Origin of the sequence: Paenibacillus sp. FSL H7-0940 (genome assembly GCF_037979415.1) — a bacterium.
GTDB lineage: Bacteria > Bacillota > Bacilli > Paenibacillales > Paenibacillaceae > Paenibacillus > Paenibacillus amylolyticus.
In genome coordinates this window covers 2,710,557-2,768,227 of record NZ_CP150280.1, presented here as the reverse complement: position 1 = coordinate 2,768,227, position 57,671 = coordinate 2,710,557, and the positions used below count along the sequence as shown (strand labels likewise).

General features: G+C 45.5%; 45 protein-coding genes (1 of these 45 only partly in view). 37 read left to right on the top strand and 8 right to left on the bottom strand.

Features of this window, described 5'->3' with window-relative positions:
* The 10 genes from MHB71_RS11970 to MHB71_RS11925 form a co-directional block, all read left to right on the top strand.
* Positions 1-580, top strand: the end of a protein-coding gene (locus tag MHB71_RS11970) for an ROK family protein (RefSeq protein WP_340029697.1). The gene continues 623 nt to the left of window position 1, outside the view; 580 of the gene's 1,203 nt are visible here — the last part of the coding sequence; its start codon lies beyond the left edge, outside the window; it ends in the stop codon at positions 578-580.
* A gap of 36 nt (positions 581-616) precedes the next feature.
* Complete coding sequence (locus tag MHB71_RS11965; protein WP_340029696.1) at positions 617-1,669, top strand: ROK family protein; 1,053 nt, start codon at positions 617-619, stop codon at positions 1,667-1,669.
* A 49-nt stretch (positions 1,670-1,718) separates the two neighbouring features.
* The gene (locus MHB71_RS11960; protein WP_340029695.1) at positions 1,719-2,942 is read left to right on the top strand and encodes an MFS transporter; all 1,224 of its coding nucleotides are present in this window, start codon (positions 1,719-1,721) and stop codon (positions 2,940-2,942) included.
* Positions 2,943-2,963: 21 nt separating this feature from the next.
* The gene (locus MHB71_RS11955; protein WP_340029694.1) at positions 2,964-5,207 is read left to right on the top strand and encodes a helix-turn-helix domain-containing protein; all 2,244 of its coding nucleotides are present in this window, start codon (positions 2,964-2,966) and stop codon (positions 5,205-5,207) included.
* A 184-nt stretch (positions 5,208-5,391) separates the two neighbouring features.
* Positions 5,392-5,820, top strand: a complete 429-nt coding sequence (locus tag MHB71_RS11950; RefSeq protein ID WP_340029693.1) for a hypothetical protein — start codon at positions 5,392-5,394, stop codon at positions 5,818-5,820.
* 394 nt (positions 5,821-6,214) lie between these two features.
* Complete coding sequence (locus MHB71_RS11945) at positions 6,215-7,816, top strand: extracellular solute-binding protein (RefSeq protein WP_340029692.1); 1,602 nt, start codon at positions 6,215-6,217, stop codon at positions 7,814-7,816.
* Positions 7,817-7,927: 111 nt separating this feature from the next.
* Positions 7,928-8,830, top strand: a complete 903-nt coding sequence (locus MHB71_RS11940) for an ABC transporter permease subunit (protein WP_017688833.1) — start codon at positions 7,928-7,930, stop codon at positions 8,828-8,830.
* Positions 8,831-8,868: 38 nt separating this feature from the next.
* The gene (locus tag MHB71_RS11935; protein ID WP_047842693.1) at positions 8,869-9,741 is read left to right on the top strand and encodes a carbohydrate ABC transporter permease; all 873 of its coding nucleotides are present in this window, start codon (positions 8,869-8,871) and stop codon (positions 9,739-9,741) included.
* Positions 9,742-9,946: 205 nt separating this feature from the next.
* Positions 9,947-11,653, top strand: coding sequence for a hypothetical protein (locus MHB71_RS11930; RefSeq protein WP_340029691.1), 1,707 nt, complete (start codon positions 9,947-9,949; stop codon positions 11,651-11,653).
* A 302-nt stretch (positions 11,654-11,955) separates the two neighbouring features.
* Complete coding sequence (locus MHB71_RS11925; protein ID WP_340030167.1) at positions 11,956-12,921, top strand: TIM barrel protein; 966 nt, start codon at positions 11,956-11,958, stop codon at positions 12,919-12,921.
* Between the two features lie 134 nt (positions 12,922-13,055).
* Here the strand turns inward: MHB71_RS11925 and MHB71_RS11920 are convergent, their stop codons facing one another.
* The 5 genes from MHB71_RS11920 to MHB71_RS11900 form a co-directional block, all read right to left on the bottom strand.
* Positions 13,056-13,691, bottom strand: a complete 636-nt coding sequence (locus MHB71_RS11920) for a response regulator transcription factor (RefSeq protein ID WP_340029690.1) — start codon at positions 13,689-13,691, stop codon at positions 13,056-13,058.
* Entirely contained in the window at positions 13,688-15,991 is a 2,304-nt protein-coding gene (locus tag MHB71_RS11915; RefSeq protein WP_340029689.1) for an ATP-binding protein, read from the bottom strand. The genes MHB71_RS11920 and MHB71_RS11915 overlap by 4 nt, the downstream gene beginning before the upstream one ends.
* A 164-nt stretch (positions 15,992-16,155) precedes the next feature.
* Positions 16,156-18,195 (bottom strand): serine hydrolase, encoded by a 2,040-nt coding sequence (locus MHB71_RS11910; RefSeq protein WP_340029688.1) that lies wholly within the window; start codon positions 18,193-18,195, stop codon positions 16,156-16,158.
* Between the two features lie 314 nt (positions 18,196-18,509).
* Complete coding sequence (locus tag MHB71_RS11905) at positions 18,510-19,094, bottom strand: AAA family ATPase (protein ID WP_340029687.1); 585 nt, start codon at positions 19,092-19,094, stop codon at positions 18,510-18,512.
* Positions 19,095-19,181: 87 nt separating this feature from the next.
* Positions 19,182-20,981: an ABC transporter substrate-binding protein gene (locus MHB71_RS11900; protein WP_340029686.1), complete on the bottom strand. Its 1,800-nt coding sequence runs from the start codon at positions 20,979-20,981 to the stop codon at positions 19,182-19,184.
* A gap of 134 nt (positions 20,982-21,115) precedes the next feature.
* On the opposite strand from MHB71_RS11900, the gene MHB71_RS11895 reads away from it, so the two are divergent.
* The 6 genes from MHB71_RS11895 to MHB71_RS11870 all read left to right on the top strand — a co-directional run bounded on the left by MHB71_RS11895 (position 21,116) and on the right by MHB71_RS11870 (position 28,413).
* Positions 21,116-22,735, top strand: a complete 1,620-nt coding sequence (locus MHB71_RS11895) for a DUF4173 domain-containing protein (RefSeq protein ID WP_340029685.1) — start codon at positions 21,116-21,118, stop codon at positions 22,733-22,735.
* 92 nt (positions 22,736-22,827) lie between these two features.
* Positions 22,828-23,178 (top strand): hypothetical protein, encoded by a 351-nt coding sequence (locus MHB71_RS11890; RefSeq protein WP_241230758.1) that lies wholly within the window; start codon positions 22,828-22,830, stop codon positions 23,176-23,178.
* Positions 23,115-24,002: a membrane protein insertase YidC gene (gene yidC, locus MHB71_RS11885; RefSeq protein WP_340029684.1), complete on the top strand. Its 888-nt coding sequence runs from the start codon at positions 23,115-23,117 to the stop codon at positions 24,000-24,002. The genes MHB71_RS11890 and yidC overlap by 64 nt, the downstream gene beginning before the upstream one ends.
* A gap of 287 nt (positions 24,003-24,289) precedes the next feature.
* The gene (locus tag MHB71_RS11880) at positions 24,290-26,257 is read left to right on the top strand and encodes an AraC family transcriptional regulator (protein ID WP_340029683.1); all 1,968 of its coding nucleotides are present in this window, start codon (positions 24,290-24,292) and stop codon (positions 26,255-26,257) included.
* Between the two features lie 117 nt (positions 26,258-26,374).
* The gene (locus tag MHB71_RS11875; protein ID WP_051447083.1) at positions 26,375-27,400 is read left to right on the top strand and encodes an iron ABC transporter permease; all 1,026 of its coding nucleotides are present in this window, start codon (positions 26,375-26,377) and stop codon (positions 27,398-27,400) included.
* Positions 27,397-28,413: an iron ABC transporter permease gene (locus MHB71_RS11870; RefSeq protein ID WP_340029682.1), complete on the top strand. Its 1,017-nt coding sequence runs from the start codon at positions 27,397-27,399 to the stop codon at positions 28,411-28,413. The genes MHB71_RS11875 and MHB71_RS11870 overlap by 4 nt, the downstream gene beginning before the upstream one ends.
* A gap of 237 nt (positions 28,414-28,650) precedes the next feature.
* On the opposite strand, the gene MHB71_RS11865 is transcribed toward MHB71_RS11870, so the two are convergent.
* Positions 28,651-29,757, bottom strand: a complete 1,107-nt coding sequence (locus MHB71_RS11865; protein ID WP_338708653.1) for a LuxR C-terminal-related transcriptional regulator — start codon at positions 29,755-29,757, stop codon at positions 28,651-28,653.
* A gap of 129 nt (positions 29,758-29,886) precedes the next feature.
* On the opposite strand from MHB71_RS11865, the gene MHB71_RS11860 reads away from it, so the two are divergent.
* The 13 genes from MHB71_RS11860 (at position 29,887) to MHB71_RS11800 (ending at position 45,329) form a co-directional block, all read left to right on the top strand.
* Positions 29,887-30,594, top strand: coding sequence for a class I SAM-dependent methyltransferase (locus tag MHB71_RS11860; RefSeq protein WP_036608640.1), 708 nt, complete (start codon positions 29,887-29,889; stop codon positions 30,592-30,594).
* Positions 30,578-31,681 (top strand): saccharopine dehydrogenase NADP-binding domain-containing protein, encoded by a 1,104-nt coding sequence (locus MHB71_RS11855; protein WP_339187850.1) that lies wholly within the window; start codon positions 30,578-30,580, stop codon positions 31,679-31,681. Before MHB71_RS11860 ends, MHB71_RS11855 begins: the two co-directional genes overlap by 17 nt.
* Positions 31,682-31,755: 74 nt before the next feature.
* On the top strand, positions 31,756-32,049 hold the full coding sequence (locus MHB71_RS11850; protein WP_076214685.1) for a hypothetical protein: 294 nt from the start codon (positions 31,756-31,758) through the stop codon (positions 32,047-32,049).
* A gap of 78 nt (positions 32,050-32,127) precedes the next feature.
* Positions 32,128-33,420 carry an amidohydrolase gene (locus tag MHB71_RS11845; protein WP_340029681.1) on the top strand — a complete coding sequence of 431 codons (1,293 nt, stop codon included), beginning with the start codon at positions 32,128-32,130 and terminating at the stop codon, positions 33,418-33,420.
* 192 nt (positions 33,421-33,612) lie between these two features.
* Complete coding sequence (locus MHB71_RS11840; protein ID WP_340029680.1) at positions 33,613-34,671, top strand: dockerin type I domain-containing protein; 1,059 nt, start codon at positions 33,613-33,615, stop codon at positions 34,669-34,671.
* Positions 34,672-34,761: 90 nt separating this feature from the next.
* Positions 34,762-36,717, top strand: coding sequence for an S-layer homology domain-containing protein (locus tag MHB71_RS11835; protein WP_340029679.1), 1,956 nt, complete (start codon positions 34,762-34,764; stop codon positions 36,715-36,717).
* A gap of 385 nt (positions 36,718-37,102) precedes the next feature.
* Positions 37,103-39,067 (top strand): ABC transporter ATP-binding protein/permease, encoded by a 1,965-nt coding sequence (locus tag MHB71_RS11830; RefSeq protein WP_100528884.1) that lies wholly within the window; start codon positions 37,103-37,105, stop codon positions 39,065-39,067.
* Positions 39,068-39,096: 29 nt separating this feature from the next.
* Positions 39,097-39,765 (top strand): response regulator transcription factor, encoded by a 669-nt coding sequence (locus MHB71_RS11825; protein WP_100528885.1) that lies wholly within the window; start codon positions 39,097-39,099, stop codon positions 39,763-39,765.
* A 2-nt stretch (positions 39,766-39,767) separates the two neighbouring features.
* Positions 39,768-41,099 (top strand): HAMP domain-containing sensor histidine kinase, encoded by a 1,332-nt coding sequence (locus tag MHB71_RS11820; RefSeq protein WP_340029677.1) that lies wholly within the window; start codon positions 39,768-39,770, stop codon positions 41,097-41,099.
* A 214-nt stretch (positions 41,100-41,313) separates the two neighbouring features.
* Positions 41,314-43,149, top strand: coding sequence for a UbiD family decarboxylase (locus MHB71_RS11815; RefSeq protein ID WP_340029676.1), 1,836 nt, complete (start codon positions 41,314-41,316; stop codon positions 43,147-43,149).
* A 283-nt stretch (positions 43,150-43,432) separates the two neighbouring features.
* The gene (locus tag MHB71_RS11810; RefSeq protein WP_047842713.1) at positions 43,433-44,518 is read left to right on the top strand and encodes an HD domain-containing phosphohydrolase; all 1,086 of its coding nucleotides are present in this window, start codon (positions 43,433-43,435) and stop codon (positions 44,516-44,518) included.
* Between the two features lie 161 nt (positions 44,519-44,679).
* Positions 44,680-45,135 (top strand): SRPBCC family protein, encoded by a 456-nt coding sequence (locus MHB71_RS11805; RefSeq protein WP_340029675.1) that lies wholly within the window; start codon positions 44,680-44,682, stop codon positions 45,133-45,135.
* 32 nt (positions 45,136-45,167) lie between these two features.
* A complete protein-coding gene (locus tag MHB71_RS11800; RefSeq protein ID WP_155985038.1) occupies positions 45,168-45,329 on the top strand; it encodes a hypothetical protein in 162 nt (53 codons plus the stop codon).
* 1 nt (position 45,330) lies between these two features.
* Here MHB71_RS11800 and MHB71_RS11795 read toward each other — a convergent pair whose 3' ends face one another.
* Entirely contained in the window at positions 45,331-46,551 is a 1,221-nt protein-coding gene (locus MHB71_RS11795) for an MFS transporter (protein WP_340029674.1), read from the bottom strand.
* 241 nt (positions 46,552-46,792) lie between these two features.
* Here MHB71_RS11795 and MHB71_RS11790 point away from each other — a divergent pair, with 241 nt between their 5' ends.
* Both MHB71_RS11790 and MHB71_RS11785 read left to right on the top strand, forming a co-directional pair.
* The gene (locus tag MHB71_RS11790; RefSeq protein WP_100528891.1) at positions 46,793-47,374 is read left to right on the top strand and encodes a TetR/AcrR family transcriptional regulator; all 582 of its coding nucleotides are present in this window, start codon (positions 46,793-46,795) and stop codon (positions 47,372-47,374) included.
* Positions 47,375-47,454: 80 nt separating this feature from the next.
* Positions 47,455-48,423 carry a D-2-hydroxyacid dehydrogenase family protein gene (locus MHB71_RS11785; protein WP_340029673.1) on the top strand — a complete coding sequence of 323 codons (969 nt, stop codon included), beginning with the start codon at positions 47,455-47,457 and terminating at the stop codon, positions 48,421-48,423.
* 177 nt (positions 48,424-48,600) lie between these two features.
* Here the strand turns inward: MHB71_RS11785 and MHB71_RS11780 are convergent, their stop codons facing one another.
* On the bottom strand, positions 48,601-49,638 hold the full coding sequence (locus MHB71_RS11780) for a LacI family DNA-binding transcriptional regulator (RefSeq protein ID WP_076249529.1): 1,038 nt from the start codon (positions 49,636-49,638) through the stop codon (positions 48,601-48,603).
* Positions 49,639-50,024: 386 nt separating this feature from the next.
* On the opposite strand from MHB71_RS11780, the gene MHB71_RS11775 reads away from it, so the two are divergent.
* The 6 genes from MHB71_RS11775 (at position 50,025) to MHB71_RS11750 (ending at position 57,473) form a co-directional block, all read left to right on the top strand.
* Positions 50,025-51,074 carry a 2,3-butanediol dehydrogenase gene (locus MHB71_RS11775; RefSeq protein WP_340029672.1) on the top strand — a complete coding sequence of 350 codons (1,050 nt, stop codon included), beginning with the start codon at positions 50,025-50,027 and terminating at the stop codon, positions 51,072-51,074.
* A gap of 181 nt (positions 51,075-51,255) precedes the next feature.
* Positions 51,256-52,569 (top strand): hypothetical protein, encoded by a 1,314-nt coding sequence (locus tag MHB71_RS11770; RefSeq protein ID WP_340029671.1) that lies wholly within the window; start codon positions 51,256-51,258, stop codon positions 52,567-52,569.
* Between the two features lie 334 nt (positions 52,570-52,903).
* Positions 52,904-54,007: an NADH:flavin oxidoreductase gene (locus tag MHB71_RS11765; protein WP_340029670.1), complete on the top strand. Its 1,104-nt coding sequence runs from the start codon at positions 52,904-52,906 to the stop codon at positions 54,005-54,007.
* Between the two features lie 399 nt (positions 54,008-54,406).
* Positions 54,407-55,747 carry a beta-N-acetylhexosaminidase gene (nagZ, locus tag MHB71_RS11760; protein ID WP_340029669.1) on the top strand — a complete coding sequence of 447 codons (1,341 nt, stop codon included), beginning with the start codon at positions 54,407-54,409 and terminating at the stop codon, positions 55,745-55,747.
* A gap of 41 nt (positions 55,748-55,788) precedes the next feature.
* Positions 55,789-56,493 carry a response regulator transcription factor gene (locus MHB71_RS11755; RefSeq protein ID WP_047842720.1) on the top strand — a complete coding sequence of 235 codons (705 nt, stop codon included), beginning with the start codon at positions 55,789-55,791 and terminating at the stop codon, positions 56,491-56,493.
* On the top strand, positions 56,490-57,473 hold the full coding sequence (locus MHB71_RS11750) for a sensor histidine kinase (protein ID WP_340029668.1): 984 nt from the start codon (positions 56,490-56,492) through the stop codon (positions 57,471-57,473). The genes MHB71_RS11755 and MHB71_RS11750 overlap by 4 nt, the downstream gene beginning before the upstream one ends.
* Positions 57,474-57,671 lie beyond the last annotated feature (198 nt).

The window sequence follows — 57,671 nt, the reverse complement described above, 5'->3', positions numbered from 1 at the left end:
AGCAGCAGGATATCCCTTGTTTGTTTTTTTCTCCATCGGCACAGGGACGGGCGCTGGAATCATGGTACATGGCCAACTGCTTCGAGGTTTAGGTGGCTTAACTGGAGAGATCGCGGAGATGCTGGTGGACGATGGCCGACGTCTGGAGGAAGTGCTGTCCGCTGATGGTCTGATGCAACTGGCGAAAGATTATCTAGATCAGCATGATGAACTATTATTGGAGGCTGCTGATTCGGGTGCAGATGCTCTTCACAGACACCTGACTCCCGAGAAGTTATTTGAAGCTGCGCGCAGTGGAGAAGTAGAGGCGTTAGACATTCTACAACAGTACAGCCAGAAGATTGCTTCCGCTCTGCGTCAGATTAGCGTTGTGCTTGCTCCGGATCTCATTGTGCTTGGCGGAGGTGTAGGAGGGAACGGTGATGTGTTATTGCCTTTACTGAGGCAGATCATCTCTGAGCAATTCCCGGTGCAACCACAGTTAATCTGTTCCAAGCTTGGTGAGCAAGCTGTTGTCACTGGTGCAGTGCAGGTAGCCGTACAACAAACGATGCTGAACCTTCAGCAGGCCATGGAATAAGAGATTGGATATACAACATGTGAGGAGGGAAAAGGGATGACAGAATCCGTGAAAAACGTAAGCATTAATTATCAGACCAATCAGAATGGTACGGTTGGAGGTGATCCATCCGGCTGGATTGCAGGTATTGACATTGGAGGCACCAAAACATTAATGCTCTTGTCATCACAACAGGCTGGAAATGAAGTTCATGAACGTATCTTGCCTACGCTTGCCAGTGATCAGCCGGATGAGTTCTTCCGATGGTTATTCGTTGAATTGGAAACATTCTGCCGCGAAGTTGGATGCAGTCTGGATCAACTTAAAGGTGCAGGCTTGGGATTCCCTGGTGTGATTCTGCAAGAGGAGGGGATACTGCGAAATGCTCCCGCTTTTCAGTGGCCTGAGCTAGATATTCGCCCTGCTATTGCGAAGTATTACAGCGGGAATATCATGTTGGATAATGATGTGAATATGGCGGCAATGGGAGAATATGATCAAGGGGCAGCACAGGGACATCAACACTGTGTAATGGTCACGGTTGGAACAGGCATTGGATCTGCTCTTATCCTGAATGGACAGCTCTATAGCGGCCAGAATGGAGCAGCAGGTGAGATTGGGCATTTCATTGCAGGAGACGAAGGGCTTTATACCGGTTACGTTGCGGATGCGGATTCCTTTGGCGTATTTGAGCAAGTGACTTCAGGTACGGGAATTACCGAACAGGCGAGGCGTTATTTTGCTGCTGGAAAGGGAAGTTCCTTATCCCTGATCATGAGTCTGGCAGGAGGGGAAGCGGAACAGATTGAAGCCAGGCATGTATTCAAAGCAGCGGAGTCGGGTGATCTTGCTGCCCTGGAGATTCTGGAACTACCCATGCGTTATATGGCGAGAGGTCTGGCGAATATTACGGCTTTACTCAATCCTTCCATTATAGTGATCGGTGGTGGCGTGGCTGCATCCAACCCATCCTATTATCTAAATGAAGTGCGCACACGCCTCCAACGTTACACTGTTCTGCCTACACTTCTAGCTGTAGCTGAACTGGGGAACAAAGCAGGAGCAATCGGGGCATTGGCTGCAATCAAGTCCAGTCTGACACGCACTTAAAAATAGAGAATAGGCGAAGCAACTACAGAAATAAAGGATGGAGATCCGGATGAGAAGTAGACATATGAAGGCTTACACAGAGAAAATAAAAGCCGATTCCAATGATGCAAAACGTGTTTTACTCCAATTACAGGGCCTATATCTGTTTATGGGGCTTGCCGGGGGGATGTTTAACCCGTACATTAATCCCATATTGGTTGCACAAGGTTTTTCCAGTAAAGAAACCGGATTTATTATGGCGTTTGGCACACTTGTATCCATTATTCTTCAACCTATATGGGGAATTCTGGTAGATAAGTTTAAAAAGACACGGTTCGTACTGGTGATAAGCCTGCTTGTTCCTGCATCGTTAGCGTATTTCTACAATATTCAAGTGTACTTTATATTAATATTGATTTATACTTTATGCACTATATTCCAAGTGACTCAAATACCCGTTGCTGACTCCTATGCGGTTACAGCTGCGAGAGCCGCGAACACCTCATATGGCATGATCCGACTCTTCGGCAGCATAGGAACGGGAGTTGGGGGATTTGCCGCAGGGATGTATCTCTCCCAGTTTTCCATTCACATGTTATGGCTACCATTTCTCCTGTTTAACATTCTGAGCGCTATACTGGCAAGTACACTTCCCTGGCAGACGAGCATATCCTCGTCCTCGGTAACCTTCTCCGTAGGTTTGGCAAGATTGCTCCGAAACCGGACATTCCTTCTATTTCTAACAGGTTGTTTCCTGGTTAACCAAACGCTCACTGCGTTTAACTCCTTTTTTGTTATTTCATTTCAGATGGCTGGCGGTTCTGTGACCATGACGGGTACAGCACTGTTGCTGGCGTCAATTACTAATGTTCCATCCATGTTGGCAGCGGCATTCATACTCCGAAAATGGGGGCATGAACGCACGATGCTGCTTGCAGCGGGGGCCTATATGTTACGTTGGGGGATACAATGGCTATGGCCAACACCTGAGGTCATGATTGGCGTTCAGGTGCTGCATGGGTTATCCTTCGGATTCTTTTATATCGCAGCAGTGGAATATGTGGCTTCCGTTACGGGACGGGAGATGCAGGCCACAGGACAAAGTTTATTTAACATGGTGTTTGCTGGCCTGGGCGGAATTGTTGGTAATATGCTTAACGGATATTTACTCGATTCCGGTGGTCCATCACTGATGTATCTGGCTTGCACGATCAGTGCGGCACTAGGATCAGTGATTCTGTATATCGTCAGCAGGCAGGCCAAAGAACAGAGAAGAGCATACTCATTAGAATAGAGATGGAAGGAGTTGGAGCCTATGAAAGTAAATCTAAAGCGGAATTGGCACACCAAGTTGATGTATTCGTATTTTCCTATTTTTCTGCTTACGATTTCCATTCTGATCTTTCTCTCCTTCCTGATTGTCAACGAACTCTCACGTAACGAAACACAAAAAGCCGACATGATCTCCACCCGCTATATCGTGGATACACTGGAGCGCTCGTTAAGTGACATTGAACTTCGGTTGCTTGAAGACATTGGTGCAAATAAAACATATAGTCGCTTTCTGGAAGCTGGCCAGGGACAATTATCGAGTCAGTTCATCTATGATGCGGCAAGTGGGCTGGGACGTATGCTGGATCAGCAGGATATGATTCAATCCATTTATCTCTATCGTATGTCCGATTCCCAGATTCTTACGCCCAGAGGCATGATGCGTTTGGAAGATTTCGAAGATCGTGCCTATATTGAGCAAGCCTTGAAAGATCGGGAGAACCTCGGTTGGAATCTGCCACGTGATTATAAGGAACGTTCTTTCGACGTACCTTCACAGGTGATTAGCATGAATAAGTGGCTTCCTTTACCGTGGGGCGGGGAAGGACTGCTCGTCATTACCATCCGCATGTATGCAGTGGAACGGCAGATTGATAACATGACCAATGAAAAGTTATCTGTTCTTCAGGTTCGGGATAAGAGCGACAATCTGATCTATACCGCGCATCAAATGGACCCTTCAGCAGGTGAAATCCTTAATCGTGTGACTGCGGACAAGCTTGGTCTGATCTTTGAGAGTGGTATTCAATCCGGACAGCTGTATTCATGGGTATCCCTTGTTTCTTATGTGTGGATCGGTATTGGTTTATTAACGATTGTTGGTGCGGTGGCGGGACTAATCTACATTACTCGCAGAAATACACGCCCCATCCAGCTGATCATGAATCGAATTCAGGCGTTACAGCCACGTGCCGAGGAGGTGGAAGCAGCTCCATCCGTCAAAGATGAACTGGCCCTCATCGATCGTGCGCTGGAACATCTGATTGCTCAAACGGTTGACTATGAGAAACAACATCATGAAAACTTGCTGATTCATCGCAGACAGTTGCTTGTTGATCTGATGGAAGGAGAGCGAATGGATTCGTTCCGTCAGCGACTTCGCCATCTGCAACCGCTAGAGGAACGATTCATGGAACCGAAGAGTGTTGCTGTCCTCATTGCGGAGATGAATGGTGACGATCTCTCGACCAATCAGAATATTCTGAAGATTGCGCTTATGAACGTAGTGGAAGAACTTGTGCAGAATGAGACCCAGTTCGGCGGTTGGGCTGAATGGTTTGGGAACCGCAGGCTTATTGTAGTGATTGCATCGGATGAGCAGGAAGGACTGGATCGTGAATTACTTATGGATCTGGCTAAGCAGATGCATATGTGGATTGCGGAAAACTTCCGCTTACGGTTTGCGTTCGGGATTGGACGAACCGTATCGGGCTGGGAGGAGATTACTCGATCCTATGTGAGTGCAGATGCGGGTTTGCAGCATAGACTTACCCTAGGTAAAGATGCGATCGTTCTCAGTGAGCAACTGCCGGATCGTATTGAGCTGCAATCGTACAAGTATTTGCAGATGCTCGCAGACTTTGTCCGTGAATTCAGGCTTACGGGTGATGGTTGGCGAACGCAGCTGGACCAGATGTTTGTTGCGTTTAATGAAGATCAGATTACAGATAACGATATTCGCATGTTGCTGCAGGCGTTAATCCAGATGTTGTCCCGTGAATTCGGGGAGCTGTCTGAGCGGCTGCAAAGCCAATTTGCCGAGGAAATCCTGACTCGTCTTCGCAGTGATATTCAGCAGGTGGAGACACTCGAGGGGATTCAAGAGATTTTGCAGGAGTGGCTTAAAGAGGTTTATCGCAATTATGTATCTGTAAATGAAACAAAAAGTCATCGCGCGATGATCAACGAGCTGCGGATCTATATTGAAGAGCATTTTGATGATCCGGATCTGTCGCTGAAACATCTGAGTGATCGGTTCCAGATCTCGGGCAAATATGCAAGTTATCTGTTCAAGGAAGAGTTTGAGATGAAGTTTGTTGATTTTCTGGTGAAACTGAGGGTCGAAAAGGCCTGTCGCCTGTTGTCTGCATCCGATATGGCTGTTCAGGATATTGCTCTGCAAGTGGGTTATGCCAATGCCATCTCTTTCGGCAGAGTATTTAAACGGATTATGGGCGTGACACCAGGAGACTACCGCAAGCAGGGTGGAAAACAAGGGGATCAATAATGGAATTGCACGTGTTAGAACATTCGCATATCGGGTAAAATCCAATAATCCTAGAGATATCTATGAAATCTCCTGTATGAGGCAATAAGGTTTCGTCCCTTATCGTCCTTTGCAGGAGATTTTTTGGATGTTCAACCACGATCTTAGGCCAGTGTAGCTGGTATGTTGTTAAGGAATTTTACGAATGTCCTATACTAGCATTATGACAATTCATAGATTAATAGGGCAGGAGTTGAAGATGGTGTACAAATATGGACAGCAAGTGTGGGGATCGGTAGATATCAGTAAACGGGTTACCATTACAGCAAGCAACAACACATTTGCATTTCATGTAGATGACTCGTCATATACGATAACTATACCTGTTGGTACCTACACGACAAGTCAACAAAGGCATGAATCCGAACTTATTCAGGCCATTTCGAAGGCAGGGGCAGCTCAGAACATTCCAGTACGATTTATTTTGGGCGGAATGCATTATGATGAGAAGTATAATGTGTTGATTTTGGAACATACGGACACGACCAACGAACATGTCATCGATCAATTTGCGGGAAATGCCATCGATACGTTGTTTGGTCAAATGAAGTTTAATCTTCCGCCGAGGAATTAGTCGTGGAATCGTTCTACACGTGTTGCTAAACAAGGAGATCACATAAGATGTGGTCTCTTTTTCATTTTTTGAAGAGAGATTTAATGGAAAAAAGATTATTGCAAGATGGGTGATGCCAGATTGTCTATGAGAAATCAAAATGAATGCAACATAATATGTTATTATAGTTAACATTAAAGGTGTGAAAATTGTATATTGTCAGGAAATATGTTTATACATCGCGGTATTTAACGTAAAAAACGTGAATTTCACATGTTGAAAATAGTTTATTGTCTAAATATCAGATCTTATGTAATGATTAGTGACATTCACAGGTGCAACAAAATGGGATGAACAAAGTGGAGTGGCAATCATGTGAATCCATTCAGAGAGTGTGCGAAAGGGGAAAGGTCAAATGAGATTATTTCAAAGACGTAAGGCAGGCAAGGCAAGTTCAATCCTCGCAGTGGTAACAGCATTCACTCTATTATTATCTGCATGTTCGTCAGGAAGCGAATCAACATCTTCATCAGGAGAGACGGGTTCGGGGGAAAAAACGACTTTGAAAGTAGAAATCTTCGACCGGGGAAACACACCGGCGGGCTACACCATTTCGGACAGTTATCTGACTCGCTTCATTCAAGAGAAGTTTGGTGATCCAAACAACATCGATGTCCAGTTTGTTCCGGTACCACGCTCGGAGGAAGTACAGAAACTTAACGTTCTGATGGCGAGTGGCTCTGAAGTACCTGATATCGTCTTTACCTACGATTCGGGAACATTCAACCGGTATGCAGAGCAAGGAGGTCTGACTGAACTTACGGATCTGATCAATCAAAGTGGTCCTAACCTGAAGAAGTTCCTGGGAGATGAAACGCTGGCCTACGGTCAATACGATGGACAACAGTTCGCGGTTCCAGGTAAACGTCTTGTACTTGGCAAGTACGCATCCTATGTTCGTCAGGACTGGCTGGATGCACTTGGATTGCCTTCCCCTGAGACAGCTGAGGAGCTGCATACAACACTGAAGGCCTTCAAGGAAAAAGATCCGGGTAAGGTTGGCACAGGACTTATTCCTATGGGGATGTCCATTGCCTCGGCTCAATATGAACCACTGATCTGGTCATTCATTGAACCGCTGACGGAAGAACAGAAATATACATTAACGCAACAACTGGGTTCTAATGACTATCCAACGTTGTTGCCTGGTTTCAAAGACGCTCTGAAATATATGAACACACTATATAATGAAGGATTAATGAGCAAGGACTTTGGACTCGATAAAGACAAGAAAAAGCTGTGGGAAGATGTATCTAACGGCAAAGTTGGATTCTACACGGAGGATGCAGGGGAGATTTATATCTCCGGTACGTACAAAAACCTGCAAACCAATCAACCTGGTGCAGTGATGACACCGATTGATGCCTTCAAAAACTCCGAAGGCAAATTTGCCAAACCGGCATATGCACCCAATGCGATGTATGTCATGATTCCGAAATCGAGCAAAAATGCGGAAGCCGCGATGAAGTATCTGGATTGGATGGCTTCGGGCAACAACTTGTTCGACCTGCAATTCGGTGTTGAAAATGAGAACTATGAACTTGTGGATGGGGTCCCACTGATCAAAGATGATGCTTCTCCTGAAATTGCAGGCCGTATCTATAATTCCGGTGACATTGCCATTATCGTGAACGGTAAATACGTTGGGGATGACAAGAAAAATGAAGAGGCCTATGTCGTTCAGGTAGAGTCGAAGTATCGGGATGATATGCGCAAGTCGGTAGCGATCTCTAACACGGACACCATTCAACCGGTACGTTTCTCCAAACCGATTGATGCAGAAGCACGTTACGGTAACGGCTTGAAAGACAAATTTATGGAGTTTTTCGTGAAAACAACCATTTCCAAACCCGCTGATTTTGAAGCCACGTATGACAGCATGATGAAGGACTACATGGCGAGTGGTGGCCAAGCAATCCTGGATGAACGTACAGAAGCTTACAAAGCGATGAAATAAGTAGAGTAGAGATCACATCTAATGTGTATGACAACAAAGAACAGGGATTTCATTAGGGCGATGGCAACATCGCCTTGATGAAGAATCCTGAATGACATGGGGGGAAGGTTTATGAAAACAAGCATCTATTTCCGCAGAAACTGGCAACTATATGCGTTGCTCCTACTGCCCATGATCTACTTCATTATTTTCAAGTATGGGCCAATGTATGGCGTGCAGATTGCGTTCAAGGACTTTAACTTCTTTCAAGGGATCGCCGGTAGTGAGTGGATTGGCTTGGATGCATTCAGAGAAGTGTTTCAAAATCAGGGATTCTACACGGCATTACGCAACACGTTAGTACTTAACATGCTGGATCTACTGGTCTCCTTCCCGGCACCACTTATATTAGCCATCTTATTGTTCGAGCTGAAGAAGGCCTGGTTCAAAAAGTTGGCACAGACTTTACTGTACATTCCTCACTTTATTTCGTGGGTCATTATTGGAGGGATCGTACTTCAGGTATTCGGTACACAATCCGGTTTTATTAACAATATCTTGATGAGCATGGGATTTGATCCATTACCTTTCCTTTCAGACAAAAACTATTGGCTCTTCACGTATCTTGCGGTAGGCGTGTGGCAGAGTGCAGGCTGGGGTACGATTCTGTATCTGGCATCTCTCACGGGCATTAACCGGGAACTCTACGAAGCCGCAGAAGTGGATGGAGCAAGTCGGCTACGCAGAATCTGGCACATCTCCTTGCCAGGCATCAAAACAACGATTGTTACCTTATTGATCATCAATGTCGGCAACATGATCTCTATCGGCTTCGACCGACCATTTATTATCGGTAACGTGGCTGTTCGTGAATACTCGGATGTGCTCAGCACGTTTGTCTATCGTGTCGGTTTACAATCTGGTCAGGTTACGCTCGCAACAGCTGTAGGTTTGTTCCAGGCTTTAGTTGGACTTGTCTTCATACTCGGAGCGAACTATACGTCCAAGAAATTAACCGATGAGAGCATTATGTAGTGGATTGAATCACATATGATCTGTAAGGAGTGAGTGGGATGTCTGAAAACACGGCGAATCGAATATTCAACACGGTAAACGTCATTCTTATTGTCATTACGATGGTGCTGTGTCTTGCACCATTCATTCATATTATTGCGATCTCTCTCAGCTCAAACCGGGCGATCGGTTCAGGAGAAGTTTCCTTTTTCCCCAAAGAGTTGTCCTTTGAGGCGTATACCAAAGTATTTGCAGATGGATCAATGATTCGTTCCCTCATCTATACGATTTGGCTGACCGTCCTGAGTACGGTGCTAAGCATGGTGATGACCATTGCAGCTGCATATCCACTGGCGAAGAGTAATCTGAAAGGGCGCAAGTGGTTCATGCTTGTCATTGTGGTGACGATGTTTTTCAGTGGCGGCATTATTCCTGAGTACATTCTGATCAAAAATCTACATCTACTCGATAGCACATGGGGACTTATTCTGCCTGGATTGATTAGTCCGTTTTATATGATTATCCTCATTACCTTCTTCAGAGGTATTCCCGAAAGTCTGGAAGAAGCAGCAGGCATTGATGGAAGCAGCCACTTTGGAACACTTATGCGCATTATTTTGCCACTATCACTTCCGGTTATGGCAACACTGAGCCTATTCTACGCGGTAGGACGGTGGAATGGTTTCCAGGATGCACTCATGTATATTACCAAGCCAGAGCTGTACCCTTTGCAATTGAAATTGTATCAGATGATTCAGCAAAACCAGATTACAGAACTGATGCAGAACGAAGGTATTGGCGCCGTTCAGGTCCTGCCTGAGAGTCTGAAAGCAGCCAGCGTTATATTCTCCACGTTACCGATCCTGCTTGTGTATCCTTGGTTGCAGCGGTACTTTATCAGTGGCGTAATGGTAGGTGCTGTAAAAGGTTAATAGAGGTTGTTCAAAAAGTTCACTTTTGATTACGAATGATGCCTAGTGGCATCATCAGCATCGAATATGAAATTTAGCCGAAATGTCCGTTGCTCACGTAGTTGTCCTACGCTCCGCTACTCCATTTCTAGCTTAATTCCATCTTCTTGGTACTGAAAACTGATCTTTTTGAACACGCACCTATAGTCTCGGGAGGGCGCATGACATGACACAACGAATGGTAGAGAAGATGTCGAAAGAGCAACAGTATCTTGTAAATCAGTCCATGTTGATGATGGATAGCTTCTATGACAAGGAAATGGATCTGATTCGGAGTTTCGAAGAGGAGGATTCATCGCAGCACAGCACACGAGCCAGTGCACATTATGCGCTCGGATTGTTAATTCGAAATGAGCCTGGTGATGCGGAACGCGCGATACGAGTGTTCCACAAGGTGCTCGATGTTCAATATGACGCTCCGGATGAGATCTATCACGGAACCTTCGCGACCCGACCAACTGATGTGCATCCACCAGCGGGTCACTATGCTTGGAAATCTTTTGCGCCAGGCACGGCCTATTTCCTGGAACGCACCTTTGAGAAGGTGTCTGCGCAGTTTATCCATAAACTACAGGAAGAGGGTTCTCTGCTAACAGAGGCAGCAGACCCCAAACAACTGAAACACCTTTTTTATTCGGCAGTGAATCAGGTTCTGCCACAAGTCTGGATCAGTTATGATCCCAACTGGCGCGAGTTTATCGCTTGTGTCTGTGTGGTTGTGACTGCCGAATTCGCCGAACTTATGCCGGAGACACTCATGAAACGGATGGACCATGCGATGGAGTTGGCTGTGCAAGGGTCAATAGAACGCAGGTTATCGGACGTAATCCCCATGAATACGAATATTGAGTTAATGCATATTTTCATTACCCACTACTACGGCCATCGCTTGAACCGAACAGAATGGATTCAGCATTCGGATGAACAGGCGGAGGGATTGGTGAAGGAGTTCGAACAATACGACGGTACATTTGCGGAATTCAATACGACAACGTATTACGGGGTTGATCTGTCCGTGCTCGGCATGTATCGAAAGTATGGACTCAAGGAACGTTTGATCGAAATTGGACACCGGATTGAACATGGGCTGTGGAATAACATTGCGCTATATTACAATGCCAACCTGGAGAATCTCTCCGGCCCGTTCTCCCGGGCGTACGACATGGAGATGCGAGAGCATAGTTCGATCGGTGTATTTATCTATCTTTTGCTTGGAGAAGGGTATGAATATCTGGCAGGAATCAACTGTGAGTCAGGCCATGATCCACTGATTGCGCTCCTTGGGGTGGATGTGCCCGCTGAAGCCGTGCCGTATTTCAAGGCTCATCAAAAAGATCGGCTTGTGCAGAAACAGTTCATGGAACTGTGTGAGCGCAATGATCCAACGTCCAATCGGAATCTGTGTACAGCCAAAGCTTGGATCGGTGAAGATCGGATGATCGGGGCCATGTCGGGAAGTGTGAATACGAATGGACAGATGCATCCAGCCACGATCCACTGGCAGACGGAGACGGGGGAACGTTATTATCTTCGCTTGATCCGCCGTGAGGTAGGCGAGGGGTGGAACAGCCATCTGCGCGGAATAACGTTTGATGCGGACCTCACGCCAGATTCGTTAACCATTGATGTGGAGCTGGATACGGCGGAAGAGATCGACGTTTATTTTGAAATCAGAGGGCCATCCCTTCGTCAGGAGGATATTACAACAGCGTTATGGCAGTTCCCAGGACTTACGTGTACCCTGAAGGCTGAAGCACCTGAACCATCCGTGTTAATGTACGTGAATCATGCGGAGATCATCTATCGTTATGTGCCTGGAAAGACGGTAAACAAGATGAGATTTGAACTGATCCTCCGTGAAGACAACGGTTAGAGGGATGAATAGGTATATAAGATGAACTGAACATTTACACGAGAACGAAGAGTGCAGAACCGATCTGAAGAAGCGGAGCGTTCGCCTGAAAGCTTTCTGCAAGAAAGCTGCATCGGAAGCATAAGCTATCACCCGATTTTTCCCTTTGGAGAAGGGGATCAAAAAAATCTGGGGATAACAGCGATCGGAAGATGGTACTGCAATTGGAGTGATCTAGTGTAAAGTTTATTGGTTCAACTTATATAGATAGAGATAAATGGAATATGAATGGGCGATAGAATGAGAGACAGGAGGAACCAATGATGTATACGGACAAACAGGAATATTCGTTCTCAACATGTTGGAATATCAAACGTCATACGACCGGACAAGGTATGATCGAGGAGATCAAGTCTCTTGGATTCAAACAGGTGGAACTGAATTACAACGTAACGGAAGAGATGCTGCAGACGATAGAACCGATGATTGAACGGGGCGAGATCGGTGTATCCAGTGTGCATAATACATTCCCGCATGTGGCTGATCCCGATTACGGGACGGATTCCGTCCTGCTTGGGTTCGATGATGAACCGCGCCGCAAACGGGCGATTGAGCTGTTACTTCGCTCAGCCGAGTACGCACATCGTTATGGGGCCAAGGCTGTTGTTGTACATCCCGGTGAGGTTCCGTTTGAATACAATATAGATGAAGCGTTGAAAAAGATATACCACGATCAAGGACCGGATTCACCGGCATATCAATCTTTATGGCAAGAGATGCTGGAGAAGCGGGAAGATGGCAGCGCACATTACCTGAGCCTTATTCAGGAGAGTCTGGAAGAGGTATGTAACTTGTCGGAGCAGCGGGGATACGGAGTGAATTTCGGTATTGAGACCCGTTCACGCTGTTATCAGATGCCGACTTTGAACGAAGCAGGAACGATTATTGGACAAATGAAGGGCGCACCGCTTGGTCTTTGGTACGATATTGGTCACGGCATGATGATGGATCGAATGGGGCTGTACGATAATGTACGTGAGGCTAACGCGTTGATTGATCACGTGGTTGGCGTGCATATTCATGAAACCGTAGGGTTATCAGATCATTGGTGCCCATACATCCATAGTAAAGACATGACATATTTTGATTCGTTTTTGGATATTATTGACCGATCTCCGGTGAAAGTATATGAATTAAAAGCCGCGTGTACACCGGAAGAAATCGATGAGAGTCATGGAATAATCACGGCTCGTATTGCTGAACGTCATGCGGCGCGTCAGCGTGGATAGGGAGCATACGCATCAAGCATGAATGCACCTTATAGGAAAGTAAACCAACAGATGAGCGGTTCAGAACAAACCTCAGGTTGCATTACAGGGTGTTCTGCCGCTCTTTTGTTGTTTTTTTAAACGGGTACATATTTTTACCGTTTCTCAGGGAGTGTTACGTCACCGAGAATCCCTGCCTGATAGCCTTTGACTACAGCACCAATTCTGGACTTAACACCAAATTTCTGTGTAATAGAGGTTATATGATACTCCACTGTACGTTGACTGATCGCCAGATCCTGTGCAATCTCCTTGTTGGTCATCTCCAGTGCAATGCGGTTAAGTACTTCCCGTTCTGTTGCCGTGAGTGATTCCTCCAGATTAGGGGATAACATGGTCTCTGGAATAAGAACATGACCCAACATACTCTGGTGAATGGCGTTGATAATCTGTCCATACGTTGCTTGTTTCGACAAGTAGGCATGAACGCCCAGATCATAAGCTTTTAACTGGAATTCGTGATAGTTGTATCCGGATAGCAATATAATTTTGACGGATAACCCGTATTGATCTTTCAATCTTCTCACAACCTCGAACCCGTCAAGCTGGGGCATGCGGATATCCATCACAACAACATCTGGTCGCAACACCTCTACTTCGGATAAAAAAAGCAATGGGTCGCTGAATGTCTTCACTACCTGTATGTCTGGTTCGCGGTTTAAGCGGTTGTTGAGACCTTCCATGACCAGGGGGTGATCATCAAGTAGTACGATTGTAATGGGTTCGCTCATTGTTCAGTTGCTCCTTTGGTTAAAGGCAAACGGATGTTGATTGAGGTTCCTTTGCCAAGGCTGGAATGTATGGTGAATTCTCCACCGAGATGCTGAATGCTGCTTTGTATGGATATCAAACCGAAGTGCCCTGTTGCAGTATCAAATGTGCTATGAACATTAAACCCCAAGCCGTCATCCTCTACTTGTAGAATCAAGTCAGTATCCCTTGTATGTACCTGAATGGAGCAAAACGACGCCTGTGCATGCTTCATCACATTCATAATGAGTTCACGGATCGTCCGAAAGACGGTGGACTTCAGAGGTTCGTGCTTTAACTCTTCAGAGAGAGCGTTGTAGTTTAGTTGCATGCTGATGCCACTTTGCATTTGAAGTGTACGGATGAGCCATTGCAACGCTTCCTCGAGATCACTTCGATCCATAATATGAGGGTAGAGATCATCACATAATTGACGTATATCTCTCTGGGAAGCATACAGGCACTCCAGCCAAACAGCCGTTTGATCCTTATGCGTCTCTCCGGTATCGTGTAATTCCTCCAAATCACGAGACAGGAAAATCAGGTTTTGAAGCAGTTGGTCATGAAGGAAATAAGAGGTTTTCATACGCTCTGCCTGTTGGGCTTCCATCATAATATCATTGAACTGCCGATGACGGCGTATCTGGTGTTCATGAAGAGCTGTCTGGTCTACACGGTATTCATATCGCTTCTGCAGATCGGATAAGAGTCTGCCATTGACGAGCATTCGAATTGCTTCCAGCCTGCCTTTATCAATGATATCCTGTTCCTCTGCTGAAAAAAGGGTGCGATTTTCTTTGTGACCAATGCCCAGAAATCCTATCGTCTCCGTAGTGGGCTCACCCGACAGCTCCCAAACCTGTGCCAAATCAACTTTCTGTCGTAAAACTTCAATATCCAACGCCTGGTTATCTATATTCTGAATGGAAGCAAAAACCCCTGTACCTTCCTGAGAATATCTGTGCTTATCATCAATCCATATGACAATTACACCTTCAATATCCAGCATCTTGTGGAACATCTCGGCAAACACGTGAATCATGTCCCGCATGTTTTGCTGCTCAGCCATTCGCACAGTCAACCGAAGTTGCTGGTGTTCCAACCAGTCTTTGTTAAGTTTGTTTTTCTTGCGTGAGCGTGTGAGCGTGTACTGATACACCCAAGTGATCAGCAAAAACGAGACAAACAGCAAGCTGATATGAATTAACGAATGCAGGTGAGAAGCAGCCAGAAACAGTAAAAATGCGATTAAAGCATATAGTCCATGAATCATCAATCTTGGCATAACCAGTTTGAGGTCAAGCATACTCCGTTGTACAAGTACATAAGTGAACATCCATGATAAAGGCAGAAATCCAATTAATGTGTACTCTACAGGCAATAACGGTTCACCTTGAAGCAGGGTTGGAATAGCAAAACAGATGATGAAGGGAATCAGGCTGACAATAATTCCTGTTAACATGAGCAATAGCTGGTTCTGCTCCTTGCGATTGTAGCTTTTACGATTAACCCATGTCATCCAGATTAAGATCAGAAGGGTTGCACAAAGAATAAAGTTGAGCAGATTGGTTGGACCAGACGGTGCAACAGGAGTACTGACGGTAGTAATGCCTTGATTGATCTGAATATCGGTCATCATCCACTGCTTGATGTACAGAAAGGCAAGGCCAGTAGAGTAGGCAATCGCAATACATCTGCTGATGATTAATAACCATCGGAAACGATGCAGACGGGTACGGAATACAAAAGACACATAAAAAGCAGTTAGACAGTAAGGTAACCATGCCGCACAAAAGGCCAGAATATAATTGGATAAAGGCAACTGGGATGTGTATATCGTCAGTATACATATGGCCATGGACAGGTTAAGCAGGTAGAACAGGCGCATCACTCGTGAACCGGGTTGGCTAAACAAGGCATAGGTTCCGGTCAACAATAGCAATAATTCTACTATGGATGAGAAGCCGATGTTGAACCATTCACGTGGTCCAGGCTTCATGGTATGTTCGGATGCCTGACCGTGAGAATTCTCAACGTCGATGATGTAGGCTTCAGTCACTAAGAATACACCTTTTTGATGGAGTAACCGGACTCCTCCTTTGGGTTCCAAGGAGATAACGGTGTCACCTGATCTAATCCCGGATGTATAAGCTAAACCTTGAGGATCTACATCATGTACTGCCGAAGAATTGGAGGCATTTGGTGTCAACGAAAGTCCGATATAAGGATTCATAAATGAAGAGATATGGATATACGTGGCTGTCAGTATAAAGCACAACATCGTTACAAACCACACGAAATTAAATTTAGTTTTCATGAATCTATGTAATGAGAGTTTTAGTCGCATGGTAAAATCATCCGTTCTTATAAAATGCATCATTGGTAAAATGAAGTGGAAAAACAAGCCATGTAGCAATGACATGGCTTGCCGAGCATCACTCTATGTTAATGTAGCAGAGTGCCTAACATTTTGTACATCAAAACGGATGATTCCTGCCTCAGCATAGGTTGCTTCGATCTATAATCCACAGCACCGGTGCTGGATACAGATACTTCCGGACCGTAGAGACCTAGAGCAACCACAAACTGGACACCTTCTTCAGCCCAACGATCCTGTGAACCGATGAGATCGGCAGTTACGGCAGGTGCGCCAAGGAGTTGTTGTGCCGTTCTCGATATGATCACCGCGGCCTCTTGCCTTGTTATGGCTTGGTCAGGATGGAACAATCCACGAGTATTACCTTGCACAATACCCAGTTCAAGAGCGGTTTGAATGTAGGCGGCGTAGGGACTTGATTGGGTATCTTTAAATTTTGGTGATTGAGCTGAAATGGACATTCCGCTTATGCCCACAACCTGTGTTACAAACTCCCCACGACTAACAGGCTTCTCTGGTTCAAATAGGGATTGATCCTGTGGATACAGGCCAATCTGTGTTAAACGATAGATGTACGGAGCATAGGGATGGTCTTCTGGCACATCTTCATAAGGTTTGGCTTCTGGCAATTTCTCGGACCAGCTATCTGACTTGTTGTAATAGAAATACGTGATTTCACCTGACTGATTTTTTTTGAAACCAGCGAGCTTGCCTTCCTCATCCATGAACAACATGTCCTTAACGGGTGTTAAAGTGTGAGTGCCATAAGCATCTATAACCTGAAGACCTTTCTCTGTTGCTGAAATATCATACAACCATGCAGGCAGGCGGATATCACGATATAGTCCCTCGTAGGAATGGAGTGAAGACTTGGGTACGCTATAATCACTATAATGCGTCTCATTATTCGGATAAAAATGATCCATAAATGCTTGGAAAAGCGCTTCTCGCACATCTGGTCCATCACTGTTGGAGACGATAAATAGTCCAGTCTTCTCGTTAGGTAACAGCCACAGATTGGAGTGGAATCCATCAAGATCGCCTGCTTTACTCACGACTTTACGTCCATGATTATACTGCGAATAGGTGGATTCGAATCCGTAACCTGTGCCAGGTATATCCGCGTGTATGGAGACATCCAACGTTTGCATCGCTTGGACGGATGACGGTTCGAGTATACGTGCACCCTGGTACGAACCTTGATTGAGCTGCGCAAGCATAAAGTGAGACATATCCCGTCCAGTTGTAATTAATCCGCCCTCAGGGGAGCTGTCCGGTATATTGGGATATTGCGGAAGCTCCTGCCCTTCAGCGCCATAAGGAGTTGCGAGTTTACTCAGCGTGTCTTTGCTTAGTGTAAAATGGCTATCCGACATATCAAGAGGGTTGAATATATGCTGTTGTACATAAGTCTCAAACGGAAGTTTGGACTGTTTCTGAACAATGTAGCCCAAGAGTGCATAGCCGTAGTTGTCGTAACGGAAAACTTCTCCTGGATTGCGAACAACGGACGGTTTGTTGTCTTGGATGAATTGCTCAAGCGGATAAGAATGATTCAACTCCCTGGGTATAGTTGCTGCATCTGTGAAATCAAACCCGCTGGTGTGGGTCATTAGATGTTCCAATGTTAACGCTGTTCCGGTGTGGTTGGTCAGATTAAGACCATCTGTGTATGCGCTAATATCCTGATTAAGTTTTACGTTACCTTGCTCGGTCAATTGCATAATAGCGGTTGCTGTCAGCGTTTTGGAGATGGAGGCTACACGGAATAGAGTGGAGTCGGCGTCGACGGGGATTTGTTTTTCCACATTGGCATAACCATATCCTTTATTCAAAACGATCTGTTGATCGTGAACAACGGTGACTACCGCACCTTTCAGAGCAGACTTCACTTCAGGTTGGGCGAAGAATTGATTGATGAACGATTCAGTTTCCTGAGGACTTACCTGATGAAGGGGGAGACTGCTTTCAGCTGATACACTGGTCATCGTGGTGAAACTTAGAGATGCAACCAGGAGGATGTTGGCTACGGCACGTTTCCAATTAGGATTTGATTTGTAGCTGTGTTGTTGTTGTCGAGTTGGACATGTTGCTACGTGAGATTTCATGAAATTCTCCTTTGAGTTGAGATATGTTCGTTCTCTTACATTCAAGTACATCTATAATCTATCAGTTCGGATGTAATGGCGATTCCGTAGTACGCACTTATTACGGCAGGACTACCGCAAACCTTTTTGCGTGATCCCGCAATTGTTGAGGATGAAGAGTGAGTTTTGAATGATCTTGAATATATGAAAAGAGGTATTTGTCATGATGGACCCACCCAACGGGGATCTCGACAAATACCTCTTTTTGTTTCGTCTTTTTATTTTCCATGGAAAGCGACATAGTGCAAAGGAATTGGGAAGTAGATTTTATAAAACTACTCGTACATCCGTCGTTCAAGTTCAGCATAGGCAATGGCAGGATCATCACTGGAATTATCAATATAAGCGACGGATGAAGCAGGGAGCGGCCAGGCTATTTCTTTACGGACGAGAGAAGCTGTGAATGCATCCCAGTTGGCTAACTTCCATTCATCTAGTGGGGATTGTCTCGCTGTGATCCGTTTGTGATACAACGCTTCATTCTCCAGATAAATATAGGCTACACGCACATCCGTATCATCCAGGGTATGTCCGATTCGTGCAAGTTCCTGAGCAATCCAATCCGGGGTACCGATTTCCTTGGTAAATGGCCCCACAACAATCGTATCGATACCCAACTGAACGTTATCCAGAGCGGCATCCATCGTAATGCGGTACCCAAGATCACGGCACAACCTTTTGTATTCAGGCGAATCTCGGTCGGAAGGATCAAGTCCCTGAAGGGTCATGATCGCCTCAGCCGCGGGACGAAGCAAAATATCCATATCAAAGAAAGTCGCTTTATGTTTACGGGAAAGGGCTTTGGCAAGGGTGGTCTTGCCACTTCCGGCCCCGCCGAGAAAGAAAATTAGTTTGCTCATGAATGTAATGCCTCCTTAGTATGGTGCAAGTGCGTGTAAGATGTGAGCTAATATCATTTGCTTATTTTAGCACAATCCATAACAATCTCACTTCATCACCTGCGAAGGAAACCAGATATGACGCAGGTTCACCCAGCCCTGGCTGTTGAAAGATAGACCACGTACCGAAGGCAGATAAGCGGTTTCTACCGGTTTTTCGGATAAATGGAACAGTAAATTCTGACCAACCAAAAATTGCTCAATGCGGTCTAATTCACGAGTTCGATCCGCAGCGATGGGAGAGGCGACGATGGTTTGCAAGATCTCATGGATCGTTATACGAGTAGAATCTTCCAGATGCTCAGACAACGTGGAGTAAAGATCATATCTGCGCAGTTCTTCGTCCCTGTCCCGAATGAGAGAGAAGAGAATCAGATCAGATTCCAACCTCAAGTTTCCTTTGAACTGCTCCATCGTAGCAGTACGGACGGTACAGGAGAAACCGCACAGCTCCAGTATGGACGCCAGATGTTGGGCATCCCTGCGATACTGTGGGATGGTCGCAATTTGCAGTGAGATGGGAGTATACGAAGTAAGTCGTTTAGTAATATCTCTTAATCCCTCCGGGTCAACCATCCCGGTATTCACCGCACTAAAATCAGTCTCCATGACTTCAGAGTCATCTGCATGTCCGTCATCTCTATACATTCCAGCAAGGCATGACTGAAGGTGTGCTCTTACTTCCGGATCGTTTAACGGTCCGTTTTTTTGTGTATTACACGTGAGTAATTTATGAACCATTACACCTGCACTAATCTGTGTCCAGTCTGCACCCGCAGACGAAGACGGATTATGAACAAGATGAAAGAACGGAGTTTCGATATCTTGGCTATCGTCCATTTTTGCCGAGACACTCCACGGAATTTGCAGGATATCTACCCGGTCCATATGTGCTCTACCCTGAAAATACGATGAAAAGGCTTCAAGTCTGCACAAGTGATCATCCCAGGCGGTGACCTTGAACGGTCCCGTCCCAACAGGTTTTTGCATCCCATGTACATCACCCGAATGCTTCATCTTATGTTCGTTTGTTCCTGGTGATGGTACAATCGCCGCACGACTTGTTGTCAGGAAGGACAAAAACAATTCATGAGGATCTTTAAGCTGGAAACACATGGTTAAGGAATCGACCGCTTCAATAGATAGAATCTGTTTACTTACATCACGGTACAGTGTCCGGCGATCTGTAGATTGCAGCCGTTCAAACGTATGCACTATATCATGGGCCGTCAACAACTGACCATCGTGAAATGTAATACCTTTTCGCAAATAAAAGATCCAGGTCTTTCGGTCTGCACTGACATCCCAGGTATGAGCGAGACATGGGAGGATCTCTCCCTGTTCACCCCGCTGAACCAACCCGTCAAAGACATGGCTGGTAACAAAGGATTCAGCTAATAGATTAATGAACAGCGGATCAAGGGCATGAAGCTGTTGGCGCAGGGGCAACCGAAGCGTATCAATCTGCTCATTATTGGTGCCGGCTTCCGTATGATGTCCTGAATACCCAAGCAACCACTGGTTTAGATGATCCTGCATGATTGTTGAACTGGAGAATGCGCTCACCTGCTCGGCAGCTTCCTGTAACTCCCGGCGATTCATGGCCTGCATCATATATTCTGCGGCGATTTGATCAGCCGGAACAAGCAAAGTCAGTGAAGAACGCCGACCCCGGCCACGCTGGGAAACCCAACGAATCCAATCATGGGCAACCATCTTTTTGACAATCGTTAACGTATTGCGGTGTGTACAATTTAGCAACTCAGCGAGATCGGCGAGTGTAAGTTCATGTTCTGTATGGTGACCGTAATGGCGATGCAACAGCAGATATTGCTGATGTAATTTCAAGTGTTGATTCCCTCCTGGAGGTGAACTCTGACGTATTCCTCTAAAATAAGAAGTTTTGTCGATTTTAATTTCTATTTATATTCCTATTTTATCATCTAGAATATAGCATAGAAAGGTTAATGGAGGTTTTTCCCATGATTGATAAAATAATGGCTTCACCGCAACGCGCTCTAATCACGCTACTGTCTGCATGGATGCTGGCGATCATTCACCAGTATTTATTCTATGGTAATGAGATTGGCGTATCGTATCCTATCTTTGTAATTCTCTTTTATTTGTTCATGTATCTGTTTGCACGGGACCGCATGAGGTCTTTCAAGTTCATTGATGCTTTTGTGGCGGCTGTATTGCTATTGTTGTCGCTAACGTTCCTGTTATACGACAATGAACTGCTGTATGTTCTTAATTTTCTGTTTGTACCCGGCGTAGTTATCTTACATATGACGTATCTGATGGGCAGAAAACAGAAGCAGTGGTGGGAGATCGGTTTGATTGGTACGGCTATTGACCACATGCTGCCTCAAGCCATACGTCATTGGGGGACTGTTGCTGCTATTGCTGTGAGAGCAGGCGGGCGTGGCATGGGCAAATCCCAAAAAACAGTTGTTTTCAAAGTACTCATTGGTCTTGTGGCGTCCTTGCCTATCCTCATTGTAGTCGTTGCATTACTGTCCTCTGCTGACGGGGTCTTTGATCAGTATTTAGCCGGTTTTCCGGAGTGGCTGAATCAATTGACTTTTACTCCAGGGATACCGAGAATCATCTGGATTGTCATCGCAGGTGTATTGCTGTTCGGTTATGTATGGGGATTTGTACAGCCAATGCAATATGAGGCAGAGAAGAGAGCGAACGCACATTGGAAAAATGGAGCAGCATCCACGGTTGATAAGCGTGATCACACCTATATATTCTCTCCTGTGGACCCGGCCACTGAAGGTAAGGTTACCAATAAGATTACACCCGAGCCCGAACGCACTCCGGTTCAGCGGGAACCATTCAGATTGGACCCCATCATTGTGGGGACGATGCTGATTGTCATTAACTGTGTGTACGTTTTGTTTGTACTTGTACAGTTTTCGTATCTGTTTGGTGCAGGAGAGGGGCATCTTCCGGTAGATCTGTCTTACGCAGATTATGCGAGAAGTGGATTCGCAGAGTTAATTCTCGTCACAGGTATTAACTTCTTTATTCTTATTGTTGCTTTGCAGTATACCCGTCCGAGTGGCAAAACGGGTTCCATCGTGCATCAGGTACTTCTCCTGATTCTGGTCAGTTGTTCAGCAATTATGTTGTATTCCGCGTTTATGCGCCTAAATCTGTATGAGCAGGCATATGGATATACGTACATCCGCTTCCTGGTACACGCATTCATGATCTTCCTCGCACTCCTGTTGCTGATTGCCGGCCTTCGTATACGCTACACATCAATACCGCTGATCCGCTGGTATATTGTGCTTGCGCTCACTGCATATGTTGCTGTCAACTATGTGGGCATGGATAAACGGATTGCCGAGCTGAACATAGAACGTTATCATCAGACTGGCCATATTGATGCAACCTATCTGGCAAGTCTGTCGGCAGATGCAGTTCCGTTACTTCGTGAGTTTGCTCTGGAGGAGTATCCTGATCTCAAGAGGGAAATGCTGGAACGTCAAGCCTACTTGGACGAGGATTCATCAGATCGTTCATGGCCTTCTTATAACGTGGCGAGACACCGAGCTGAGCTAGAAATGTCCAAATTGAGAACGGAATAGCTGAATAGTAGTTGTTTTCACGTACGGATTTATGCAAAAACAATATGTAAGTGTTATAATATAAAAACTAACCTATAAAGGGGGTGAATTCCTTGTTTGAACTGCAGGAGTTATTACCATATTTATTCTCGATTGGACTCATCTTCACCGTCAGTTATGCCTATATTGCCCATCTTCATTGTGGCATGACAGAGTACTGGATGGAAGGTGGCGCTGGTGGTGGACTTGAACCTGTACTTCCCGCCCTGTGTTTGGACAGACAGCATAGACAGGAAGACTGGAGTCGCATGATTAGACGAAGAGAAGCGCCCGATGAAGATGAACCAGATTGTCATTCCTCGTTGAACGATTGGTCAACAAATCAACGAGGAGGATATATATGGAACATAAGACTAACAAGGGATTCACTTTTACTTCGGGCAAGGGACGGATCTATGGCCTGATTGCTATATTGTTTGCAGTCATGCTGCTTGCCGGATGCAGCAACAACGTGTCGGAGATTACTTCATCGACACCGGGATTTTTTAATCACTACATTGTATTTCCACTGTCGTATCTGATTCAGCATATTGCTACCATATTTAACGGAAGCTACGGGGTCGCGATTATCGTGATTACGCTGGTCATTCGTTTAGCATTGTTGCCCTTGATGATGCGTCAAGCCAAGTCCCAGCAGGGAACACGAGTCATCATGAACGCCATGAAACCCGAGATGGATGCGCTCAAGAAAAAATATGAAGGCAAAAATGATCCTGCTGATAAGCAAAAGCTGTCTCAGGAAACGATGGAGCTATACAAGAAACATAAGTTCAATCCGCTGAACATTGGTTGCTTGCCGATGCTCATTCAGCTGCCTATACTTTCAGGTATTTACACAGCCATCCGACTTACACCGGAGTTGTCCTCCCACTCGTTCCTGTGGTTCAAACTGGGAGCGCCGGACTACGTACTCGCTGTGGTGGTTGCGGTCATATATCTGATTCAAGCCAAGGTATCACAAGCCAATATGGCGCCTGAGCAGCGAAAACAGTTCGCCATTATGGGTTATCTCTCCCCATTGATGATGGCATTCTTTTCTCTTACAGCTCCGGCAGCGATGCCGCTCTACTGGACCGTTGGGGGTTCGTTCCTGGTACTACAGACATTATTGTTCCGTAAAATGTACCCGGTGGAACACCCACAGGAGCCTGTGGTTGTGGAAGTAAGTAAGAAAAAGAATAAAAAATCCAGCTCCGCCAAACCTTCTCGGAAACCTGCAAAGTCTTAATAAACTTGGTCGCAGGTGACAAGAGAAACATGGTGACTACGTAATCTTGTTAAATACAATAAACATAAAAAAGAAGCCTGATCCATATGGATCAGGCTTCTTTTTTGTACTATCAGGTGTTCCTTTTTAGTTTTTTACGAAAGCGGATGGAAAGCATAACGTCCACTGCCTGTTCCCCAATATCACTTAATGATATATACTTACCTGATCAAATATGATATTGATAATCAATATCAATTATTGAGTGATGTATACATTGGAAAAAGTGAAACGAGGAGTGCGGGTAGATGCAAGAGGAAGAAGCAAGACAGGGATTTACACCAGAGATGATTGATATGATGGCCAGTATCTGGACACGTTCGATCATTACATTAATAGATGTACGCTTTCAGAATGTAGCGTCACAATACCCGTTGGAGCAATATAAAATGCCTAGTAGCATGTTTATCTATGCATATGGGGGAGAAGCGCAAATCCAACTGAATGAAACCACATTTGCAATGGAACGCTTCGGTTTAGTTCACGGCGGGAAGGGGAGCCTGCTCAGTATTACGCCTAAAGAGGAGATGGTGAAGACATTTATGGTGTTTTATAGAGCAGAATCACCTCTCTTTTTCAAGAAACATCTGCAACAATTACTGGAGCAAGTAAATCCATTTGTTCAACAGTTTGGTTATACGCCAAGTAATCCCATCTTGCTACGCGATTGGTTCCAACGGATGATGAATGGCTGGAAACGTGGCAAGGCGATGGATCAGCTACAGGCCAAAAGTTTTCTATATCAATTGATTCATGAGGTGTACAGGGATTTGGAGGGTGGTGAGATTCGGTATCTCCAGCCAGATCCAGCCTGTTCTGCCAAGGTATATCTCGATAAACATTACAGGGAGCCGATTATGTTCCAACAAATTGCCGATATGTTTGGGATCAGTGGTGGACAATTGACGCGGTTGTTCAAAAAAAGGGAAGGGATGAACTTACAGGAGTATCTCATTCAGAGAAGGATTGAAGCAGCCTGTCATGACTTGAAACATACAGAAGCGACGGTTAAAGAAATCGCAACGGGAGCTGGTTTCACAGATGAGAAAAACCTGTTCCGCATGTTTAAGAAGCATTACAAGATGACGCCAAGTGATTATCGGAAAATAAACGCACTATCTATGCAGGTTGATGGTATTGATAATGATTCTCATCTCCCTTACGATGAGAGGGAACTAGCGAGTCTAGTCAAGTCTTATAGAGATGGGGAATCAACGATGTTTGGAACATTAAGAAGTAAAGAAATGATTTTGGCGGCGGCGATAAGCATGATGCTCTTATTGACGGCATGTACGTCGGGGACGCCAGCGAATAATGGGGGAACGGCAAATACAACACCTGCGCAGACACAGCAGGCGACACAACAAGAAGGGTCGGAGACAAAAGCTTCAGAAGCAGTCTCGCAGACCAGAACGATATCCACAGTTAAGGGTGATGTTGAGGTACCTAACAACCCTCAGCGAGTTGTAGTCGATTATTTGGTTGGTGATGTGGTAGCCCTAGGTGTAACTCCTTTAGGTGTGGCTAGAGCTGCACGGGGAGAGACGGAGCCTGTATATGCTAATCAGATTACAGACTCCATAAAAGTAGCCATGGAGCCGGAAGATATCATGACGCTTGAGCCGGATCTTATCATTTTGGCATGGAGTGATGAGTCGTATGATGATTTATCCAAAATTGCCCCCACCATTTATGTTCCCTATGGTGATATGACTACAGAAGAGCGGATACAATTTATTAGCGATGTTTTGAACAAACAGGAAGAGGCTAAGGATGTTTTGAATGCTTATACCGGAAAAATCGAAGAAGCAAAGCTAGCCTTTCAGAATGCGGGCCTATCCGATGTAACGATTACGGTTGGAGAATTCAGTGATAAAAGTAACTACATAGCTGGAGCCAAGCATGCCGTTGGCGAGCTTGTTTACGATGAACTTCAATTGCAGGCACCTTCAAAAGTCCAAACGGATATTATCGATGCAGATAAATATTGGGGCGATGTCTCCATGGAAGTATTACCCGCTTACTCGGGGGATTATATGATCTTCTTAGGAGATGGAACAGTTGCTGCTGATAATGCAGTGTGGAATGCCATACCTGCTGTTCAACATGATCGGATCGTAAAGGTAGATTCTTCGCTATCTTGGTCCACCGACGTAATGACTTCCAGTGCATTGATTGATTTTATTGTTAGTCAATTGCTGGCATTAGCTAAATAAGAGTTAAAACGAAATTTTAATTGAGCACTCCAAATTTTCAAACATGACCAGTCGAATTTATGGACGTTACTATCCATATTCGTTTGGATTGTCAATAGGTGATGAAAGGGAAACGAGATGAAAAGCAAGCCTGAACAAAAACGCCGTGGGGCGATGAACTTCACCATGTACATGGTAATAGGGCTTGGATTAACGGTTCTCATGTCGGCGGCATCAATTATGTTTGGTGCTGCTGATATGAGGTTAGCAACGGTATGGGAGGCTATTTTCCGATTTGATCCAATGCTCACTGAACATCAAATTATTCAAACTATGCGTCTTCCGCGTACCGTAGCTGATCTGATCGTTGGGTGCAGCCTTGCGGTATGTGGCGCTATCATGCAGGGGACAACGCGTAATCCGCTGGCCGACTCCGGGCTGATGGGGATTAGCTCTGGCGCAGCATTTGCAATTGCACTATGCCTGGCCTTTCTGCCGGGTTATTCGTATTGGCAGATGATGTTGTTCGCTTGTCTGGGAGCAGCGATCGCCACCGGTATGACTTACTTTACCGCGTCACTGGGAAATCGCGGAATGACGCCTCAGCGGCTTGTACTGGCAGGTCTGTCTATTTCAATGTTGTTTGGCGCACTCAGTCAGTACTTGGCAATCAATTATGATTTGGGGCGAGCATTGACATTCTGGACGGCGGGTAGCACAGCGGGGGTCAAATGGGGAGAATTGCTGATTATCTCACCGCTCTTTGTTGGTGGTATACTGCTGGCACTGGCGCTGTCCCCTTCCGTTACATTGCTCAGTTTGGGAGATGATGTGGCAAGTGGACTCGGCATTCGTAGCGGACTGGTCAAGATTTTGTCGACAATTATTGTACTTGTGCTGACTGGATTGGCTGTTGTTGTCGTTGGCCCTGTTGGTTTTGTGGGTCTGATCACCCCGCATATTGTGCGATATATGGTAGGTGTCGACTATCGATACATTATTCCGGCAGCGGCTTTATATGGTGCGTTGCTGACCGTATCGGCCGATTTGGCTGGACGTTTGATCAATAAACCGTTCGAAACGCCGATTGCCATTATATTTTCTATCATTGGTGTGCCGTATTTTCTCTTCTTGGCTCGAAGACAAAGGAGGGAATATGAATGATCAAGCGGCGTTATACGATGAAACGAGGCATTATCATCAATGTAGTGCTTATGGTGCTCATACTTGTGTTTGCGATCATTAGCATGAATTCTGGCAAAATGAATCTTTCACCGCTAGAAGTGCTGAACGTTCTCATAGGAAACGGTACCGATAAGCAAAATCTAATTGTGTTTGATTTTCGTTTGCCACGAATTGTACTTTCGATTTTGGTAGGTCTGGGAATGGGAGCGGCGGGGGTCGTGATGCAGAGTTTGCTGCGTAATGACATGGCTAGTCCGGGAACACTGGGAATTAGTTCGGGATCGGGTTTGTTTGTCCTGTTCTTCGTTGTATTCATTGCATCCACAGGCAAGAGTTCCTTTATTGCTCTGCCTCTGTTGGCTTTTGTTGGCGGACTATTGGCAGCGGGTTTGATCTTCTTATTATCGTATCGCCGCGGACGAGACATCTCGCCAATCGGTTTGATCTTGACCGGGGTCGCGTTAGGAAGCGGGTACGGGGCGCTGACGACCTTCTTGACACTCAAGCTGGATGATTCTTCGCAGATGAACTTCATGCTGTATTGGCTGGCGGGAAGCCTATGGGGCGATGATTGGGGTTATATTTCCATACTGACACCATGGGTCTTGATCTTACTCGGCTATATTTTTTACAAGGCTCGCATACTGAATGCCCTCCATTTGGGCAATCAGACAGCACAGGGGCTTGGTGTTTCCGTGAAGCGACAGTTCTTGGGGTTGTCAATCGCTGCTGTTGCTTTATCCTCTGGCAGTGTAGCTGTGGGAGGCAGCTTCTTTTTCGTTGGATTGATCGCTCCGCATATGGCCAGAAAACTGGTCGGTCCCGATCACAAATTGCTCATTCCGGCTGCCAGCTTGGCTGGGGGACTAGTCGTGGTGTTGGCTGACACGATTACGCGCACGGTTAGCCTCGTAGGAGATGTGCCAACAGGAATCGTTATTACAGTTATTAGTGTTCCATATTTTCTTTATTTACTAGCAAAAGCCAAATAACACAATCAATAATATAGTCGGAATTTTTTGTGGAAAACGGTTTGGCAGGACTGTGCGCTGCATTTTAAAGCAGAATGCACGATATCAAAAGTTCAAACATCGAAGTTACCCTGTATTACCGCTATGCTTTTTAAACAATAGCTATAGAAAAAGATGCCATTACGAGGATATCGTATTGGCATCTTTTGATTTTTTCTCATTTGATAGTTAATTTGATACTGGAGAATTATTCAAGATTTATATGGCAGATTCATCCGACAGCTGAAAACGGGAAACGAAATACCAGATGAGCTCGCGACGTGAGGATACCTTGGTTTTGGCGAAAATGGATTTTAAATGATCCTGAACCGTGTAGACGGAAATATGCATCGCAGCAGCAATTTCCTTGGACGAATAGCTGCGTAGCACATATCCGAGCAGTTCCCGCTCTCGACTGGATAATCCATGGCTTTCAGCGAGCAAGGGCAGTAAATCCTGTGGCATCGCCTGCTCCAAACGGATAGCAATCTGATTCGGCCCTGTAAGCTGTTGCATGAGACTAGCATGAAGTATGAGGTAACGCCCATCCGGAAGTTGGATGCAAACTTTGGAGGGTGATTCGGGAGCGATCTGAGTATCCACGACCAGTTCTGCCCGATTCTTGCGCTGCAGGTGGGAACTCACTGCACGTACCGGACGGGGCAGAACATCAGGCCCTACATGTTCCAGCATGCGCAATTGGGACAGCCAATATTGAGCGGAGGCGTTCAGGGATAAGAGCTGGAACGTGTCTGAGGTGATCAAAATTCCGGGTTCCTCAGGACTGCCACTCGTGATCTCATCGATCAGTGTCAAGCTCGTGGACCGCAGCATCGATGCAATAGAAGCGGTCCAGGACTGAATCATCAACCGCTCCCCCTCTGTAAAGACAGCACTTTCTGTCTTACGATATAGGGTCAGATATCCCCAGCAAGAGTCTCCACTAACCAATACAGCACGTAGTTCATCACCGAACCCCGCTGGCTGAAGAATGTTGATATATCGAGGGCTTTGTTCAAGCTGTAAGTTGGACGTATGAAGTGTAGCTGTATGCTCACCGCTGCGAATTAATTCAGCGTATTTATGTATATCTTCTTCCATGTATTCATTGATGAATAACCGATCATGAATGGCCTCAATGCCATCTTCTGTCACGGCTCCTGTGGAGAGAAGAGTCAGAGGATCAACGGTAGTAAAACAGTATGCGTCGTAATGTACAACCGTATGGATCTGCTTGAGAACAGCTTCCCGATAGGTATGTGAGGTCCAGGTTCCTTTTTCAAGAGAAGTGATAAGTCTGTGGTTCCGATCAATACGTGATGTCAACAAGATTACTCCTCTCTCTGTGCGCATATCCCAATGTTCTGGGATTGTAGGCTCGCCGTATCCTTCTATAATGAAATTAGACGAACAACGAGTCAAGTCTAACTTCAATTCAAGAGGAGTGCGGTGTCCATGAATCACAATCTATCACCGATGAGCTGGGAAACAGCAGATGTTCATCGTTACGAACAATCGATAGCCCTGAAAATTCCGGGTTATTCTCATATGCATGATCTAATGGAACGGCTGCTTTCAGCATCTTTCGCGAATAACAACGATATTCATATCCTTGTTGCCGGTGCGGGAGGGGGAAAAGAGATTGCTCTGCTCGGATCACGTCATGCCGGTTGGACATTGACTGGAGTAGATCCATCACAGCCCATGCTGCAACTTGCTGAGAAACGAGTCACGGAAGCGGGCATCGGTTCCAGAGTGAAACTGCAACCTGTCACGGTTGAAGAATTGCCGGAGGATATTGTATATGATGGGGCGACAAGCATGCTCATGTTACATTTCCTTCAGGGGATGGAGGCCAAGAGAACGTTTCTGACCAGCCTCGCAGCTAGACTTAAACCGGGTGCACCACTGATCATTGCGGCTGTAAATGCCGATCTTCGTTCACCTGCACATCCAATCATGATGCAAGCTTGGAAGGATCACATGTTGAGTGTGGGCGTCCTTCCTGAAGAGTGGGAGCGTTTTGCTGCTTCCCTGGGCCGTGAATCCGATCCAATATCCTCTGAAGAGATGACTCAGCTACTGACCGAATGCGGTTTCTCACATATTACACGTTACTTCGGGGCGTTCTGGGTGGAGGGGTATTATGCAATTCGAAACTAGCGTGAAGCCTATTAAAGATCAGATCTGGGTGGTTGGTGGTTATGGTCAAGTGGGGCAGATGATATGTACTCAACTGGGGAAATTGTTCCCGGGTAAAGTATGGGCTGCGGGTACACGCATGAACCGTGCGGAAGAGTTCAGCAGGTCTACAGGTGGTGCTGTGCTACCGCTTCAACTGGATGTAACAAAACCTGTGGAGCCATCCATGTTACGGCCTGTGAAGCTGGTCATCATGTGTGTGGATCAGAGCGATACCCGTTTTGTTGAAGCCTGCGCACAAGCCGGAACCGACTATATTGATATTTCTGCAAAATATGATTTTCTCGCTCAGGTTGAACAACTGCACACCAAAATGCAACGCTCCCAATCGACCGCGATCCTCAGCGTTGGATTATCACCCGGAGTGACTAATTTGCTTGTGCGCGAAGCGACCATGCATATGGATCAGGTGGAGGAAGCAGACATTACCGTAATGCTGGGACTTGGTGAGAAGCACGGAAAAGCTGCCGTGGAGTGGACCGTTGATCAGATGAATGCCACTTACCAAGTGATGCAAAAGGGCAAACCTGCTGAGGTACAAAGTTTCGGAGATGGCAAACGTATTGATTTTGGAGCAAAACTTGGGCAACGGAAGGCCTATCGATTTAATTTTTCGGATCAGCATGTGGTTGCTCGGACGTTACGTATTCCAACCGTATCTACCAGACTCTGTCTGGACTCCCGCTGGATCACAAGATCCATGGCAATCTCCAAACGTGCAGGGTTGTTTTCATTGTTGCGTATCCCGTCTATTCGGAATGGAACAGTTAAGGCATTTGGCCTTATTCCTGGGGGAGAACCGATGTATGCGGTCAAGGTCGATGCCGTAGGATGGGAAAATGGTGAGCAAATCCGCGTCGAACAACTACTGGTCGGTGCAAAGGAAGCAGATGCAACAGCGGCCGTGGCAGCAGCCGTGGCGGAACGCGTATATAGAACGGAGTCAGAGTTGCCTCATGGTGTATTTCATATTGAACAGTGTCTCTCTTTGCAAGACATTCAGGATGCACTTCATACGCCACTAAAGGTGACGACCAAGATCACTTAGTTTCATGTTCTTTTGCTGGGAACCTCCGATCTGCTATGATGGAACAATAATCATGGCATGAATGGAGGGAGATCATGAACTGCGTTGCTGTATTACCTTATTACAAAGTACAGAGAGAAGTGACGGGTCTCGCCCAAGAGATTGAGATGAATGCCCGCTCCATGATTCTGTATTCAGATAAAATCGTGACCAAATACCGCGAGTTCAACATCACGGAAGTGTTTGATATGTCATTTCGCCGTATGGGTGATGAAGGTGGATTTTTCTATTTGCACACAAGCACAGGAGTATATCCATATATGGTCGAGATCGACCCCAAACCTTTTATACAAAGTTTCAGAAAGATGACGATTCAAAAATTAAAATGACTTGACCTTGCCGTTACGTGAAGGCTTACCCTCGGATATGGAAAGAACCATAACCAATTCAGAGGAGCCGTGAATGTAATGAGTATACTGATTCAGCAAGCTACGATCCTAACGATGAAAGATGCCGATGCCCCCTTTACGGGGGATATTTGTGTTGAGGGTGATCGCATTACGCAGATTGCTGATCACATTGTGCCTCACCCGCAAGATGAGATTATCGATGGACGCAATAAGGTTGCCATGCCAGGACTGATTAATGCCCACCAACATACACCGATGAGTCTGCTCCGGGGATTCTCGGATGATCTGAAGCTGATGGACTGGCTCGAACGCAAAATGTTGCCTGCCGAAGCACGGATGAAACCGGAAGACATCTATTGGGGTGCCAAGTTATCCATCGCCGAGATGATCCGTTCGGGTACCACTGCGTTTGCGGATATGTACATTCATATGAATGAGATTGCAGAAGCGGTTAAGCAAACGGGTATGCGGGCATCACTTACACGTGGGATGGTATTCATGGAGGAGGATGGGGGACGCAGGTTGCAGGAGGCGATTGATCTTGTGCAACGCTGGTCTGGAGCGGCCGAGGGACGGATAACAACCATGTATGGGCCCCACTCACCCTACACTTGTCCCATGGAGCCGCTTCGTGAAGTCATTGCCATGGCTGTCACAGAGGATATCCGGCTACATATTCATCTGGCTGAGACGAAGGAAGAAGTTGTGAAGATTCGTGAGCGCTATGGCATGACACCGACGGAGTATTTGGAAGAGGCGGGTATGTTCGAACAGGCACATGTGTTGCTTGCGCATGGTGTACACCTCAATCGCAGGGACATCGGCAGATTGAAGGGCATGCGCGGCGGTGTAGCACATAACCCAGTCAGCAATCTGAAGCTGGGGTGTGGAATTGCTCCAATTACCGAGATGTTGGCTCAGGGAATTAACGTTGGAATCGGAACGGATGGAGCGGGAAGTGCCACAACCGTGGATATGTTCGAGGAGATCAAAGCCGCGACCTGGCTGCAAAAGCTGGATTATGGCGACCCAACTCGCTTGCCAGCCAAGGACGTACTAAGCATGGCTACACGCGGAAGTGCTAGTCTGCTTGGTCTACAGGATGACGTAGGGATGCTTGAGGTGGGTCGCAAAGCTGATCTGATCCTGATCGATCTGGCGAAACCACATCTTCAACCTGTACATGAGGTAGAATCGTTACTGGCTTACAGCGTAAATGGGGCGGACGTGGACACCACGATCGTGAATGGTCAGATCCTCATGAGAGGCAGAAAGCTGCTCACGATCGATGAGGATGAACTTTACCGTGAGGTAAAGGTTAGAGCCAAACGGATTGTTGAGGGAATTTAATTTTAGGTGAATATGATCCGAACTGGAAAATGATTTGTGTTCAAAACGCTATGGAGGCATACTCCATGGCGTTTTTTGTCGAATTACAACTGGAAATAGTTCCATGGTCCTGTTCAGAATCGGTTCAGAATGACTCGTTATACTGAGCATGTAGTTGTTCAAATTTGAAATGTATACGAGGAGGAACATGAATTGAAGGGGAAACAAAACAAAAAACGGCTTAAGCCGATATTGAAAAAAAGCATGTTGACTGCACTCGGATTGGGCATTGCATTGCCTATAGGTGGAACGCTCCCGCAGGCTAACGCAGGAGTCATTGGTCCAGAGATTAAGATTTCACAACCTGTTCTTAACGATGGCATTAACTGGTTAAGTTATTCATCGGCACAAGATAATCCTTCTTTTGTGCCCGAAGTGCCTATTGAGGTAACCACCAATAATATCATCAGAATCAATCTAAGTACACAATTTCGATCCGATGAGTATAGCCCGCCTACAGCCAGCTCAAGTGATAACAGCATCGCTGAGGCGTATGTAGAAACGAGACAGGATGAGAATATGACAACGCCTGTCAGTACATTGGTGGTTATTCCTCGCCAAAGCGGCAAAATCAACATCGAATTGAAAGCGAATTATATGATCTCTGGTGCACCAGAGACTGTTACGGATAACATTGAACTTTACATTAGTAAAAAAGGGGATGTAAATGCAGACGGAAAAGTGAATTCTTTGGATGCCGTAGACCTTTTCAATTATATTCGTAACATGATGACTCGCCGCAGCTTTTCTTATGTAGAGATGAACCGAATGGATGTAGATCGTAATACGGAACCCACTCTGGGGGACATGGATGCTTTGTTAATAGGATACAAAGGCAAAACACTTGGTGGAAAAAACAATGACTATGTGTTGACCTTTAAGCAAGTAGATGATGCGCCGTATGTACTAAATGGTGAATTGAAGAATGCCATGTTAATTGGAAATGAAATTGGCGTTAGTCATTATATAATGGATATTGATTACAATGATTACATTAATACTCCTTCTTACCAGTGGTACCGCGCAACAGAAGCTTCGAGAGAAGATATGGTGCCAATCGAGGGGGAAACAGGAGCAAAGTATACCGTTAAAGATGAGGACGAAGGTTATTATCTTGTGCTCGAAGTTATTACTCAGTCCACTTGGGACTCGAATACGGAGCCTAGAAAAGTATACATTGTTGGAAAAGAAAAAATACAACGCCTTGATTAATTCAATTTTTTATTTTAGATAACGAATAACAATACATTTTCTATCTTTACCATACGATCTATCAATTGATACAGACATGGAGGCTATCACATGTTTCAACCGAAAAAGAAACGTCCTAGAATCAGAAAAACAATGTCAGGTCTCATTGCACTGACGCTACTCTCGTCTATCGTATTCCCGAGTATAGCTGGGGCAGAGCCGGCAGAACCATCACAAGTACAATTTGCAAATGTGAGCGTACAGGCAGGGCAGACCGTTCATGTACCTGTTGCATTGAAGAAGTCCTATTTCGGGGTGAAAGCTTATAATATGCAGATTGATTATGATACGTCTGCACTGGAAATTGTTCGGATCACGCCTAAATCTGTCAACGTCATCAGCACATCCCCAAATGAAGATGGTGTAGCAGACTTCCAGTACCAAATTAATAATGGGGAAGGCTGGGTACGGATCATCTGGGTTGATTTTACTGGGGGTGACCACTCAATTGTAGATGAAACCCAATTATTTGATATGGAAATCAAAGCCAAAAGCAATGCGGCGCCTGGAACGAAACAGCTATCCGTAGATCAAACTGATTCAGAACATTGGCATTTTACAAATGTAGAACACAATAGTGGTGCTCAGTTGTCTGGTGGAACAATCACAATTACAGCAGCAAATTCAGGTGGCGACAATTCCGGTTCGACACCTACACCGAATCCTGGTAACTCTTCAGGTGGAGGAGGAGGAGGAAGTGTATCACCAACTTCACCAGTCGTTACCCCAGTTCCATCGACTCCAGCGGTAACTAAAGGCGTAGACATCTATGTGAACGGTCAGAAACAAGAACAATCTGCAACGGCCACCACATCAACGGTAAACAATCAGGTTACCACCACGGTTCATGTGGATAATGAAAAAGTCATCAATCAGATTGGAAGTGGACTAAAAACGCTTCTGCTGCCTATTACAGGTACTGGCAAGGGTGCGGTCGTTGGTGAACTGAACGGCAAGTTGGTCAAAACAATGGAAGGAAGTAATGCCGAAGTTGTCATTCAGACTGATAGCGGTACGTATACACTTCCAGCTAATCAGATTCAGGTAGATCAGATTCTGAACCAATTCGGAAGCACGGTTCCATTGGAAGATATCACAATCCAAATCGCTATTGTGCCTAGTGCCACATCTAAACAAACAGCAATTCAGGCTGCAGCGGATAAGCTGGAGAACACAACGGTGATCGCAGCTCCGATTGATTTTGAAGTAAAAGCGATCTGGAATGGACAGCAAGTTAATGTAGATCGTTTCAACTCTTATGTAGAGCGCTCCATTACTTTGCCAGAGGGTGTCGATGGTTCAAAGATCACGACAGGAGTTGTGCTTCAGCCAGATGGCAGCCTTCTGCATGTACCGACCAAGGTTATCAAAGGTAACGTGCAAGATTCTGCTATTATTAACAGCTTGACGAACAGCACTTACGCTCTGATCTATCATCCGGCAACATTCAGCGATGTATCAAGTCACTGGAGTCGGGATGACGTACAGGATCTGGCATCCCGTCTGATCGTACAAGGCACCGGTGAGAACGTGTTTGCGCCAGACCGGAGTATTACACGGGCAGAGTTTACGGCTGTTCTGTTAAGAGGTTTGGGGCTGCACTCCCCGCGCAGTACAGAAGCGGCATCGTTCACAGATGTGAAGACTGGTAGCTGGTATGAGGATGAGGTTCAGACGGCTGTGTCCTACGGCCTAATCTCAGGTTATGCTGACGACAGCTTCCGTCCGAATAGCGAAATTTCTCGTGCTGAAGCGCTGACTATTGTGTCACGTGCGATGAAACTGGTCGGTCTGGCACAGGCCGACGCGTCAGAGACAACAAGTCTGCTTAGCACATACAGCGATAGTGCTAAAGTACAGGCTTGGGCAGCAGAGCCAGTTGCATCGGCGATTAAACAAGGGCTGGTACAAGGTGGTGATGGTAAACTGATGTCAGATGCAGACATTAGTCGTGCACAGTCGGCGGCGATTGTGAAAAGGTTACTTGCAAAAGCGGGATTAATCTAAACTTTATAAGTTGAACTAAAGATTATTTACACTGACACTACGACGACAGAATAACCTTCCAATCGCTGTTATCCCCAGATTTTTTGAATCCCTTTTCCGAAGGTGAAAATCCGGGGATAAAGGCGAACGCTTCGCTTTTTCAGGTTTTTTCTGTCTTCTCCGTTATCGTGTAAATGATTAGTTTAACTTATATTATCAAATGCAATAACGAAATAAGACAACCCGAGTCCTTATATCTAAGGATTCGGTTTTTTTGTATATAGTTCTTTTGAACAACCTCTTGTAGGTGCGATGGTCCAGTTCATTATCAGTTCATACTGATTTGTTACGATATGAACATCAAATAGATAGATATCGTGCATGATCAGGAGAGGAAGAGATCCATATGAAAATACTAGAGGTTAAAAATGTGAAGAAATCATACACCTTATATGGAAAAGAAAGAGTTCCGGTACTCCACGGTTTGAACTTAAGTTTTGAGACAGGGGAATTTGTCTCCATCCTCGGCGAATCTGGCTGTGGTAAGTCGACACTGATGAATATTATTGGTGGTATGGACTCCGACTATGAAGGGGACGTCGTTGTTCGTGGCAAGAACTTAAGTGCTATGACAGAGAAGGAAATGGATGATTATCGGAAGAATAATATCGGCTTTGTCTTTCAAAATTTCAATCTGATCCCGCATCTGTCTGTCCTCGAAAATGTAACGATTGCGATGCAAATGACGGATACCAATGAGAAGGATCGCAATAAACGTGCCGTTGATATTTTGACAGAGGTCGGACTGAAGGATCATCTGAACAAACGTCCTAACCAGTTATCCGGGGGGCAGAAGCAACGGGTTTCCATCGCACGGGCATTATCCAACAATCCGGACATTATTCTTGCAGATGAACCGACGGGTGCTCTGGACAGGGAAAACGGAGATCAAATCCTCGCTTTGCTCGACAGTATAGCCAAAAAGGGAATGCTGGTGATCGCCGTAACTCACTCGCAGAAAGTCGCTGACTCCGGTACACGTATTGTGAAGGTTGAAGAGGGGCGCATTAGTGATGATATTCACCTGAAAGATCCTTCTACGGCTGTTTACGAGAGTGGTCAGGATTCTTCCCGGAGCCTGAGCTTGCTTGCTTCATTCAAGATGGCACTCAAAAATATGAAACTCAACGGCAAGCGTAATGTATTGGTAGCATTGGGTGGATCTATAGGTATATTAAGCGTACTCCTGATGCTCTCCTTGGGGAATGGAATAACGACGTATATGAATGACGAAATCAATTCAAGTATGGACCCTTTGCTCGTGGATATAACCAAGCCGAGTGAAGAAGCCAAGGATATGCAAGGCCCCGAGGCCTTGATGGCACCAGGTGAACCGTTCACCGAAGCTGATGTTGAGACGATTCGCAATTTTCCTAATGTGGATCATGTAGAGACGATCACGACCATTACAGGCAAATCCACGATGGTGAATGAAAAACAAAGTGTAGGACTCACACAGTTAACAACGTTAACGGATGCTTTTGATCCAGCATTGATGACAACTGGTGTTCTGCCGGTAGAAAATCAGATGCTGTTACCTCTCGATACAGCGAAACAATTAAGCGGAAATGATCAAGCTGAAACCATGATCGGCAAGTCCGTGTTTTTATATATCAATGAGATGGATAGTAATAATAAACCAGTGACTTTGGAGAAAGAAGTAACGATCTCAGGGATCTACGAAGCGGCAGATCCACGATCTCCAATGCAGCAATCCCCGGGATACATTTCATCAGAGACGTTGGAGCAAATGTATGCGGACGAAGGAATAACGATTGGACCAATTCAGGTTAACGCCTATGCAACCGATATGAAATATGTAAATGATATCAATGAAGCTGCTGTAAACGCTGGTTTCGCAGGCTCCCAAATGGCCAAGGTCATGGAGAATATCACCACATATGTAAGTATGGCTTCCATTGTACTTGCGGGTATTGCAGGTATTTCGTTGATCGTATCCGGTATTATGATACTGGTAGTACTCTATATTAGTGTCGTGGAACGGACAAAGGAGATCGGAATTCTCCGAGCGATTGGAGCAAGAAAGAAAGATATCAAGCGAATATTCTTCTCCGAATCTGCCTTATTAGGCGTATTTAGTGGTATTATTGCGGTAATCTTTGCAGTGATCATTAGTTATGTATTAAACATTCTTTTGGACAATGCGTTTGGAGCCAAACTCATTAATCTTTCGGGATATTATATCTTGTTTGGTATCGTGGTAAGTACAGCGATTAGTATTGTTGCCGGTTTGATGCCATCATCAAAAGCGGCGAAGCTGGACCCGATGGAATCCTTACGATACGAATAAATATCAATTTTGGAAAGGATAATGGCTACATGAACACAATTCTGGTGGTGGACGATGATTCCCATATCCGCAAATTAATCCGAATCTATCTTGAAAAGAATCAATTCTCCGTGCTGGAAGCACCAGACGGTCAAGAAGCGTTAGATATCCTCTCTCATACAAAAGTTGATCTGGCGATTGTGGATGTGATGATGCCGCGAATAGACGGCATTGAACTGACGGAAGATATTCGGTCTTATCTGGATATTCCCATCCTGATGGTGACTGCCAAGGGAGAATCCAAGGACAAAGTCAGAGGATTTAATGCAGGGTCAGACGATTACCTGGTTAAACCATTTGATCCTGTGGAGTTAATCTTACGTGTAAAATCGTTACTGAAACGATATAACAAAAGTTCATCAAACATGATTCTGATCAGCGGTGTAACGATTGATTTGGGCAACTTGATGGTCATTGCGGATGGACAAACTATCGAATTGAAAAAGAAGGAATGTGAATTGTTATTTTCTCTGGCGAGTTCGCCAGGGAAAATATTCACACGTACACAGCTTATAGATGACATATGGGGCATCGATTACGAAGGAGATGAGCGTACAGTTGATGTACATATCAAACGGTTAAGGGAACGTCTTGAACATGTTCCTGAGTTAGTGATCTCAACGATAAGAGGACTCGGTTATCGGCTGGAGCGGGCATGAAAATGTTTAGGAAAAGCCTGCGACTTCGCATCGTAGCTACGTTTATCGGGATTGTTCTGGTGAGTTTAATTCTCTCCTTTATGATAAATAACGGGTCCCAGGAAAAGACACCGAATCGTTTTATGGTTACCTTTGCTCAAGATCTCGCTACACTGATTAACCTGATTGATGATCCGGAAAAAGTACAATCAAGCTTAGGTATCTTTGCTCGCTACGGCTTAAATATCACTCCCGTGAATGAACAAAGTGAAGTGTTATCTTCCTTGCCAGAGGACAAAGTGCATTCGTTATTCGAGGCGGGTACAACGGATGCCATTTTTCTGTCCAGTAAAGATGGAATCGCGACCATAGGTGTTCCCGGAACAAACGAGGGGATCGGCACATTTCTGATTCAAAGTGATTTCTCATCTCTTTTTCATACACTGCGAAACACACTCTTAACCTCACTGTTAACGGTTCTGGTCATTGGCAGCTTATTAATCCTGTTCATGTCCGGGTATATTGTGAAACCGATTAAGAGATTAACGGTTGCGGCGAAGGAGATGTCCTCAGGTGACCTGTCGGTCCGCTTGAAACATAATAATCAGGATGAGTTTGGCGAACTGATGGAGAGCTTTAATCATATGGCCAGTGAGTTGCAAAAAATCGATTCGGTTCGTGATGACTTTGTCAGCAACGTCTCTCATGAAATGCAATCTCCGCTCACATCAATTAGAGGATTCACCAGAGCACTACAAGATGGTGTTATTCCATTAGAAGAGCAGAAAGAGCATTTGGATATTATATATGAAGAAACGCTGCGCTTATCGAGGCTCAGTGATAATCTGCTTCGGCTAGCCTCGCTGGATTCAGAGCATCATCCGGTTCATTTCACCACATTCCAGGTAGATGAACAATTAAGAAGGGCGATCTTACTGGCAGAGCCGCAGTGGGCTCAGAAGGACATACAGATCGAATTGGATTTGTTGCCCTGCGAGATCACAGTGGACAAAGATTTGTTTGATCAGGTCTGGCAAAATTTAATAAACAATGCGATCAAATACACCGGTCCACAAGGTGCCATTCATGTTGAAATTGAGACGTCATCTTCATTTGTGAAGGTATTGATTAGAGATTCTGGACAAGGAATACCTGAGGAAGCTCTCCCGTATATCTTTGATCGATTCTACATGGTGGACAAAGCGCGAAGCAGCTCGCTTCGAGGGAATGGATTGGGTTTGTCCATTGTCATTAAAATTTTGAAATTGCATCAATGTACAATTGATGTAGAGAGCGAAGTAGGAAAAGGCACACAGTTTATTGTCACGATCCCCAGATCGACCATTACACCTTAAGGCAAGCCAGAACAGAGAGAGCAATATGGAAACAATCGGTCCCTGTGCCATCAGGATTCAGATTGCTGCCAGATTGCTTTTTTTTGATATCTGTATTCGCGACAAAATTTCACATATAGTTTTGTTTAGCAGTGGATCATTTGATAAAATAGAAGAGACGTTATGTGAATCTATGAACTTAATTAATTTATCATACAGAGAATGGAGCCATCCAATGAAATATCGCAATATGGAAGATTGTATTAACGATCTGGAGCAGCATGGTCATTTGATTCGGGTCAAAGAAGAGGTTGATCCTCATCTGGAGATGGCAGCGATCCACATGAAAGTACACGAGGCTAAAGGCCCGGCGTTGTTATTCGAAAATGTAAAAGGCTCAAAGTTCCAGGCCGTATCGAATCTGTTCGGCACGGTGGAACGAAGCAAGTTTATGTTCCGCGGTACGCTGGAAGGCGTACAACGGGTCATGGCAGTTCGTGACGATCCCATGAAGGCGCTTAAGACGCCATTTCAGCATGTCCGTACAGGTCTTGCTGCATGGCAGGCGCTGCCAAAACAGAAATCTATAAGCCTACCCGTGTCGGCGCAAGAGATTCAAATCTCGGACTTACCACTCATCAAACATTGGCCTATGGACGGTGGGGCATTTGTGACGCTGCCACAGGTGTATTCCGAAGATCCAGATAAGCCAGGCATCATGAATTCCAATCTGGGGATGTACCGGGTTCAACTGGATGGCAATGATTTTGAAATGAACAAGGAAATTGGATTACATTATCAGATTCATCGCGGAATTGGTATACATCAAGCCAAAGCTGTCAAAAAGGGAGAACCACTAAAAGTGAGTATTTTCATTGGAGGTCCACCTGCACATACACTCTCAGCGGTTATGCCTCTGCCTGAAGGACTCAGTGAGATGACATTTGCTGGCCTGCTCGCTGGACGTCGTTTCCGGTACAGTTACAAAGATGGGTATTGCATTAGTAATGATGCCGATTTTGTCATCACAGGTGATATCTATCCAGGCGAGACAAAGCCTGAAGGCCCGTTCGGTGATCATCTGGGTTACTACAGTCTGACCCATGAATTCCCGTTAATGCGTGTGCATAAAGTCTATGCCAAACCTAATGCCATCTGGCCGTTTACGGTTGTTGGTCGTCCGCCGCAAGAGGATACGGCGTTTGGTGATTTGATTCATGAGATTACTGGAGACGCGATCAAACAGGAGGTTCCAGGTGTCAAAGAAGTGCATGCGGTCGATGCAGCAGGGGTTCATCCATTGCTGTTTGCCATCGGCAGTGAACGTTACACCCCATATCAGGCGGTGAAGCAGCCGACAGAGTTGCTTACGATTGCCAACCGTATTTTGGGTACGGGTCAGCTGAGTCTGGCGAAGTACCTGTTTATTACTGCTGAGGATCAGCAACCTCTGGATACCCACAAGGAAGTTGAATTCCTGACCTATATCTTGGAGCGTATGGATATGCAGCGGGATATTCATTTCCATACCCATACAACGATTGATACACTCGATTATTCGGGTACAGGACTGAACAGCGGAAGCAAGGTCGTTTTTGCAGCATATGGCGACAAGGTTCGAGAGTTGTGTACGGAAGTTCCGGAGTCTTTGAAAAACATTCGTGGTTATGAGAATGCACAGCTCATCATGCCGGGTATTGTTTCGATCCAGACATCGGCCTTTACGAGTTATGCGGATACAGCACAGGAGATGCAAGCATTCACTTCTCTATTGAAAGAACAGGGAGGTCTGGACTCGTGTCCGATGATCATTCTATGTGACGACAGTTCGTTCCTGAGTGCTAACCTCAGCAACTTCTTATGGGCAACCTTTACTCGAAGCAACCCTTCACATGATATGTATGGGGTTAATAGCGGATATGATCACAAGCATTGGGGTTGTGATCAGGTTATTATTGATGCACGTACCAAACCCCATCAGGCACCGCCGCTGATTCCCGATGCTTCGGTCGAGAAGAGCATTGAACGATTTTTTGTTAAAGGTGCTAGTCTGGGTTCGATCAAAATCTGATTTGAGATGTCTTGAAGAAGTTCAAACGGAGCGTTTGAACTTCTTTGGCTTACTCTGATACGGCAATGAGGCACAAAAGTGTGTAAAAGTTTAAAACCGGGACTAATTTGGATGTTGGAGTGAGGATAAAGTCTTAGGCGTTCGTATTTACCATTGTGATTAAGGTCGTTTGAACTATGTATGAAATGAAGAATTATAACGATATAAAGAAGTATAGGTATTTTTGTGGCCCCGTTCCGTTGGGTGCTGTTACTATAATGAATTGTTCAGGGGGAATACCGATTTGAGAATCCATATTATGAACCTGCAAGACGGAGACCGTCTAACTGCGGATACATTCAGCGATGCAGGATTACACGTTCTCGGGAAGGGAACTGTGATCAAAGGTGAGGATATCACCTTGCTTATGCAGCACCGTGTAGATTATGTAGATATTGAATCACGCGAAGAGGAAATCACTGAAGCAGAATTTTTTGCAGCAGCCGCAAAGCATGCTTCCGGGATAACTACGAAGGAAGAACCGCCTGAAGAAGAGCTGAAGTCCCAATTTATTCAGACTGTACATAATTATCAAAATGCTTTTCTCGAAGCTCTGACCGTTGGCAAGTTCAACGCCACCATGGTGGATGATGCACTGCAACCGATGGTTGAAGGACTGGATGAGCAGAAAGATGTCGTTCATCTCCTGATGATGCTGGAGCGGGATGATGTCAATAACTATACACATTCAATCCAGGTAGGATTGTTGTCCTTCTACCTTGCGAATTGGCTTGGATATTCTCAGAAGGAGAGTTATCAGATTAGTCGCGGTGGTTATCTGCATGACATTGGAAAGTGCAAAGTTTCCCACCGGATTCGGAACAAAACAGAACCGTTGACGGCTGATGAGCAGCTTGAAATGCAGCGTCACACTATATATGGCCATGAAATTATCAAAAATTCGATGACGGATGAAGCGACAGCACTGGTTGCTCTGCAACATCACGAGCGGGAAGATGGGTCGGGTTATCCGATGCAACTTGAGAAAAGTGAAATTCATCCATATACACAGATTGTATCTGTAGCGGATATCTATATAGGCATGAGATCCGGGAACCACGGAGGAAGCAATCCAAATCTGATCAATAACCTTAGAGATATCTATGGAATGGGATTTGGTAAATTGAATGAAAAACCGGTTCAGGCATTGATGCAACATTTGCTTCCTAATTTCATCGGGAAACAGGTACTGCTCAGCAATGGAGAAAAAGGTGTTATTGTCATGAACAATACATCTGATATTTTCAAACCACTCATCAAAGTGGAGTCTGAAGAATATCGCGATCTCTCTAAAGAGCGTACGCTTGCCATTGATGAATTGCTTATTTAATCTAAGTATTATCTGTATTCCTTACTTATATTGAGAACGGGCCTCCTGTACGAAGACAGGGGACCCGTTCTTTGTTATATCATCCTAGATGAGTTGTTCGACCAAGGAAGCAAGCGTATACTTTGCAAAGACCTTATTTTTCCTGCCAAGGAGCGATCGCCATGATTGAAGTGACAACCGAGATTACAATACATGCCTCGATTGAACGATGCTTTGACTATGCCCGGGATATTGATGTACATACTCAGACCGTCTGGCAACATACAAGAGAGCGAGCAGTTGCAGGAGTAACCACAGGAAGAATTGGAGCAGGGGATACCGTTACATTTCAGGCTACTCATTTTGGGGTCAGACAGAAGTTGAAGTCCCGAATTGTGCAGTTTGAACGACCGTTTGTATTTGTGGATCAGATGGAGAAAGGGGCTTTCAAGAGCATGCGACATGAACATCATTTCAGCGTAGTTGGGGATCAGATGACTAGCATGAGAGACACACTTCGATTCGAAGCTCCACTTGGATTACTGGGATGGGCAACGGAGCGACTTGTGCTGAAGAGATACATGCAGGCATTTCTGGAGGATCGTAATCGTAAGCTCAAAGATATGCTTGAGCAGTAGCCAGAATTGAAGGGATAGAGGAGAGAAGACATTTGATGGATAATGAATATTTTGTAGGTTGGGGTACCCTTGCCTTGATTAATGCCGGACTGGCTCAGGGAAAAAACAGAAGTGGTCGGAACTGGTTTCTGATTTCCCTGTTATTTGGTCCGTTGGCAACTCTTTTTATTGTGGTGTGGAATAAACTGGACTAATTCAACGATCGAGATTCCGATGCATATAACGATCGATCATCCAGAATATAAGGGCTGCTGCACTAACACCAGCACCTAACCAGCAAACGGCTGTCCAGCCTGCCCATGCATACACTTGGGTAGAAACAATGGAGCCGGTTGCACTGCCGATGGAATAAAAGATCATATAAGCTGCCGTCAGGCGGCTTTGCGCTTCGGGGCGAACTTCGTAGATCAGGCTCTGGTTGGTAACATGTATGGCCTGCACGGCGAGATCAAGCAGGATAACGCCCAGGATCAGAAACCAGAGAGAATGATGGACATAACCGATGGGTAGCCAGGACAAGAGTAGAATGACAAGGGAAACACCGGTTGTTTTCTGCCCAAGGCCCCGGTCGGCAAGTTTACCTGCACGGGCAGCAGCCAATGCTCCCGCTGCTCCTGCGAGACCGAATGCACCTATGACTGTATGAGACAGGGACAGTGGAGGGCTACTTAGTGGCAGTACCATAGAAGTCCATAAGATGCTGAAGGCTGTAAAAATCAGCATGGCCAGCACACCTCGTACTCGTAACACACGCAACTCACGGTACAGTTGCAAGACGGAACCGAGTAATTGGAAGTAGCTTTGTTTTACTTGTGGGGATTGTTGCCTTGGGAGAACAAAAAATAAGGCGACAATTCCGAGTAATGTAAGGCTGGCGGAGAAGAGATATACCGATCTCCACCCGAACCAATCGTTCAGCGTACCTGCAACCGTTCGTGCAAGTAAAATGCCAATGACGATTCCGCTGGTTACCTGACCGACAATGCGACCACGTTCGGAAGGAGCTGCCAAGTGTGCAGCAAAGGCAACGAGCGTTTGCGTAATGACCGCGAGTAGACCGACGACAGCCATGCCCGTGAATAAGAGGGAGCTGGACTGTGAGGTGCCTACCAGAATTAGTGCAAGTACAGAGAAGAGCATTTGAATGATAATCAGCTTGCGACGATTTAAGAGGTCACCAAGCGGAACAAGAAGGAACAGCCCCAAGGCATAACATATTTGAGTCACTGTGATGACGATCCCTATGGATGATGGAGAGAGGCTGAATTCTTGAGCGATGGAGTCCAGTAAAGGCTGAGCATAATAGATATTGGCGACCGCAAGTCCGCTGCACACGGCAAAAAGAAGAGCAACTAACCGTGACATGGCAGGACGATCCTTATTGGATAATTGTGCATCTGGAGAAGAAGTTTGCATAAATGGATGTCACCTTTCTATTCTGTACTGATCAGTATGTTATGTTTCGGAATAACCATACTTTATTTGCGTGAATTCTGTCAATAGAGAATTGGGTGAGGGTATGCGATCGCTTCTATTCCAGACTTTTCGATTCATTTATAGCTAAAAACTCCTTTCCGGTTATTAGGTTTTGACTTTGTAATAAGAGTGAGGTTAAAATATATAAACATACTGATCGATACATAAAGAGGTGAATTTTATGGTTAGACAACGGGAATTTGATACGGATAAAGCACTTGATGCAGCGATGCATACGTTTTGGGACAAAGGGTTCGAAGCGGCATCTTTAAATGATTTGACGACCGCAATGGGCATACAACGTCCCAGTCTGTATGCGGCTTTTGGCGATAAAAAGGAATTATTTGAAACAGCACTTCGCAGGTATACCACTCAGCACGCGGCTCAAGTCAGAGCCAGACTTCAACAGGGCTCCTCCGTGCGGGAAGCCTTTCGTGGATTGTTTGAACATATTGGAGCAGAGGGGATTGTGACCGAGCCTAGTCACGGCTGTTTTTGCATTAATACGATGGTTGAGCTGGCTCCACATGATCCCAAATTCGCTGTCCTTACACGGGAGCATCAGATGTACCTGGGTGTTCTTTTCAAAGAAACGATAGAACGAGGGCAACAGAGCGGGGAGTTGTCTACTGACATGAACGCGAGTGCGGTCGCACAGTCTCTGGTTGTATCCATGATTGGACTGACTGTTCTGATGAAATCAGGACCAGACCGCTTATTTGTAGAGCAGAGCATCCAAGTTACGCTGTCTTTGTTACATTAATAGGGAATTATTCTGTTTAAAGTGATGCGGAGTTGCTACAATATATACAAGAATTGAGCAGATATAGGAGGAGATCAGAAATGAATACGAAGTTGCGTTGTGCCGTTTTGGATGATTATCAGAACGTTGCGCTGACGTCGGCGGACTGGGGGCCGTTGATGGATCAGGTGGAGATTCAGACATTCAACAACTATATGGGCTCGGAAGAAAAAGTCATTCAGGAATTGCAGGATTTTGATATTGTGGTCCTGATGCGGGAGCGTACACCGTTTCCAGAGAAGGTCATTTCGCAGCTCCCTAAGCTAAAACTTCTGATTACAAGTGGTATGCGCAACGCGTCGATAGATCTCAAGGCTGCTGAGAAGAACGGCATCATTGTGTGTGGAACTGAGGGAAGCTCTAATCCGCCGACGGAGCTTACATGGGCACTAATTCTGGGACTGTCCAGACAACTGGTTACAGAAAATAATGCACTTCGCTCCAATCGAAACTGGCAGAGCACGGTCGGGTTGGATTTGCATGGGAGAACACTTGGATTGCTTGGTTTGGGCAAAATAGGCACTCGCATGGCTGAGATCGCACAAGCATTTGGTATGAATGTGATGGCCTGGAGCGAGAATCTGACACAAGAGAAAGCCGAAAAACATGGTGTGATCTGGTCCGAGACCAAGGAGCAGTTGCTTGCACAGAGCGACATCGTATCCATTCATCTAGTATTGAGTGATCGTACGCGGAATCTGATCGGACAAGCCGAGTTTAAACTAATGAAATCGAGTGCGCTACTCATCAATACGTCGCGAGCGGGCATCGTCGATCAGGAAGCTATGGTGGAGGCATTGCAGCGTGGTGTGATTGCTGGTGCAGGTCTGGATGTATATGAGCAGGAACCGCTCCCCGTTAACCATGTGATGCGAACATTGCCCAACGTTCTGGCCACACCGCATCTGGGTTATGTGACTCGTGGCAATTATGAGATCTATTATAATCATACCGTAGAGAATATAGCGATGTTCCTGAAGGGAACACCGATCAGACAACTGCTTTCTTAGAATGAACGTATGCGGAGTATGACTCTGCTATAGTTATATAGAATCAACGACAAATAAGGTGCTGCCAGGAAAGAGTTAGACCTGAGCAACACCTTTTTAGTATATCTGTGTAACAGAACAAATGAAGGGATAGCCGTAAAATATATTCTATCCTAATGCCCATACCCCTCACCAAATTTAACTGTGTTGTCCTCGCTGGGAGGAATGAATCATGGCGACGCTTGATTCACGAACGATTAAGCGCGGTTCAAATTGGATGTGTTCGTAATCGGTCGTGCTCATCTCCCGAATTCGTTTTAACAACAGCTCGGTAGCAAGTCTGGCGACTTCTTCGCCCATAATAGACACGGAACTAATCTGAGGAGACGTGACGGTTGTCCATTGATTGTTATCCACACCCACAACAGCCACATCTTCAGGTACACGAACCCCTAACTCCTTGAACCGATTAACCAATCCGATGGCAACCATATCATTAATGGCATAGACGGCATCTGGCATATGCGTAAGTCCGTAAAAATAATCTGCAGCATTGGCACCTGTATTTAATGAAAAGTCCTCACCAAAGTAGACGAGAGAAATGTCCACGTGACCTACGGCTTGCTCATACGCACGAAAGCGTTCTTCGATAATGTCCTTCGGTGCTCCTGCATAAGCGATTCGAGTCCGGCCGATTTTGAACAGATGTTCCATTACCAATTTTCCTTCAGGTTGAGAGAGAGAGACGATATCCGCTTTCATACCCGGTTCCAGTTTCTTGCCGTAATTAATCATGGAGATAGGGAGCGGCGCCTTATCAATCAGTCCAGGTAACGTTTTGGGGTACGCCAGAGGCATGAAGATCAGTCCGTCCACATGCAATTTTTTGACATTACGAATGGTTTCAAGCTCCGTTCTGGCATTGCCTGCCGTGTTGATCTGCACGACATGGTACCCATGCTGCTTCGCAGTTTGCTCTACAGACCAGGAGATTTCGGGAATGATGGCGTTACGTATGTCGGGTACAACAAGCGCGATCTGGTGCGTTTGCCGGATTTTCAGACTCTGTGCCGAGGTGTTGGGTACAAAACCCAGTTCTTCAATGGCCTGCATCACCTTATCCCGTGTTTTACTGCTGATGCCTTCTGAATTGTTGATGGCCCGGGATACGGTAGCGATGCCCACGCCGGCACGCTCTGCAACGTCCTTGATCGTAAGTTTCTGTTCTTTCCTCAATGTACGGTTACCTCACTTTATCGGAAACGATCCCGAATTATTAGGAATATGTATGAACTTCACGATAGTTATATAACTTGATTATAACATTTGAACAATGAAGTATCCCGTGAATGGGCCAGATTTATGGCAATGCCTGATTAAATTTCAATGGGACTACAATAATATTTGCCATGATATATGTTAATAACAAGGATCACATCGTTTGTAATACCGCTAAGATCACTTGAATTAAAGTGCGAGCATTCTTAAGTGAACTCGATATGATCATGAAATAGCCATATTAGTGGAGAAATATGTTTGACAGCGTATCTAAAATGTGACATATTTAATTTACGGAAACGTTTCCGATTATATCACAAATTATGATCTGGGAGATGAAATGAATGAAAGCATTACGTTGGCATGGAGTCAAAGATTTACGTCTCGAAAATATTAATGAACCTCACCCTGAAGAAGGAAAGGTCAAAATAAAAGTGGAATGGTGCGGTATCTGCGGCAGTGATTTGCACGAGTACACAGCAGGTCCAATCTTCATTCCCGCTCAAGCACCGCATCCGCTAACAGGGGAACAAGCGCCTATAGTTATGGGGCATGAATTCTCAGGACAGGTGGTTGAAGTAGGGGAAGGTGTTACACGTTTCAAGGCGGGCGATCGTGTTGTGGTAGAACCCATCTATGCATGTGGACACTGCGAAGCTTGTAAACAGGGCAGATACAATCTGTGTGATCAGATGGGTTTCCTCGGACTGGCTGGAGGCGGAGGAGGATTCTCCGAGTATGTAACTGCAGCAGAAAACATGGTACATGCTATTCCGGATTCAATCTCGTATGAGCAAGGTGCGTTGGTTGAACCTTCAGCTGTAGCACTTCACGCTGTGCGCCAAAGCAAGCTGAAAGTGGGAGATATGGCAGCCGTGTTTGGCGCAGGCCCAATCGGACTACTGGTCATCGAAGCGCTTAAAGCTTCGGGAGCATCGGATATTTATGTAGTGGAGTTATCGGATGAACGGAAAGCAAAAGCCGAAGAGCTCGGTGCCATTGTGATTGATCCAACGCAGTTTAATGTCGTGGAAGAGATCCATCAACGTACACAAGGTGGCGTTAACGTAGCTTATGAAGTAACCGGTGTTCCACGTGTTCTGCAACAAGCCATCGATTCGACACGTATTGGTGGAGAGTTGATGATCGTCAGTATTTTTGAACAGGAAGCGCCGATTCACCCGAACTCAATTGTCATGAAAGAACGTACAGTCAATGGCATTATTGGTTATCGCGATGTGTTCCCGGCTGTTATCAGTCTGATGGATAAAGGTTTCTTCCCGGCTGACAAGCTGGTGACCAAACGAATTACGTTGGATGAAGTGGTAGAGCATGGATTTGAAGCACTGTTGAAAGAGAAAAATCAGGTTAAGATTTTGGTAAAAGCTGAATAGAAATCACAGACAGTAAGAACAAGTAGACAGCACATCAACAGATGTGATTGTCTACTTTTTTTGTATAAATAGGGCGGAATTTGTTGCATGTGCGGGTGGTTTTACATAGTATAAAAAGATACAAATTGTATCATCTTGGTGTGAAGGTAATAATGATGAAAAAATGAAGGAGGAAGCGGACATGCAGAGACATACAAAATGGACAGCCGTAATTTTGACCATTGTCGCAGGAATGAGCTGGATGCTTATGGGGAACTCCAAGCCGAAAAACACAAACTCAACAACACAACCCCCTGCGACGGAACGTGGGCTTGCCAAGGTGTCGAATGCACCGATCAGTTCAGCGGATGTAACATCGAAGATCGAACTACTAGGCAGACCTTTTACCAAAACACCATATGCTAATAACGTTTGGGACATGCAACTGTACAACGGCAAAATATATTTGGGCCACGGAAATAGCAGCAATCTGGGCGTAGCTCCTAATTCAGGCCCTATTCCAGTTATTTATTATGATACAGCGAATGCAAAATTCAAGACCCAGTCGGTGACTAACAGCAACCCGGGCATCTTGCCATCAACGAAGATGTATGTGGATGAGGAACAGATTGATATCTACCGAGTACTAAACGACAAGTTATATATTCCTGGCAATGATTCTGATAGTGAACAGTGGGAACTGGGTAACTTCTATCGTCTGGATGGAGAGGTGTGGACCAAATATCGCAATCTGCCGCTGGGTGTACACGTGTACGATTTGGCATCGTATCAGGGTAAGATGTTTGCCGCGCTGGGTACGGAGTCCAAACCAACCATACTAATCTCTCATAATGAAGGTGAAACTTGGCAGAAATATGCGACCATTAATACGTTTGGTTTCCGGGCTTATACCATGTTCCATCTTAATGGCAAGTTATATGCATCTGGCATGATGTATCCTGCCAATAAAATATGGAATGACAAAACTAATATTTTGGAGATTAATGAAAATCTTGAGAAACGGGATGTTGTCATCTATGGTAACAAAATGCTACCTGGACTAACCTATCAAACGGGCACGATTCCTTATAATAAAATAGGCAAAAATGTTAACTTCAATAACAAGTTGCTCTATATAGCAGGTGGCGTGTTTAATGATGGGCAGCTGCTGCCCAAATCTTTGAATGTCATGACCGACATCAATCAGGCAAGGCGAGTTAATCTCCCGGATGCCAAGGCGCTCCCAACCGATGTGCTGTTGCGTGAAGGCAAGGTGTATGTGCTTACGTATACTCGCCAAAGTGCCAATCTGTATATCAATCGGGTCTACCAATCAACCGATCTGACCACATGGAATGAGATTTTACGTTTTAACCAGGACACCTATGCCAAGTCTTTCGAAGAGAACGAGGGTGACTTCTACTTTGGTCTGGGTACCGATCCGGATGTGTTATCAACTTCATCAGGGAAATTGCTTCGAGTGAACCGGAGTGATATCCCTGTGAATGCTAATTAAATTGGAAGGAAGATTATGGATTATATACTATGCTACATCCACATTATTGGTGACCGGGAAAATACTTTAAGATGTAGTAGAGTGCATGTCAGACTGCTTCGGTAGTGTGATCCAACAGAGGCTGCCGTAAGGTAGCTTTCTTTTTTTTTTCTATAAGAGTAGTTTGAACGCCCAACTTCGAAAATTTGAAAATAAAATTAAGAAACTATAAAATGGATAGAGAAATAATCCTAAACCAGTCAACTGGATTACACGTGTTACAATATACAAAAGCATGTCGCATTTCATGTGGATGCGGAGTTCCACACTTCCAATTGCAAAGGAGCAATGTACTATGAACGTACCTTCAGCATTATTCAAACCTTTCACCTCGGACAAGCTAACATTGTCTAATCGAATCGTTATGGCACCCATGACTCGCGGATTCTCACCGGAGGGTGTACCTGGACCAGAAGTTGCTGAATACTATCGTCGCAGAGCAGCAGGTGGAGTGGGGCTCATCATAACGGAAGGTACAGGCATTAATCATCTATCTTCTGTTAGTGGAGCGAGTATTCCATTATTCCATGGTGAAGATTCGTTGCAAGGATGGGCTAATGTAGTGAAAGCAGTACATGAAGCGGGTGGCAAAATCATGCCACAATTGTGGCATGTGGGTACAGCACGTCGTTCCGGTGACTTGCCTAACGCAGAAGCTGACCCTGTAAGTCCGTCAGGGGTAAGCATGGCAGGTGAACCATCACGTGAACCATTAACGGAAGAGGAGATTCAAGGTCTTGTACAGGCATTTGCCCAAGCGGCAGCGGATGCACAGCGAATCGGGTTTGACGGCATTGAACTGCACGGAGCCCATGGATACCTGATTGACCAATTCTTCTGGGAGCAGACGAATCGACGGACCGACAATTATGGTGGTGATTTGGTACGGCGAACTCAATTTGCAGTTGAAGTGATTGAAGCTTGTCGTGCGGCGGTTGGTCCTGATTTCCCAATTGTGCTCCGGTTCTCCCAATGGAAGATGGGGAATTATGAGGCACGTCTGGTGGAGACGCCAGAACAATTGGAGCAATTCTTGGCACCACTCAGTGTTGCTGGCGTGGATATATTCCATTGCTCTACACGGCGGTTCTGGTTACCGGAATTCGAAGGATCTGAGCTGAATCTTGCGGGTTGGACGCAAAAAATAACGGGTAAACCAGCTATTTCAGTTGGATCGGTAGGTCTTGAAGCTGAATTCGTAGACAGAGCAACCGAGAACCAGGGAACAGGTGATGCCCATTTGGATCAATTAAATGAGAAGTTGGAGAACAATGAATTTGACTTGATCGCCTTGGGTCGTGTTCTGCTTAGTGATCCCGAATGGCCTGCCAAAGTTCGTGAAGGTCGCATATCCGAAATCATTCCATTTACAACGGAAGTGTTGCAAACACTCCATTAATAGAAGCCTAATAACGTTTGGTGAAAGGTGAACTAACACTGAACGGCAACGATTTACAACGAAGAGTAAAACAAAAACGAACAAATAGGCCGCCTTTGGGCGGCTTTTTGATCTTCCTATACTAATAATTTCAACATATGAAAAATTCACAATAGAAAATCGTTTTCTGCACCGTTACTCCTTTTTATTCTCTTACATACATCGCACACGCGCCTAGTCACAACACCATTAAGTTCCACATCTCAGGTTCCAGTGCAACCACTTTTTTTACCGCTTAAGTGTCTGAACAACGATTCAATCCTCAGAAGCGCTCATTTTGAAAATCCACCACCTTATGATAAGGTTAGGCCTGAACCCAAGGGTTGCCAAGATGACATTACATAAGGAGGATGAATATCCTTGCACAACTATAGGTACAACTCGAACAATAAATGGAGAAAACCACTGCATATGATGTGTCTTCTGCTGGGGATCGTTCTGCTTTTATCGGCATGTGGCCAAGCACAGAAACCTTCCTCCGCAACGGACTCGAATACCGGATCGAACGCTGGATCCAACTCAGGGCAATCTTCCTCATCGCCGGAGCAGAATATTGCTCCACCGCAGGAAGAAGTACCAGAGGAACCGCAAGAAGAAGTCGATCCGGTGCAGGAGCAACTTAGTTCATTAACGTTAGAAGAGAAGATTGGACAGATGATACTGGCCGGTGTTCAAGGGACAACGTTGGATGATCAAGCCAAACAGATGATTACCGATCAAAAGGTAGGGGGCATTATTTTCTATGCCAACAATGTATCAACACTCGAGGGAACAGCCAAGTTTGTGAAGTCCATCAAGGAAGCGAATCAGTCCAACCCGGTACCGATCTTCATGAGTGTGGATCAGGAGGGCGGCAAAGTGAGTCGTATGCCGGAGACGGTGGAATCCATTCCTTCCAGTAGAAAAGTAGGCGAGACGAAAGATAGCGCGCTTGCTGAAACGATGGGTGAATTGTTGGCGAGACAGGTTCAGCTTGCGGGTTTTAATGTGGACTTTGCTCCTGTGCTAGATGTGAACAGTAACCCGAAGAACCCGGTAATTGGAGATCGTTCATTCGGCAGCTCGGCAGAACTGGTGTCACGTATGGGGATTGCAGAGATGAAGGGATTACGTAGTGAAGGCATTATTCCGGTAGTGAAACATTTTCCGGGTCATGGTGATACGTCCGTAGACTCCCATCTCGATCTCCCTGTCGTGAATAAAACGGAAAAACAACTGGCCGAGCTTGAATGGATTCCGTTCCAGGCCGCAGTGAAGGAGCAGGTAGAGGCGGTCATGGTTGCACACATTTTGTTCCCGAAGCTGGACCCGGATCATCCGGCTTCCTTATCGGATGTCATTATAGGTGAACATTTGCGCGGGAAGTTCAAGTATGATGGTGTGGTCATCACAGATGACCTGAGTATGGGTGCAATCGCGAAGAACTACAAGTTGGACCAGGCAGCCCTGGCAACTGTCAAAGCTGGAAGTGACATTCTGTTGGTAGCTCACAGTTATGAGAGTGCCAAGACGATTTTTGATACGCTAATAAGTGCAGTAAAGTCAGGCAAGATCACCGAGTCCCGAATTGATGAGAGTGTATATCGTATCCTGGCATTGAAGCAACAATACAAGTTATCGGATGATCAGAAAGCTTTAGGAGACCTGAAGCAATTGAATGCAGATATTGTGGATTGGCGTAAGGAAGTCGATGCTCGATAATAAATCCTGTGTTATGATTTTGCCAGAGGTGAGATCCAATAATGTATACCATTATGATAATAGAGGACGATCCCAAGATTGCGGGATTATTGAAATCACATATTGAACGCTACGGGGATCGGGCCGTTCTGGTCGAGGATTTTGAGATGATTGTGCAACAGTTTGAGCAGGTACAGCCACATGTGGTACTTCTGGATATCAACTTGCCCAGTTACGATGGTTTCTATTGGTGCCGCCAGATTCGTACGCTGTCTACATGCCCCATTTTGTTTATCTCCGCACGGAGTGGGAAGATGGATCAGGTCATGGCACTGGAGAACGGGGCGGATGATTATATTACGAAGCCATTTGAGCATGAGATTGTTATAGCAAAAATTCGAAGTCAGCTGCGCCGGGTATATGGGGACTATGCTGCACGTGACGAAGAACGCAAGGTGGAACTGGACGGTTTGGTCGTGTACTTGGAAAGACTGGAGATTCAGCTTGGTGATCGCAAAGTACAGCTGACGAAGAAGGAAACGATTCTGCTGGAAACGTTACTCCGCCGCAGTCCCAAGCTGGTGAGCAGAGAGACAATCTTGGAGAAGCTGTGGGATGACTCTTTTGTGGATGACAATACACTCAGCGTAAACGTTACTCGGGTGCGTAAACGATTAGCCGAACTTGGTATTACGGACGCACTGGAAACGGTCAGAGGTTCGGGTTACCGATTGAACAATACCTGGAAGGCCTCTTCACCATCATGAGATTGTTTATACGAGAACATCTCGCTTTAACGTGCTGGGTTGTTGCCATCTTGTTCACCGTTGTTGCAGTGTTCTGGTATGACGGTTACAACGATTGGGTCACGGCTGCTTATGCCGTAGCGTTGGGATTATTTTTATACATCGGATATTTGGTGTATCGTTATTATTCACATCGCTCCTTTTATACCCGGATGTCACGGTCGATGGATTCGCTGAAGGAATTTGTACCATTGAACGAAACAAGTCCTTTATCACTGGCGCTGGAGAAGTTGTTGGATTCACAATACGGCCAGTATCATGCTCATCTTCATCGGCTGGAACAACGGCAGCAAGAATATCTGACATTCATGAACCAGTGGGTCCATCAGATGAAGACACCGTTATCCGTTATTGAGTTGACCGTGGAAGGTCAGGAAGATGATGATCCTCGGCTCGTAAGCATTCGGGAGGAAGCGGACCAGATGAGGCGAGGTTTGGAGACTGTGCTGTATGTGGCCAGATTGGATACCTTCGAACAGGATTTCAGTGTGGAACCTGTGATACTGAGGACCGCTGGGGAAGAGGCGATCCATGAGCTGAAACGGTTCTTCATCCGCAATCACGTCTATCCAGAGATACATATAGATCCTGCACTGGTTGTGCAATCCGATGCCAAGTGGATTCGTTTTGTCTTAGTACAGTTACTGTCCAATGCAATCAAATATTCCGCGGGCAGCGGGCAAAAGATCTATGTGCGTGCGTATGAAGCCGAACGCTCCATCATACTGGAAGTGCAGGATCAAGGCATTGGGATTCCGAAGTCTGATCTAAATCGGGTATTCCAGCCTTTCTTCACCGGGGAGAACGGGCGACATTTCAAAGAGTCCACTGGCATGGGGCTGTATATTGCCAAAGAAGTGTTAACACGGATGAATCATCGGATTGATCTTGAATCCGTGTACGGCGAAGGAACGACTGTCCGAATCACATTCAACTCCTGAAGTGACAGATTGAGGTAAGATTGGGCCGTGAGGTGTGTATTTTTGTTGAAGAAGTGTGAGTGGAGTATGAATTACAGTGTGAGTGTATGTATAGACGTCTATTGCCTGATCGGGGCGAAGGCGTCTTTTTGATTTTCATGATGCAACCTTACAACATTGTCATGTTGATGAAAGGTTAAACCATAGGAGAATGGCCGA

Excerpts from the sequence above, each read along its gene's own strand:
- MHB71_RS11850 (WP_076214685.1), top strand. The coding sequence starts at position 31,756 with ATGAACTGCGTTGCTGTATTACCTTATTACAAAGTACAGAGAGAAGTG.
- MHB71_RS11880 (WP_340029683.1), top strand. The coding sequence starts at position 24,290 with ATGCAAGAGGAAGAAGCAAGACAGGGATTTACACCAGAGATGATTGAT.
- MHB71_RS11860 (WP_036608640.1), top strand. The coding sequence starts at position 29,887 with ATGAATCACAATCTATCACCGATGAGCTGGGAAACAGCAGATGTTCAT.
- MHB71_RS11830 (WP_100528884.1), top strand. The coding sequence starts at position 37,103 with ATGAAAATACTAGAGGTTAAAAATGTGAAGAAATCATACACCTTATAT.
- MHB71_RS11945 (WP_340029692.1), top strand. The coding sequence starts at position 6,215 with ATGAGATTATTTCAAAGACGTAAGGCAGGCAAGGCAAGTTCAATCCTC.
- MHB71_RS11905 (WP_340029687.1), bottom strand. The coding sequence starts at position 19,094 with ATGAGCAAACTAATTTTCTTTCTCGGCGGGGCCGGAAGTGGCAAGACC.
- MHB71_RS11805 (WP_340029675.1), top strand. The coding sequence starts at position 44,680 with ATGATTGAAGTGACAACCGAGATTACAATACATGCCTCGATTGAACGA.
- MHB71_RS11910 (WP_340029688.1), bottom strand. The coding sequence starts at position 18,195 with ATGAAATCTCACGTAGCAACATGTCCAACTCGACAACAACAACACAGC.
- MHB71_RS11965 (WP_340029696.1), top strand. The coding sequence starts at position 617 with ATGACAGAATCCGTGAAAAACGTAAGCATTAATTATCAGACCAATCAG.
- MHB71_RS11795 (WP_340029674.1), bottom strand. The coding sequence starts at position 46,551 with ATGCAAACTTCTTCTCCAGATGCACAATTATCCAATAAGGATCGTCCT.
- MHB71_RS11855 (WP_339187850.1), top strand. The coding sequence starts at position 30,578 with ATGCAATTCGAAACTAGCGTGAAGCCTATTAAAGATCAGATCTGGGTG.
- MHB71_RS11895 (WP_340029685.1), top strand. The coding sequence starts at position 21,116 with ATGATTGATAAAATAATGGCTTCACCGCAACGCGCTCTAATCACGCTA.
- MHB71_RS11825 (WP_100528885.1), top strand. The coding sequence starts at position 39,097 with ATGAACACAATTCTGGTGGTGGACGATGATTCCCATATCCGCAAATTA.
- MHB71_RS11920 (WP_340029690.1), bottom strand. The coding sequence starts at position 13,691 with ATGAGCGAACCCATTACAATCGTACTACTTGATGATCACCCCCTGGTC.
- MHB71_RS11770 (WP_340029671.1), top strand. The coding sequence starts at position 51,256 with ATGCAGAGACATACAAAATGGACAGCCGTAATTTTGACCATTGTCGCA.
- MHB71_RS11930 (WP_340029691.1), top strand. The coding sequence starts at position 9,947 with ATGACACAACGAATGGTAGAGAAGATGTCGAAAGAGCAACAGTATCTT.
- MHB71_RS11935 (WP_047842693.1), top strand. The coding sequence starts at position 8,869 with ATGTCTGAAAACACGGCGAATCGAATATTCAACACGGTAAACGTCATT.
- MHB71_RS11940 (WP_017688833.1), top strand. The coding sequence starts at position 7,928 with ATGAAAACAAGCATCTATTTCCGCAGAAACTGGCAACTATATGCGTTG.
- MHB71_RS11875 (WP_051447083.1), top strand. The coding sequence starts at position 26,375 with ATGAAAAGCAAGCCTGAACAAAAACGCCGTGGGGCGATGAACTTCACC.
- MHB71_RS11820 (WP_340029677.1), top strand. The coding sequence starts at position 39,768 with ATGTTTAGGAAAAGCCTGCGACTTCGCATCGTAGCTACGTTTATCGGG.
- MHB71_RS11960 (WP_340029695.1), top strand. The coding sequence starts at position 1,719 with ATGAGAAGTAGACATATGAAGGCTTACACAGAGAAAATAAAAGCCGAT.
- MHB71_RS11915 (WP_340029689.1), bottom strand. The coding sequence starts at position 15,991 with ATGTTGTGCTTTATACTGACAGCCACGTATATCCATATCTCTTCATTT.
- MHB71_RS11845 (WP_340029681.1), top strand. The coding sequence starts at position 32,128 with ATGAGTATACTGATTCAGCAAGCTACGATCCTAACGATGAAAGATGCC.
- MHB71_RS11750 (WP_340029668.1), top strand. The coding sequence starts at position 56,490 with ATGAGATTGTTTATACGAGAACATCTCGCTTTAACGTGCTGGGTTGTT.
- MHB71_RS11950 (WP_340029693.1), top strand. The coding sequence starts at position 5,392 with ATGTCCTATACTAGCATTATGACAATTCATAGATTAATAGGGCAGGAG.
- MHB71_RS11815 (WP_340029676.1), top strand. The coding sequence starts at position 41,314 with ATGAAATATCGCAATATGGAAGATTGTATTAACGATCTGGAGCAGCAT.
- MHB71_RS11775 (WP_340029672.1), top strand. The coding sequence starts at position 50,025 with ATGAAAGCATTACGTTGGCATGGAGTCAAAGATTTACGTCTCGAAAAT.
- MHB71_RS11765 (WP_340029670.1), top strand. The coding sequence starts at position 52,904 with ATGAACGTACCTTCAGCATTATTCAAACCTTTCACCTCGGACAAGCTA.
- MHB71_RS11925 (WP_340030167.1), top strand. The coding sequence starts at position 11,956 with ATGTATACGGACAAACAGGAATATTCGTTCTCAACATGTTGGAATATC.
- MHB71_RS11955 (WP_340029694.1), top strand. The coding sequence starts at position 2,964 with ATGAAAGTAAATCTAAAGCGGAATTGGCACACCAAGTTGATGTATTCG.
- yidC (WP_340029684.1), top strand. The coding sequence starts at position 23,115 with ATGGAACATAAGACTAACAAGGGATTCACTTTTACTTCGGGCAAGGGA.
- MHB71_RS11785 (WP_340029673.1), top strand. The coding sequence starts at position 47,455 with ATGAATACGAAGTTGCGTTGTGCCGTTTTGGATGATTATCAGAACGTT.
- MHB71_RS11755 (WP_047842720.1), top strand. The coding sequence starts at position 55,789 with ATGTATACCATTATGATAATAGAGGACGATCCCAAGATTGCGGGATTA.
- MHB71_RS11870 (WP_340029682.1), top strand. The coding sequence starts at position 27,397 with ATGATCAAGCGGCGTTATACGATGAAACGAGGCATTATCATCAATGTA.
- MHB71_RS11835 (WP_340029679.1), top strand. The coding sequence starts at position 34,762 with ATGTTTCAACCGAAAAAGAAACGTCCTAGAATCAGAAAAACAATGTCA.
- MHB71_RS11790 (WP_100528891.1), top strand. The coding sequence starts at position 46,793 with ATGGTTAGACAACGGGAATTTGATACGGATAAAGCACTTGATGCAGCG.